This is a genomic window from Pseudomonas sp. Irchel s3b6 (assembly GCF_900187415.1).
Classification (GTDB): domain Bacteria; phylum Pseudomonadota; class Gammaproteobacteria; order Pseudomonadales; family Pseudomonadaceae; genus Aquipseudomonas.
In genome coordinates this window covers 504713-559951 of record NZ_FYDM01000002.1, presented here as the reverse complement: position 1 = coordinate 559951, position 55239 = coordinate 504713, and the positions used below count along the sequence as shown (strand labels likewise).

The window sequence follows — 55239 nt, the reverse complement described above, 5'->3', positions numbered from 1 at the left end:
TACGGGTCAGTTGGAAGGTATCAACAATCGAATAAAGGTCATCAAGCGGGTGGCGTACGGTTACCGGGATAGCGAATTCTTTTTCATGAAGATCAAGAGCGTCTTTCCCGGTAATCCGTGAAGAACCAAAAGAAAACCCCCGATAAACCCAGGGGGGGCTATCGGGGGTTTCAGGCAGGCGCCTTGCGGCGCCTGCCGGCTCAGCTTATTGGCAAGCTTCGCAATCCGGCTCGTCGATGGCGCAAGCCTTCGGCACTGGAGCAGGGCCGGCTGGGGCAGCCAGGACCGAGTCGTTACCGTGGTTGCCGCCGCTGGAAACAGCGTTCAGCTTACCGGTGTTGATGGTCGACTTCTCGGTGCTGGTCGCGGCCAGGGCGCGGAGGTAGTAAGTGGTTTTCAGGCCACGGTACCAGGCCATGCGGTAGGTCACGTCCAGCTTCTTGCCCGAAGCGCCAGCGATGTACAGGTTCAGGGACTGAGCCTGGTCGATCCACTTCTGACGACGGCTGGCCGCGTCGACGATCCACTTGGTGTCCACTTCGAAGGCTGTCGCGTAGAGCTCTTTGAGTTCTTGCGGGATGCGCTCGATCTGCTGCACCGAACCGTCGTAGTACTTCAGGTCGTTGATCATGACCGAGTCCCACAGGCCGCGAGCCTTGAGGTCGCGAACCAGGTACGGGTTGATCACGGTGAATTCGCCCGACAGGTTCGATTTCACATAGAGGTTCTGGTAGGTCGGTTCGATCGACTGCGACACGCCAGTGATGTTGGCGATGGTGGCGGTCGGTGCGATGGCCATGATGTTGGAGTTACGAATACCTTTCTGCACACGGGCGCGTACCGGCGCCCAGTCCAGGGTTTCGTTCAGGTCAACGTCGATGTACTTCTGGCCGCGGGCCTCGATCAGGATCTGTTGCGAGTCCAGCGGCAGGATGCCTTTGGACCACAGCGAACCCTGGAACGTCTCGTAGGCGCCACGCTCGTCAGCCAGGTCGCAGGAAGCCTGGATCGCGTAGTAGCTGACCGCTTCCATCGACTTGTCGGCGAACTCGACGGCCGCGTCGGAGCCGTAAGGGATGTGCTGCAGGTACAGAGCGTCCTGGAAGCCCATGATGCCCAGGCCGACCGGACGGTGCTTGAAGTTGGAGTTCTTCGCTTGCGGCACCGAGTAGTAGTTGATGTCGATCACGTTGTCGAGCATGCGCACGGCAGTGTTGACGGTGCGCTCCAGCTTGGCGGTGTCGAGCTTGCCGCCCACGATGTGGTTCGGCAGGTTGATCGAACCCAGGTTGCAAACGGCGATCTCGTCCTTGTTGGTGTTCAAGGTGATCTCGGTGCACAGGTTCGAGCTGTGGACCACGCCCACGTGCTGCTGCGGGCTGCGCAGGTTGCATGGGTCCTTGAAGGTCAGCCATGGGTGGCCGGTTTCAAACAGCATGGACAGCATTTTGCGCCACAGGTCTTTGGCCTGGATGGTCTTGAACAGCTTGACCTTGCCCGGGTACTCGGTCAGGGCTTCGTAGTACTCGTAGCGCTCTTCGAAGGCCTTGCCGGTCAGGTCGTGCAGGTCCGGTACTTCGGACGGCGAGAACAGGGTCCACTTGCCGTCATCGAAGACGCGCTTCATGAACAGGTCAGGGATCCAGTTGGCGGTGTTCATGTCGTGGGTACGACGACGATCATCACCGGTGTTCTTGCGCAGCTCGATGAACTCTTCGATGTCCATGTGCCAGGTTTCCAGGTAGGCACAGACAGCGCCCTTGCGCTTGCCACCCTGGTTAACCGCTACGGCGGTGTCGTTCACTACTTTCAGGAATGGAACCACGCCTTGCGACTTGCCGTTGGTGCCCTTGATGTACGAACCCAGCGCGCGAACCGGAGTCCAGTCGTTGCCCAGGCCGCCGGCGAATTTCGACAGCATGGCGTTGTCGTGGATCGCGTGGTAGATGCCCGACAGGTCGTCCGGCACGGTGGTCAGGTAGCAGCTCGACAGCTGTGGACGCAGGGTGCCGGCGTTGAACAGGGTCGGGGTCGAGGACATGTAGTCGAAGGACGACAACAGGTTGTAGAACTCGATCGCACGGTCTTCTTTGTTCTTTTCTTCGATTGCCAGGCCCATGGCCACGCGCATGAAGAAGATCTGCGGCAGTTCGAAGCGCACGCCATCCTTGTGGATGAAGTAACGGTCGTACAGGGTTTGCAGGCCCAGGTAGGTGAACTGCTGGTCGCGCTCGTGGTTGATCGCCTTGCCGAGTTTTTCCAGGTCGAAGGACGCCAGGACCGGGTTCAGCAATTCGAATTCGATCCCTTTCGCGATATAGGCGGGTAGCGCCTTGGCGTACAGGTCGACCATTTCGTGGTGAGTGGCGCTCTCGGCGACGCCGAGGAAGCCCAGGCCTTCGGCACGCAGGGTGTCCATCAGCAGGCGAGCGGTCACGAACGAGTAGTTTGGCTCACGTTCGACCAGGGTACGGGCGGTCATCACCAGGGCGGTGTTGACGTCGGTCAGGGCCACGCCGTCGTACAGGTTTTTCAGGGTTTCGCGCTGGATCAGGTCGCCATCGACTTCTTCCAGGCCTTCACAGGCTTCGGTCACGATGGTGTTCAGGCGGCCCATGTCCAGTGGCGCCAGGGAGCCATCGGCACGGGTGATGCGGATCGATGGGTGAGCCTGTACCGCTTCCTCGGCAGGGGCGCGCACGGCGCGCTCCTTGGAGCGGGCGTCACGGTAGATCACGTAGTCGCGCGCCACTTTCTGCTCGCCGGCACGCATCAGGGCCAGTTCGACCTGGTCCTGGATTTCTTCGATGTGGATGGTGCCGCCCGATGGCATGCGACGCTTGAAGGTCGCGCTGACCTGTTCGGTCAGGCGGGCAACGGTGTCGTGGATTCGCGACGAGGCGGCAGCGGTGCCGCCTTCAACTGCGAGAAACGCTTTGGTGATAGCGACGGTGATTTTGTCATCGGTGTAAGGAACGACAGTGCCGTTACGCTTGATCACACGCAATTGGCCAGGCGCGGTGGCGGACAGATCCGAATTCGAATCAGCGCCCTGCGGCAAGGTGCCTTGCGGGTTCTCGCGAGTTGTGTCGGTTTGCATGGGGGGGTGTCTCCACATTCTCTATGTTTGTTTGGGCACCATCACGGTGCCCACCGTTCCGTCCTGAAGCACTACAACCGGCAAGCGCCGGGCATAACAACTTCGGGACAGTAGGAAGGGGCTGTCGTGCGCCGCTTCCATGCCGAAGTCTTTGGTTTCAAGCCAGGGGCTGAAAACCGAATTCCGTTTGGGTGACAGTAAATGACTGCAACACCCGTACCGTTTTCGCTGTTTTGAGTTGGAAAACGGTCGCCATCCGCGGGAGCGGTTTGGGCTTCTGAAAAAGCGTTTGGTTCAACCAAAAACATGCAAGAAAAGCACTTGAGTTTCTTGTCTGATTTGTGTTTGGTTTTCAGCTCGAAACCCTACATCTAGGGGTTTTTTTAGCGTGAGCTACAAGATAATGCGTTTTAGGGGGTGATTGCAACGTACTACCTGTGGATAAAGCTGTGCGTAAAATGTGTATGAAACGGCCGATCGTCGTGTAGGCCGCGACCTTGCTGGGGTAGACCGTTTGTCACTGTTTTTTACCCTGGAAAATAGCCTTGGGCGGATTTTTGCGGGCGCGAACCCTACCACAAAAAAACGCAGTTACCGAGCGCATTTGCCAGCTTGTGTTCTCGAGGGGAGGCGTTGCTACAATCGGCTGCTGCCCATGCAGTTTTATCCACTCCAATCATTACAAAAAGACGTGTGGATTCTTCCTTAATAGTGTTCTGGCAAGCAGAGGTCACCCGTGGAGCAAGAAGCCTGGCAGGTATTGATTGTCGAGGACGACCAGCGCCTGGCTGAGTTGACTCGTGAGTACCTGGAAAGCAATGGACTGCGTGTTGCCATCGAAGGCAATGGCGCGTTGGCGGCGGCACGGATTATCGCCGAGCAACCGGACCTGGTGATCCTTGACCTGATGCTGCCCGGCGAAGATGGTTTGACGATTTGCCGCAAGGCCCGCGATCGCTACGACGGACCGATCCTGATGCTCACCGCACGTACCGACGACATGGACCAGATCCAGGGCCTGGACATGGGGGCCGACGACTACGTGTGCAAACCGGTACGACCACGCTTGTTGCTGGCGCGTATCCAGGCGTTGCTGCGGCGCAGCGAGACGCCCGAGCCGGCGGCTCCCGAAAAGCTCCGTCGTTTGCAGTTTGGCCCGTTGGTGGTCGACCACGCGTTGCGCGAGGCCTGGCTACATGGCAATGGCATCGAGCTGACCAGTGCCGAGTTCGACCTGCTGTGGCTGCTGGTAGCCAACGCCGGGCGGATTCTGTCCCGCGAAGAGATTTTTACCGCCCTGCGCGGCATTGGATATGACGGCCAGGACCGCTCCATCGATGTACGCATTTCCAGGATCCGCCCGAAAATAGGCGATGACCCGGAACATCCGCGCCTGATCAAGACCATTCGCAGCAAGGGCTACCTGTTCGTTCCCGAAGCCTGTGCAGACCAGCCCCTGTGAACTCGATCTTCCTGCGCATCTACGGCGGCATGTGTGCTGCTCTGATACTGGTGGCTGTGCTCGGGGTGCTGGCCTTGCACTTGCTTAATGAGGTGCGCAGCGAGCAATACCGGGAACGGCTGGCCCATGGCACGTTTTCGCTGATGGCCGACAACCTGCGGCCGATGAACGAGACCGAGCGACATCGGGCGCTGCTGGTGTGGGAGCGTTTGCTGGGCATTCCGTTGAGTGTGCAGACCTTCAGCCAGACGAATCTCGACCTGGGTCAGCGTACCCGCGTGCTGCGCGGCCAGGCGCTGGTGGAGCAGACAGGCCCGCACGCGGCCAAGGTCTACCGTCTGGTCAGCGACAAGGAGCAACTGGTGCTCACCGGGGAGGTGCAGCAGATCAGCGAGCAACTGGCGCGGGCGACTATTTACCTGCTGGCCGATGAGTTGGTGCGCTACCCGGTGGCTGAGCAGCCCAAGCGCCTGGAGGCCTTGAAGAAGGACAAGGGGTTCGGCTTCGAGCTGAACCTGGTCACGGTGGACCAGGCCGACATGGACGAGGACCAGCGACGTCGTGTGTCCGAGGGCGACACGGTGATGGCGTTGGGCAAGGGCGGCGATTCGATCCGGGTATTTGCCGGGATGGTGGGCACGCCGTGGGTACTGGAAATCGGCCCTCTGTATCAAATGAACCCTTATCCGCCGGAGTGGCTGATCTTGATCGCGGTGCTGGGGCTGTGCCTGATCGGCTTGATCGTCTATTTGTTGGTGCGACAACTGGAGCGTCGACTCAGTGGCCTGGAGTCGGCCGCGACGCGAATCGCCAAGGGCAGCCTGGAGACCCGGGTGCCGACACGAGGGGCGGACTCGGTCGGGCGTCTGGCGGCCGCCTTCAACGGGATGGCCGAACACCTGCAGCAACTGCTGGCGATTCAGCGCGAGCTGGTGCGCGCGGTGTCCCATGAACTGCGCACGCCCGTTGCGCGATTGCGTTTTGGCCTGGAAATGATCAGTTCGGCGACCACGCCACAGGCGCGCGACAAGTACCTCGAAGGCATGGATCACGACATCCAGGACCTGGACGGTCTGGTGGACGAAATGCTCACTTATGCACGACTGGAGCAGGGCTCGCCGGCACTGAACTTCCAGCGGGTGGACCTGGATGCCCTGGTCAATCAGGTGATCAGCGAGCTGGCGCCGCTGCGGGCCAACGTGACGGTGCAGCGCGGCTTGTGCCTGTCGGCGGCCGATTGTGATGGTGCCTGGGTCGAAGCCGAACCCCGCTACCTGCATCGTGCGCTGCAGAACCTGGTGGGCAACGCCATGCGTCATGCCCAGGCGCAGGTCTCGATCAGTTATCAGGTGGGCCAGCAACGGTGTCGCGTCGACGTCGAGGACGACGGCCCGGGCGTGCCGGAAAGTGCCTGGGAAAAAATCTTCACACCGTTTTTGCGTCTGGATGACAGTCGCACCCGAGCCTCGGGTGGCCACGGCCTTGGATTGTCTATCGTGCGCCGAATCGTGCATTGGCACGGTGGCCGGGCATTGATCAGCAGGAGCAAAAACCTGGGCGGGGCGTGTTTCAGCCTGAGCTGGCCGCGCAATCAGGAAAAGGCCGAACGCTGAGGGTTCAGGCCTTGATGCTGACCAGGCTCAGCAACTGCCCGTCCTTCATCCCGAACTGTGCGTCCAGTTCCTTGCCGTTATGCCACTCACTGGACAGGTCCGTCAGCAGGCGCAGGCGTACGTGGCCGTCTTCGGTCCACTCCAGCACCTGTGCATGCTCGAAGTAGAAGCGTTTTTGCACGATGGGGTAGAGCGCCTTGAACAGGCTTTCCTTGACTGAAAAGGTCAGGGTCACCCACAACGCCAATTGATCCCGGCTACCTGCCGCCATGCGCTCGAGTTCGCCTGGGGTGAGAATCTCACCGGCCAGGCGCTCGGCGCGTTCGGTGCTGAGCAGGTTTTCCAGGTCCATGCCCAGGCCTCGCCACTGCGCCTTGTGGGCAACGATCGCGGCGGCCCGGCCGGTGGTGTGGGTGATCGAGCCGCACAGGTGCGCTGGCCAGACCGGTGCACGATCCTCGCCAATGGCCGGTACACAGTCCAGCCCTGCCAGTTGCTGCAGCGCGGCGCGCGCGCACACCCGCCCGGCGAGAAACTCGGCCTGACGCTTGGCGACCGAGCGCTGGATGCTGGGGGGCGGCTCGATGGTGCAGCGGCGGAAATCCTCGTATTCCAGTCGGGCGGGATCGAACCGGGTACTGAGCAACACCGTGCCGGGCAGTGCATCAGGCAACGGCCAGTGGGCGTCGAGGGGCGTGCAGCAAGCGGGAATAGGGGGGGGCGAGTTCATACCGGCATTTTGCCGGGTTGGCCTGGGGCTGGATAGTCCTGGTGTGCGTGATCCTTCGGCAAGGACCCGCGCAGTGGATTCATCGCCGTCGAACTCGTTCAGCCGAGGTTCAGCGCGTGTTCAGGAGGAGTTCAGTGGCGGGTGGTTAACCTGCACGCATCCCCCAACAGCACGATGCGAACGAGGAAACACACTATGACTACTTTCAAGAAACTGATCCTGGCCATGACCGTACTGGGCGCCAGTGCCGCTGTTCAAGCCGCTGACGAAAACTTCGCCAGCCTGACCCTGGGCCAGACCAGCGACAAGGTCAGCAAATCCAGTGCACTGAACAAGAACCTGAATCACCCGAACACCGATGGCGTGATCGGCAAGGACACCACCTGGGGTGTGCGTCTGGGCCAGCAAAACGATGAGCGTCGGTACTATGCGACCTATGACAACGTCTCCGGCAGTCATAATGGCATCAAGTTGCGTCAGGAAAACCTCCTGGGCAGCTACGATATGTTCCTGCCAGTAACCAGCACCACCAAACTGTTTGGCGGCGGCACCGCCGGCCTGACCAAGCTGACTCAGGACTCGCCGGGCTACAGCCGCGACAGCGACATCGGTTATGCCATGGGCGTCCAGGCCGGTATCCTGCAACAGGTTTCGAAGAATGCCTCGGTAGAGCTGGGTTACCGTTACCTGCGCAGCAATGCCAGCACCGAAATGAGCGCCCAAGGCAGCAAGCAGGGCTCGTTGAGCCTGACCAGCAGCGCACAAACCTATCTGTCCGCCAACTACGCTTTCTGATATCCGGGTACCATCGAACCGCGCCGGATCAACCTTTGGGTGATCTGGCGCGGGTGTGTCAGCAAACTGGGTGCGGGCACCCGTGGAGACGTTGATTTGCCTGGGAGAGCGTTATGAAACTACTGGTCGTCGAAGACGAGGCGCTGTTGCGTCATCACCTGCACACGCGCCTGACCGAAAATGGCCACGTGGTGGAGCCTGTTGCCAACGCCGAAGAGGCCTTGTACCAGTCCGGTCAGTTCAACCATGACCTGGCGGTGATCGACCTGGGCCTGCCGGGCATGAGTGGGCTGGATCTGATTCGCCAATTGCGGTCTCAGGGCAAGACCTTCCCGATCCTGATCCTCACCGCGCGCGGCAACTGGCAGGATAAGGTTGAAGGCCTGGCCGCCGGAGCCGACGATTACGTGGTCAAGCCGTTCCAGTTCGAAGAGCTGGATGCGCGGCTGAATGCGCTGCTGCGCCGCTCCAGTGGCTTCACCCAGTCGACCATCATCGCCGGGCCGTTGCTGCTGGACCTCAATCGCAAGCAGGCGAGTCTCGACGACCAGCCGTTGGCACTCACCGCCTATGAGTATCGAATCCTCGAGTACCTGATGCGCCACCATCAGCAGGTGGTCGCCAAGGATCGCTTGATGGAGCAACTCTACCCGAATGACGACGAGCGCGATCCGAATGTGATCGAGGTGCTGGTAGGTCGCTTGCGGCGCAAGCTGGAAGCGCCGACCGGATTCAAACCGATCGAGACCGTGCGGGGCCTTGGCTACCTGTTCAATGAGCGCTGCAAGTGATTCGTTCGCTTCGGCTACGGCTGATGCTGGCCGCCACCACCTTGGCCGTGTTGTTCATGCTGGCGCTGTTGCCGGCCATGCAAGGCGCCTTCAGCCTGGCGCTGCAAGACTCGATCGAGCAGCGCCTGGCGTCGGACGTCACCACGCTTATCTCTGCGGCACGGGTTGAAAACAACCAGTTGAAGATGCCCTCGCAGCTGCCGGATGAGCGCTTCAATCTCGCCGACACTCGCTTGCTGGGCTACATCTATGACCGCGAAGGTCATCTGGTCTGGCGTTCGCGTGCGACTCAGGACGAGAGCATCAATTACAAGCCGCGTTACGACGGGCGCGGCAACGAGTTCGCGCGGATTCGCGAGGGCAACGGCCAGGAGTTCTTCGTCTATGACGTCGAAATCAAACTGCTGGGCGGCAAGAGTGCGGCGTTCAGCATCGTTGCGCTGCAACCGGTGCGTGAATACCAGCAGACCCTCGAAGGGGTGCGGGAGAATCTCTACCTGGGCTTTGGCGCAGCGTTGCTGGTACTGCTCGCCTTGCTCTGGATCGGCCTTACCTGGGGCTTGAACTCATTGCGGCGCTTGAGCCAGGAGCTGGATCAGATCGAAAGCGGTGAGCGCGAAAGCCTCAGCGAGGAACATCCGCGGGAACTGCTACGCCTGACCGGCTCCCTGAACCGGTTGCTAAGCAGTGAGCGGGAACAACGCAGCCGCTACCGCGACTCTCTGGACGATCTGGCCCACAGCCTGAAAACCCCGTTGGCGGTGCTGCAAGGGGTCAGTGAAGACATGGCCCAGCGACCTGAAGACCGGGAGCAGGCGTGGGTGCTGCAATCGCAGATCGAACGCATGAGCCAGCAAATCAGTTACCAGTTGCAGCGCGCCAGCTTGCGTAAAAGTGGTCTGGTGCGTCATCAGGTCCAGTTGCAGCCGGTGCTCAAGAGCCTGTGCGATACGCTGGACAAGGTCTACCGCGATAAGCGGGTCAAGGCCTCATTTGACCTGCCGGCCTCGTGCCATGTACCCATTGAGCAGGGCGCCTTGCTGGAAATGCTCGGCAACCTGTTGGAAAACGCCTATCGCCTGTGCCTGAGCGAAGTACATGTCAGCCTGCGCCAGACATTGGCAGGGATTGAGTTGTGCGTGGAAGACGATGGTCCGGGTGTTCCAGTGGATCAGCGAGCACGGATTCTCCAGCGCGGCGAACGGCTGGACCGTCAGCATCCGGGGCAGGGTATTGGTCTGGCGGTGGTCAAGGACATCATCGAAAGCTATGGCGCGCAGTTGACGCTGGGGGATTCTGACCTGGGTGGCGCGGCGTTCCGGATTCATTTCCCGGTACTGTGAAGCCTCTCTCGCCACGGAAGGGGCTCATGTTCACACTTAGCTCTCCTGCGCCCGATAGGCGCCTGGCGTTAACCCGGTCCACTTTTTGAACGCCCGGTGAAACGCCGAGGGCTCTGAAAAGCCCAGCTGCTCGGCGATCTGTTGCAATGACAGATCGGCGCGGCTCAGGTGATAAATCGCGATGTCGCGACGTAGCTGATCCTTCAACTCCTGAAAACTCGAACCCTCCTCACGCAAATGCCGACGCAATGTTTGCGGGCTGATGTGCAGGTGTGCGGCAACGGCCTCCAGATCCGGCCAGCGAGCGCTGTCGCGGCTGAGCAGGCGTCGTAGCTGGCTGCTCAAACTGTCGCCGTCATCCGGTCGCGAGAGCAGGTCGGCTGGCGAGTGCTCAAGGAAGTGCTTGAGGGTCCGTTCGTCCTGGAGCAAGGGCATGGACAGGTAGCGGCTGTGAAACAGCAGGCCGCTGTGTTCAGCGTCGAACGCCAGCGGGCAGGGAAACAGCAGGTCGTATTCGGCACCGTGCCCGGGTTTCGGGTAGCTGAAGCAGGCTTGCTCCAGGCGAATGCGCTGGCCGATCAGCCAGCTGCCCAGGCGATGCCAGATCACCAGCAGGCTTTCAGTGAGAAAGTGATCCGGATCCAGAAGCTGTGAATCATCCAGGCTCAAGCGCACCCAGTCGCCTTCACGGCTCAGGGTCAGGCTCGGAGCGTCGGGGAACAGGCTGTAGAACAACAGGCCGCGCTCCAGTGCTTTTTCCAGATTGCGGCAGTGGATCAGGGCGTGACACATCATGGCGAAGGTGCCGCGCTTGCTTGGGCGGCGGGCGAGCCCCAGGTACTCGTCGTCCAGCGCCAGCCACAGGCCTTGCAGCAGGGCCGTGAACTGCTCCGGTGCGATCCGGGCACGGGGTTCGTCGAGCAGTTCGGCGCTGATCCCGAGCCTGTGCAGCAGGCTTGAACAGTCGTAACCAACCCGACGCGCGCCATCGGTGGCCGCACGAGCAAAATGACTGGCAATGGTGCGTTCGCGCATGGGGGATGGTCCGTCCATTGAGTGGCGGATCTTAGCCATCACCCCGGGGTGGGGCAAGGCGGATATCCGCCAAATTGTAGGACGGGATTCGGTGGGTGGGCGGGAATCCGCCATCGGAAACGGCCCTCTCGGCAAGGGCGGATTCGCTGCGGCCCTTGTAGCAAAAGGCTTTCAGTGGATTTTTGAAAGGTGGCACGGGGTTTGCGATAGAGGCGAGAGGTCTGCCAGCGTGCAGCTCGACACAACAAATCCCTCCAGTGCAGGAGGGTTCGCACGGTAGGCGTCGCTTGCATCAGATGGATGATTGCAGCGCGGTGCTCTTGAGGAACTTTGCAATGACGACTCGTCAGCCACTGTACAAATCCCTGTATTTCCAGGTGATCGTTGCCATCGTTATCGGCATTTTGCTCGGTCACTTCTATCCGCAGACCGGGGTGGCGCTCAAGCCACTGGGTGACGGGTTCATCAAACTGATCAAGATGGTCATCGCACCGATCATCTTCTGTACCGTCGTCAGCGGTATCGCGGGCATGCAGAACATGAAGTCGGTCGGTAAAACCGGCGGCTACGCGTTGCTGTACTTCGAAATCGTTTCCACCATCGCGCTGTTGATCGGCCTGGTTGTGGTCAACGTCGTGCAGCCGGGCAACGGCATGCACATCGATGTATCGACGCTCGATGCCTCCAAGGTCGCCGCCTACGTCACTGCCGGTAAGGACCAGAGCATTGTCGGCTTTATCCTCAATGTGATCCCGAACACCATCGTTGGTGCCTTTGCCAACGGCGACATCCTGCAAGTGCTGATGTTCTCGGTGATCTTCGGTTTCGCCCTGCATCGCCTGGGTGCCTATGGCAAGCCAGTGCTGGACTTCATCGATCGCTTTGCCCACGTGATGTTCAACATCATCAACATGATCATGAAGCTGGCGCCCATCGGTGCGCTGGGTGCCATGGCCTTCACCATCGGCGCCTACGGTGTCGGCTCGCTGGTGCAGCTGGGGCAACTGATGATCTGCTTCTACATCACCTGCATCCTGTTCGTGGTGGTGGTACTGGGCGGCATCTGCCGTGCTCACGGTTTCAGCGTACTGAAACTGATCCGCTACATCCGTGAAGAGCTGCTGATCGTGCTGGGCACTTCCTCGTCCGAGTCCGCACTGCCGCGCATGCTGATCAAGATGGAGCGCCTGGGCGCACAGAAATCGGTGGTGGGCCTGGTGATCCCGACGGGTTATTCGTTCAACCTCGACGGCACGTCGATCTACCTGACCATGGCGGCGGTGTTCATCGCTCAGGCGACCGACACTCACATGGACATCACCCACCAGATCACCTTGCTGCTGGTGTTGTTGCTGTCTTCCAAAGGTGCTGCGGGCGTGACCGGTAGCGGCTTCATCGTGCTGGCCGCCACCCTGTCCGCCGTAGGCCACCTGCCGGTTGCCGGCCTGGCGCTGATCCTGGGTATCGACCGCTTCATGTCCGAAGCCCGCGCCCTGACGAACCTGGTGGGCAACGCGGTTGCCACCCTGGTCGTGGCCAAGTGGGTCAAGGAGCTGGACGAAGACAAGCTGCAGGTCGAGCTGGCTTCCGGTGGTCGCGGTATCTCCGACACCCGTGAAGTCGACGACCTGGGCGTGGCTGAAGGCCCAACCCCGACTTCCGTGAAGTAATTCACCCAAGTCGATGAAAAACCCGCTACGGCGGGTTTTTTCTTGCCCCGGATTTGAGCGCAACGGTCACTCGCGCTGATGCTTAAGGTGATTGCCGCCGGGCCATCGTCTGCCTAGGCTTGAGGTATCGCTCAAGGAGAAGGTTTATGCAGGGTCCATTGGCATCACTCAAGGTTCTGGATTTCTCGACGCTGTTGCCAGGGCCGTTTGCCTCGCTGTTGCTGGCGGACATGGGCGCCGAGGTAGTGCGCATCGAGTCGCCGACCCGCATGGACTTGTTGCGGGTATTGCCGCCCCACGACCAGGGCATCTCGGCCAGCCACGCCTACCTCAATCGCAACAAGCGCAGCCTGGCGCTGGATCTCAAGCAGCCCGAGGCGCTGGAGGTGGTCAAGCAGTTGCTGCAAGACCATGACATTGTCCTTGAGCAATTTCGCCCGGGCGTGATGGAGCGCCTGGGGCTGGGCTATGAGGCATTGAGGGCGATCAATCCGCGGCTGATTTACGTGTCGATCACCGGCTATGGCCAGACCGGTCCGTACAAGGATCGCGCCGGGCACGACATCAATTATCTGGCGCTGGCGGGAGTGGCCAGTTACACCGGGCGCAAGGACAGCGGGCCATTGCCGCTGGGGATTCAGGCGGCGGACATCGCCGGCGGATCATTGCATGGTGTCATCGGCTTGCTGGCAGCGGTGATTGCCCGCCAGCACAGCGGGCAGGGCCAGCACCTGGATGTGAGCATGACCGATTGCGCGTTCAGCCTGAATGCGATGGCGGGCGCGGGTTACCTGGCGTGCGGCGTGACGCCGGGGCGCGAGGACCAGGTGCTCAACGGTGGTAGCTTCTACGACTACTACAGCACGCGCGACGGACGCTGGTTGTCGGTGGGCAGCCTGGAGCCCGACTTCATGCAGCAATTGTGTACGGCGCTAGGCCAGCCGCACTTGGCGGCGCAGGGGCTGTCGCCCAGGCCCGAAGAGCAAAAGGCACTGAAGCTGGCGTTGCAGATCGAGTTCGAGAAACACGACTTCGCCGAGCTGTGCCAGTTGTTCACCGGGGTCGATGCGTGCGTCGAACCGGTGTTGAACCTGGCCGAAGCGGTGGAACATCCCCAGCTTAAAGCGAGGGAACTGGTGACTCAGGTTCCTCGCAGTGACGGCAGCACACAGGCGCAGATGGCCTGCCCGTTGAAATTCTCCGAGGGGCTGCCTGAACCTCGACATATCGGTGCGGCACTGGGGGCGCATACCGATCAGGTACTGAGTGAATTGGGGTACAGCCTGGAGCAGATTGCAGAGCTACGCCGCGCCAGGGTGGTTGTTTAGCGCCGATGCAGAGGCTGCCTATCCGGCTATTCAACTCGCATCTCGCCGCTGAACACCAGTGTGCCGCGGCACTGGCGGCACAGATAGCGTCGCCCTTGGCGCACCAGGCTGTGGCGCTGGGCTGAAAATGGGAAGTCGCTGCGGGCACACGGGCAGCGGTAGATGTAGCGGGTTACGCTGCGGCGTTTGACGGCGTAGGTGTGGCAGCGGTTGGGCGGCAGTTCATAGACGCCGCGCATGATCAGTTGCCACTCCTCGCCGTGTGGAGCAATGCGCTCACCGAACAATTGGTGGGCGATCAGGTGGGCGACTTCGTGGGCCACGGTCTGCTTGAGGAAGTCTTCGGTGTTTTCCCGATACAGTTGCGGATTGAAGCGCAGCAGATTCTCATGCAGATGGGCAACGCCGGCCTTCTGGCCACGCAACTTGAGGCTGACCACCGGGCGCTTGAAGGGGCGTTTGAAAAAGGATTCGGCTTGTTGGAAACAGTCTTCGACGCGGGTATTGAGTTGCTCGGGCATGCTTGGCGGTTCTCCAGAGGCGTCGAGTATGCTGCAAACCGCGTGCATTGCGAATCGCTCAGGTACCGAGTGGTCGTGGTCCAATCAAAAGGCCGCCTTGCGGCGGCCTGTGATGGCAGATCCTGATTTGTATTATCGGCGGCATCCCTGGCTCGCTCCAGTTGCCCGCGGTGATCGCCCGTTTTAGTTGGTATAGACCGGACCGACGCCCAGGCCCCAGACAATCACGGTGAATGCCATGATCGCAACCAGCACCACCAGCCCTACGGCGAGCACTGAACTTGAAAACAGAAAACCCTCGTCAGATGGAATGTTCATGAAGGTCGGCAACCCCACGTACAGCAGGTAAACCGTGTAGCAGATCGCTGCGGTGCCGACGATCATGCCCAGCCACATGTGTGGATAGAGCGCCGCCAGGCCCCCGATGAACAGCGGTGTGGCGGTGTAGGTGGCAAACGCGACGCAGCGTGCCAGGCTTGGGCTGGCGTCATAGGTGCGGGCCATCCAGTGGATGAACGCGCCCATCACCGCGACCCCGCCAAGCATCGCCAGGTACGACATGATGGTCATCCACAGTGCGCTTTCCATGGTCAGCATGACCGGGGCGCGACTGCCAATGACCCAGCCCACCTGGGTTGTACCGATAAACGCGGAAATTGCCGGTATCGCCGCCAGAATCAGCGTGTGAGTGAGGTACATGTGGCTGATGCTTTCCTCTTGGTCGCCACGAATCTCTTTCCATTCTTGATCTGGGTGGGTGAAAAGCCCCACGACGTGATGGATCATAATCAGTCACTCCTTCGTGATTGCTATCGCCCCCCAACGGAGCGCCTACAGGCCATTGGCCAAGTCAGTAAAGGTCTTCAGGTGCATGCGACCTTATGTCGCAGTATAGAAAGGACTGGATAGGGCGGGAGCAGGGCCTTTAGAGCAAATTGCGCTGTAAACCCGGGGGTTAATCGCTGCACTGCATGACAGCACACCAGGTAGTGGCCTACCTGATATCAGTGGCGAGTCAGGACGCGTGGAACTCTTCGCCCACTCAGTATTTTTGCGTAAAATGCGCACCTTTCGTCACACCTCGCGGATTTCAAGCGCCATGGGCACTCTTACGGTCAACCAGAACAAACTGCAGAAACGTCTACGCCGGCTGGCCGGTGAAGCCGTTGCCGACTTCAACATGATCGAAGACGGTGACAAGGTCATGGTCTGCCTGTCCGGTGGCAAGGACAGCTACACCATGCTCGACGTGCTGATGCACCTGCAGAAGGTGGCACCGATCAAGTTCGACATCGTCGCGGTGAACATGGACCAGAAGCAGCCGGGCTTCCCTGAGGATGTGCTGCCGGCCTACCTCAAGGCGCTGGGCGTGGAGTACCACATCGTCGAAAAAGACACCTATTCGGTGGTCAAGGAGCTGGTGCCGGAAGGCAAGACCACGTGCTCGCTGTGCTCGCGCCTGCGCCGTGGCACGCTCTACACCTTCGCCGACGAAATCGGCGCGACCAAGATGGCCCTCGGTCACCACCGCGACGATATTGTCGAGACCTTCTTCCTGAACATGTTCTTCAACGGTTCGCTCAAGGCCATGCCGCCGAAACTGCGTGCCGATGACGGGCGCAACGTGGTGATTCGTCCGTTGGCCTACTGCAATGAGAAAGACATTCAAGCCTATTCGGACTTCAAGCAATTCCCGATCATTCCGTGCAACCTCTGTGGTTCCCAGGAAAACCTGCAACGCCAGGTGGTCAAGGAAATGCTTCAGGAGTGGGAACGCAAGACCCCCGGCCGTACCGAAAGCATTTTCCGCAGCCTGCAGAACGTGATTCCGTCGCAGTTGGCGGACCGCAACCTGTTCGACTTCACCAGCCTGCGCATCGACGAAACGGCGGCGTCGCGGTTCGTGAATGTGGTCAACCTCTGATTGAATGGGCGGTTACGATCTGACGGCGCTCACGGGCGCCGTTTTTATTTCTTTGCTCAGGAGAGGGCATGCGCGATTACAAGTGGCTGCACGAATACTGTCTGAACCGGTTTGGCTCGGCGGCCGAACTGGAAGCCCACCTGCCCGTGCCCAAGACTGCGGCACAACTGCGCCAGATCAGCGATGACCGCTATTTGTCGACCCTGGCCCTGCGTGTGTTCCGTGCCGGGCTCAAGCACAGCCTGGTGGACGCCAAGTGGCCGGCGTTCGAAGAGGTGTTCTTCCAGTTCGACCCGCAGAAGGTGGTGTTGATGGGCGCCGAACACCTGGAGCGGCTGATGCAGGATGCGCGGATCATCCGCCACCTGGGCAAGCTCAAGAGCGTGCCACGCAATGCACAGCTGGTGCTGGACGTCGCGAAAGAGAAGGGCAGCTTTGGTGAACTGATTGCCGAGTGGCCGGTGACGGATATCGTAGGCCTGTGGAAATACCTGGCCAGGCATGGGCATCAGTTGGGTGGTCTGTCGGCGCCGCGCTTTCTGCGGATGGTGGGCAAGGATACCTTTGTGCCGACCTTTGACGTGGTCGCGGCACTGAACGCCCAAGGGATCATCGACAAGGCGCCTACCAGCCAGCGGGACCTGGCGACGGTGCAGAATGCGTTCAACCAGTGGCATGCCGAGAGTGGCCGGCCGATGTGCCAGATTTCGATGATGCTGGCGTATACCGTCAATCATTGAGACCGCGCCGCCTTCATCGTGAGCCCGCTCGCTCCCGCAGGGTGATCGAGTGTTCACACAGGGTGTGCCCACTGCAGAACCGTATGGGAGCAAGCGTGCTCTGGCGTCAGGTCAGGCGACTGCAGGCTCGCCTTCGCCCGCCAGCTTGCGGTTGAGCTGGAAGCGCCAGCGCACGTACAGCAGCGCCGAGCAGAACACCGCCAGGCTGGCGGCCATTTCCAGCAGGCCGAACAGCTGGCGATTGGGGTCGAACGCGGCAATCGCGCCCTTGATGAAGTACAGGTTCACCACAAAGCACATCCACGAATGCCCGCGGGCACTGCCACTGATCATGCCAGGTGCCAGCAGCACCAGCGGCACCAGCTCGATCAGCAGGATGACCCATGGCCGGGCGCCATGCAGGTCGGCAAACATCAGGTAGTAGGCGCACAGCAGGCCAACCAGGCCGAAAAAGCACAGCAGGCTGGCGGCACGGCTGAACCGCACGCGGGGTTCCAGCCACTCGATGGAGGGCAGGATCTTGGGCTTTTTAGCCACGGTTGCTCTCCATTGTCTGACGGCTCTCCAGCTTTTGCGCGGTTTTCGCCAGGCGCAGGCCCAGGGCCCGGCATAAGGCGACTTCGTGTTGATCCAGACCGCTTTTACCGTCGGCTCCGGCGTGATGACTGGCACCATACGGCGTGCCGCCACCCTGGGTTTCCAGCAAGGCCGATTCGCTGTACGGCAGGCCGGTGATCAGCATGCCGTGGTGCAGCAAGGGCAGCATCATCGACAGCAGGGTGGTTTCCTGGCCGCCATGCAAGCTGGCGGTGGAGGTGAAGACGCCTGCCGGTTTACCGACCAGCGCGCCCGTCAGCCACAGGTTGCTGGTGCCATCGAGGAAGTATTTGAGCGGTGCGGCCATGTTGCCGAAGCGGGTCGGGCTGCCGAGGGCCAGGCCCGAGCAGTTTTTCAGGTCGTCGAGGCTGGCGTATAGCGCACCTTCGTCGGGAATGTCCGGCGACACGGCTTCGCATTCGGTGGAGATTGCCGGGACGGTGCGCAGGCGCGCTTCCATGCCGGTCTGCTCGATGCCCCGGGCGATCTGGCGGGCCATTTCATTGGTCGAGCCACTGCGGCTGTAATACAGCACCAGAATGTACGGCGCGCTCACGGCACCAACTCCAGCACGCTCTCGGGCGGACGGCCAATGATGGCTTTGTCACCGACCTCGAGGATCGGTCGCTCCATGAGCTTGGGGTGTTCGGCGATGGCGGCGATCAATTGCGCCTCGCTCAGGCTGCTGTCGGCCAGGTTCAGGGTCTTGTACTCGTCTTCACCGGTGCGCAGCAATTGCCGGGCACTGATCCCCAGTTTTCCCAGCAGGCTTTGCAGCTGCGCGGCATTGAGCGGGGTTTCCAGGTAGCGGACCACGGTCGGCGTCAGCCCACGGGCTTCCAGCAGTTCCAGCGCACCGCGGGATTTCGAGCAGCGCGGGTTGTGATAAAGCGTCAGATCGGTCATGAGCGGGTCGCTTCTTGCGTAAGGTGGCGGCTATTCTACCCGTGCGGCGAGCAGTCCTGAACCTTCGGTGGCAACGGGTCGCAAGCAGTACCTATTTTTTGAGTAAGGATCAACCCGATGACAAGGCGATTGACGGCAGCATTGGCACTTTGCACAACCTTGCTGCTCAGCGGTTGTGGTTACGATTATGGTACCGATCAACTGGGGCAGAAGGTGGCGTCCGAACGTCTGGATGGCCAATGGCTGGTGCTCAATTACTGGGCCGAATGGTGTGGCCCGTGCCGCACGGAGATCCCTGAGCTCAATGCGCTGGCCGAACAGCTCAAGGGGCAGAAGATTGATGTCTTCGGGGTCAATTTCGACAATGTGCAGGGCGAGGAGCTCAAGAGCGCCAGCAGCAAGCTCGGTATCGCCTTCACGGTCCTAGCACAGGACCCGGCCGAGCGGTTTGAGCTACCGCGCAGCGAAGCGTTGCCTGTGACCTACATCATCGACGACAAGGGCAAGGTGCGTGAGCAACTGATGGGTGAGCAGACAGCGGCGGGGGTGATGGAGAAGCTCAAGGCATTGCAGGCGAAGAACTGAGTGTGGCGCTGAGGTCGTACCTGTAGGCGCGAGCGTGCTCGCGATGAACTCAAGAACAACGCGTTTAATCAGAAAGTACGCGTTGTCGTTAACGTCCATCGCGAGCACTCGAGCGTCGACCGGCTGCTGTTACAAGGGGCGGCGTTCGCTTAACCCTCTTCAGGCCACCAGCGCAGCGGTTTGCCTTCGGCCGGCCAGAAGCGCAGTTGCTCGATCGGCGAGATGTCCCAGCGTTGCACGGTTTCCAACGCTTGCAGGAAGCGTTTTTCCTGCTCCATCAGGGCCGGAGCACACAGCTTGCGGGTGCTGCCAACCTTACCGAAACTCAGCTTGTCACCCTCCAGGGTATAGGGGGCGAACCAGTGGTTGCAGCCGCCGTTGCCATAGGCCCGGCCGTCTTCACCCAGGGTGATGGTCAGGTGGCTGTAATCGATCAGCGGACGCTCACCGATCCACTCCAGGATGTAGCTGCGATCCTGCTGCAGTTTTACCGGTTCAGCGGCACAACCCAACAAGCCCGCGCCTGCCATACCGGCCAGAACGAGGTGTTTCATCACGCCGGCTCCTGGCATTTCGGGCAGCGGTGCTTTTCACCGGCAGTGGTCCAGCCCAGCTCGGCGATGCGTGCAGTGGCGGCCGGCTTTTCGGCCTTGTTGCCCAGCTTGGCGTCGACCGCGAATTCGAAGCTCAGCTCCTTGGCGCAGCTGTCGCAGTTCACCTGCCAAGTGTGAATGGCCAGTTCGCCAAACACCGGACCGCTGGCCACGGCCACCCACTGACCCATTGGCTTGAGCAGGTGACGGACGTTTTCGACGGTCAGGCGCATGGACAAATCCTTGCTGCCCTTGAGGGTGACCAGCAACACGTCATCGGCGCGAATCGAGCCACCGTTGCCGGTGACCTGATAGCGTCCCGGTGTCAGTGCGCGGCATTCGGTCAGGGTGTGCTGCGGGTTCATCAGGTTGTAGCGGAAATCGTGTTCGACCATGGGTCCTCCAAATATGGCCGATATGCTAGCACGCGAAGGCGTGGCGCATGGTCCACGGATGCGACCTTCGATCAGTCCGGCTTAACCCTCGACCCGGTTGTGCGGGGTGCCTGCCGCCCAGTCACTGATGTTGCTCAGGGTCGTGGCGGCAATGGCAGCCAGGGCTTCTCGGGTCAGGAAAGCCTGGTGGGCGGTGACGATCACGTTGGGGAACGTCAGCAGGCGCGCCAACACATCGTCCTGCAAGGGCAGGTCGGAGCGGTCCTCGAAGAACAGCTGGGCTTCTTCTTCGTAGACATCCAGCCCCAGATAGCCCAGTTGACCGCTTTTCAAGGCCTCGATCAGCGCCGGGGTGTCCACCAGCGCGCCGCGCCCGGTATTGATCAGCATGGCGCCGGGTTGCAGGCGGGCCAGTGACTGACGGTTGATCAGGTGTTTGCTTTCGCTGGTCAGCGGGCAGTGCAGGCTGATGATTTGCGCTTCGGCCAGCAGTTGCGGCAGTGGCAGGTAACGGGCTCCGAGGGCCTGGACTTCAGGGTTGGGGTAAGGATCGTAAGCCAGGAGCTGACAGCCAAACCCGGCCATGATTCTGGCGAACGTGGCGCCGATCTGCCCGGTACCGACTACCCCCACGGTCTTGCCGTGCAGGTCGAAACCGGTCAAGCCGTGCAGGCTGAAATCACCTTCGCGGGTGCGGTTGTAGGCGCGGTGCAGGCGCCGGTTCAGCGCCAGAATCAAGGCCACGGCATGCTCGGCAACGGCGTGGGGGGAGTAGGCTGGCACGCGCACGACGCTCAAGCCCAGGCGTTTCGCCGCCGCCAGGTCGACGTGGTTGTAGCCGGCCGAGCGCAGGGCAATCAGCCGCGTACCGCCGGCGGCCAGCTGTTCCAGTACGGGCGCACTGAGGTCGTCATTGATAAAGGCGCAGACCACCTCGAATCGCTCGGCCAGGGCCGCGGTGTCCAGGCACAGGCGTGCGGGCTGAAAGTGCAGTTCGATACCGGCGTGCGCGGGAGCGGCAAGAAAACTGTCGCGGTCATAGGTCTGGCTGCTGAAGAGAATCGTGCGCATGGTTGGGTCCTGGTTCTGAATGCCCTGAGTTTAACGGCCAATGAGCGCAGCGCCATTGCGCTGGGTCAGGCGCTGATACGTGCTTGCGTGGCCAGGCGATTGATCGCCCGTTCCAGATCATCCAGCGCCGCTTGGGCCTTGGGGTCGTGCTGCTTGAGCAGGGTTTCGCTGCGTTGGCACGCCGCGCGCAATTGGGGAACCCCGCAATAGCGGGTCGCTCCGTGCAGGCGATGGACGCGCTCGATCAGGGCGTTGTGATCACGGCTGTCGCGGGCCACGCGAATGGCCTCGCGGTCGGAGTCCAGCGACGCCAGCAACATGGCCAGCATGTCGGCCGCGAGGTCAGCCTTGCCGGCCGCCAGTCGCAGGCCCTCATCGGGGTCGAGTACCAGCAGGTCGCTGTTGGAGCCGTGGGCGTCGGCCCGTTCCGGAAGGTGGTTGTGCAGCGCCAGCCCGGTCCATTTCAACACCACTTGTGCCAGTTGGCGCTCGCTGATGGGTTTGGTCAGGTAGTCGTCCATGCCGCTTTGCAGCAAGGCGCGTTTCTCGTTGGCCATGGCGTGGGCGGTGAGGGCGACAATGGGCAGTGGCGTACAAGGCCGTTCGCTTTCCCATTGGCGAATCGCTTCGGTGCTCTGGCGTCCATCCATGCCGGGCATCTGTACGTCCATCAACACCAGGTCGAAGGTTTCGTTCTGCACGGCCTTGATCGCGGCGTAACCACTTTCGACGGCCAGCACCTTGCCTCCCATGTCTTCGAGCAAGGTCTGCACCAACAGCAGGTTGGCCGGGTTGTCGTCTACACACAGCACTTTGGGCGCGCGGCTGGACACCGGTTCGCCTGGGTCGTTGCGTACCTGGCGCGGGTTGACCAGGTCGGAGAGTGCCCGGCGCAGCTTGCGGGTGCAGGCGGGTTTGGCCTGCAACTGGCTGTGGGGGTTGGGCACGGAAAGGTGGAACAGTGTCTGTTCGGTCGTCGGGCACAGCACCAGCACCTTGCAGCCCAGGTGCTCGAGGTCCCAGATGTGCTGGTTGAGCCGCTCCGGCGGCATGTCATTAGAGGTGATGCCCAGCACCGCCAGGTCGATGCCCTGATCGGTCTGGTGAGCACTGGTGACGCCGTTGCTCAGGCTTTCCAAGGTATTGAAGGTCGTGACCGCCAGGCCACAGTCTTCCAGTTGATGTTGCAAGGCCTGGCGTGCCAATTCGTGGTTTTCCAGCACCGCGATGCGCCGCCCGAGCAGTGGCAAGGCAGGCAGGTCCTCGGCATCGTCGCGGGCTTTGGGCAGGCTCAGGCTGATCCAGAACTCCGAGCCTTCGCCCGGTGTACTGTCGACACCGATCTCGCCACCCATCTGCTCGATCAGGCGCTTGGAAATCACCAGCCCCAGGCCGGTGCCGCCGGGTTGTCGGGACAAGGAGTTGTCGGCCTGGCTAAAGGCCTGGAACAGTGCGCGGACGTCCTGGTTCGACAGGCCGATACCGGTGTCCTGGATGCTGATGCGCAACTGCACGCTGTCTTCGTGTTCATCTTCGAGCATGGCGCGGGCAACGATGGTGCCTTCGCGGGTGAACTTGATCGCGTTGCTCACCAGGTTGGTGAGGATCTGCTTGAGGCGCAGCGGATCGCCCACCAGCGACAGCGGTGTATCGCGGTAGACCAGGCTGACCAGTTCCAGCTGTTTGGCGTGAGCGGCGGGGGCGAGGATGGTCAGGGTGTCCTGCAGCAGGTCGCGCAGGTTGAACGGAATGCTGTCGAGCACCAGCTTGCCGGCCTCGATCTTCGAGAAGTCGAGAATTTCGTTGATGATGCCCAGCAGGCTGTCGGCAGACTTTTCGATGGTGCCCAGGTAGTCGAGCTGGCGCGGTGTCAGTTCGCTTTTTTGCAGCAGGTGGGTGAAGCCGAGGATGCCATTGAGCGGCGTGCGAATCTCGTGGCTCATATTGGCCAGGAATTCGGACTTGATCCGGCTCGCTTCCAGGGCCTCCTTGCGGGCCAGGTCCAGCTCGATGTTCTGGATTTCGATGGTTTCCAGGTTCTGGCGTACGTCTTCGGTGGCCTGGTCGATGCTGTGTTGCAACTCTTCCTGGGCATTTTGCAGGGTGCTGGCCATGCGGTTGATGCCCGAGGCCAGTTCGTCCAGCTCCTGGCTGCCGAGCGGCGGCAAGCGGGTTTCGAGATGACCTTCCTTGAGCAGGGCCACGGCCTGCTTGATGCTGTGGAGCGGGGTATTGATCGTTTTGCCCATGCGCAAGGCGAGCAGTGCGGTACAGATCAAGCCGGCGACAATCAACAGCAGGCTGGCGAACAGGCTGCGATAACCGCGCAGCAACATGCCGCTATGGGAAAGCTCCAGCTCGACCCAGCCCAGCAACCGTTCGGCTTCATCCGGGATCACGTCGCCGGCCAGGTTGCGATGCTTGCCGAACACCGGCAGCAGGTAGCGGGTGGCGTCGTTGCCGGTCCGTTGACGCATGTGCGAGCCGTCACCGCTCGGTGCCGGGTTGAGCATCAACGGGCCGGCGTGGGCCACCAGTGTGCGGTCCGGGGCGAGAAATGACACGGCGCGTACGTCGGGATGCTCCAGTGCCTGCGTGGCGATGCGCTCCAGTAACTCTTCATCCTGGTGGCTCATGGCCGGGGCCACCAGGGGCGCCAGTTGTTCGGCGATCATTTCACCCCGTTGCAGCAGCTGGGTCTGCAGATCGGACAGTTGCATCCAGGTGAAATAGCCGCCCAGGACCAGGGCCATCAGGCTGGTCGGCAACAAGGTCAGCAAGAACACGCGACCTTTGATCCCCAGTTTTTTCAGCACGCCACTCTCCTGCTATCACGCTGCTCATCAATGACCGATGCGTGCATCCGGCACGCCGCACCTGCGCAGTGTAGCGATTTGCCGGCGGGCAATCTCTGCAAAATATCCAAGACGTTGTCGCCCTTTGATCGCCTTTGGCAACCAAGACTAAAGGAGCGGGTTGCTCGCGGCGGGGCAATCTTGAATAATCGGCGATTGAGAATGACTTGCAGAAGCTAATGACTCCCGTATCTGTTGGCTGCCCACGTATCCTGGCGATCGAAGACGACCTCGTGCTCGGTGCTTATGTGCATGAGCATCTGGGGCGCTGCGGTTTTCAGGTCACCTGGTGCCAGAACGGCAAGGACGGCCTGGCGATGGCTCGCGCCCAGGCCTTCGACGTGGTGCTGATGGACATTCTGTTGCCGGGCATGGACGGGCTGTCCGTATTGACCGACCTGCGCACCCGTGACTCGACGCCCGTGCTGCTGATGTCGGCGCTGGGTGCTGAAGCGGACCGCATCAGCGGCTTTCGCCTGGGCGCCGATGACTATCTACCCAAGCCCTTCAGCATGGCCGAGTTGCGGGTGCGCATTGAAGCCATTCTGCGGCGTGTCGCCCTGGATCGTCGGCATGTACCGCCGGTGGTCAACACCCAAGCCCACAGCCTGCGCTACGACGACGAACTGTGCGACGTCCACTACGGCGAGCAGTGGGCGGGCCTGACCCGCAGCGAGTACCGCTTGCTTGAAACCCTGCATCGCAACGGCGACGAAGTGCTCAGCAAAGCCTTCCTTTATCAGCACGTATTGCAGCGCGGCTACGCGCCCCATGATCGCAGCCTGGACATGCACATCAGCCAGATCCGCCGCAAACTCAAGGCCATTGGCTACAGTGAGCGCGAAGTGCGGACGGTGTGGGGCAAAGGTTATGTCTTGAGTGCCCTCGATGAAGTGGCCTGACGTTCCGGGCAAGCATTCGCTGTTCTGGAAACTGGCTTTTTTACTGGTTGCCTTCTGCCTGCTGATGATCTGGCTCAGCTGGTCGTGGGGCCACTATATGGAAAAGCAGAACCAGTTCCTGTCGGATGAGGCGCGGGGCAGCCTGACGCGTTATGCCGCCGAGGCCGAGCAGGCGTGGTTGCAGCGACAGAGCGCCGGCGTCGATGACTGGCTGCAGCGCATGCATCAGCGCGAAGCCGGTTGGGTGGGGGTCATTGGTGGCGACCTGCAGTCCTTGAGCAGCCAGGCGCTGACGGACAAGGAAATACAGCGCCTGACCTTTTTGCGCGGCCTGGATTGGCCCATCCATAACAAAGGCCTGCCGTGGCTACGGGTGCCGTTTCCCGGCGACTCCTCCGTCGGCAGCCTGGTGATCGAACTGCCCCAGCGGTTCATGCCAGGGCGCTACAAGGTATTCTGGCGCGTGATCACCAATGGCGTGATTCCGGGGCTGTTCACCTTGCTGCTGTGCGTCGGACTGTATCGGTTGCTGGTTGTCCCGCTCAACAGCCTGCGTGAACAGGCCAACGCCTGGCGTGCCGATCAGTTGGGCGTGCGCCTGTCGAGCCAGACGACTAATCGCCTGGATGAACTGGGTGAGTTGGGTCGAGCATTCGATCACATGTCCGAGCGCCTGCAAGGGATGGTGGCCTTGCAACAACAATTGTTACGCGACTTGTCTCACGAACTGCGCACACCGCTCAGCCGCCTGCGGGTAGCCAGCGAGAGTGAGCAGGACCTGGCGCGGTTGCGCGAACGCATTGGCCGTGAAGTCGATGGTATGCAGCGGCTGGTCGAAGACACCCTGCAACTGGCCTGGCTGGACACTGAACGGGCACCGCTGCCGAATGAGGACATCCAGATTCAGGCCTTGTGGGAAATGCTCACGGAAAATGCCTGCTACGAAAGTGGCTGGCCCGCCGGGCAACTGCACTGCAGCGTGGATGCCTCGTGCTGGGTCCGCGGCAACCTCAATACCTTGGCCCAGGCCCTGGAAAACCTCTTGCGCAACGCCATTCGTCACTCTCCGGCAGGCGGTATTGTCAGCCTCGACGGGCGGCGTGACGGTGATTACTGGCTGTTGAAGCTAGAGGATCAGGGCGGTGGTGTCGCCGAACGGGACCTGGAGCGCATCTTTGATCCGTTCACCCGGCTCGACGGCTCACGGCCGGGTAACGGCGGGTTTGGCCTGGGCCTGAGCATTGCGCGCAATGCCGTGCAACGACAGGGCGGGCGTCTGTGGGCACAAAACACCGGGCAGGGACTGCGGCTCACTATGCGCTTGTTGGCGGGGGCCGGCAGCAACGGTTGAGCCGCCTGCCTGTCTTTGAGCAGCCTTCCCCACCCGCACGCGGCAATGCTTATTCCTACAAAGCATAAGCTTCGCACTTTGCGTGATATGGGCTGCCGAGGTTTGCCGGTATGATGGTCACCCCCGCAGTCTGGATTGCGAATACGCCATGACCTTGCAGTACCCCACCATCGCCGATTGCGTCGGCAACACTCCGCTGGTTCGTTTGCAGCGCCTACCCGGTGCCACCAGCAATACCCTGCTGCTCAAGCTCGAGGGCAACAACCCGGCGGGTTCGGTCAAGGACCGTCCGGCGCTGTCGATGATCACCCGCGCCGAGTTGCGCGGGCAGATCCATGCCGGCGACACCCTGATCGAGGCGACCTCCGGCAATACCGGGATTGCCCTGGCCATGGCTGCGGCGATCAAGGGTTACAAGATGATCCTGATCATGCCCGACAACTCCAGCGCCGAGCGCAAGGCCGCGATGACGGCCTATGGTGCCGAGTTGATTCTGGTCAGCCAGGAAGAGGGCATGGAAGGTGCCCGCGACCTCGCTCAACGCATGGAGGCCGAAGGTTGTGGCAAGGTGCTGGACCAGTTCGCCAACGGTGATAATCCCGAGGCGCACTACACCACCACCGGCCCGGAAATCTGGCGCCAGACCCAGGGCAGCATCACCCACTTCGTCAGTTCCATGGGCACCACCGGTACCATCATGGGCGTCTCGCGCTATTTGAAAGAGCAGAACGAGAACGTACAGATCATCGGTCTGCAACCGATGGAAGGCTCGGCGATTCCGGGCATCCGTCGCTGGCCCCAGGAGTACCTGCCGAAGATCTACCAGGCTGATCGCGTGGACCGGATCGTCGACATGGCCCAGAGCGAAGCCGAAGACGTGACCCGTCGACTGGCCCGTGAAGAAGGCATCTTCTGCGGCGTGTCCTCGGGCGGTGCCGTGGCAGCCATGCTGCGTCTGTCAAAGGAAGTTGAAAATGCGGTAATCGTCGCGATTATCTGTGACCGTGGCGACCGTTACCTGTCGACCGGCATTTTCGACGCGCCCAACTGATGGCCAAGCAACAGAGAGGCCTGCGCTTCCAACCCGCTGGCGGCAGCAAGGCCCCACAAGTCCCGACCGGGAAAAAGCAGCGCTTGATCATCGAGCGCCTGGCCAATGACGGTCGCGGTATCGCGTTTTTCGAAGGTCGCACCTGGTTTGTCATCGGTGCCCTGGCCGGTGAAGAGGTCGAGGCGCGGGTGCTGGGTGCTCACGGCAAAGTGGTCGAGGCGCGCACCGAGCGTGTCTTCGTCGCCAGTGACTTGCGTCGCCCGGCACCGTGCGCCCATGCCGGGCGCTGCGGCGGCTGCAGCGTGCAGCATCTGCCCCACGGCGAACAACTCGCCCTGAAGCAGCGCATGCTCGCCGAGCAGTTGTCACGGGTGGCCGGTGTTGAACCTGATGAGTGGGCAGCGCCTTTGAGCGGGCCGGAATTCGCCTACCGGCGTCGCGCCCGGGTGGCGGTGCGCTGGGACATCAAGGCCAAGGTCCTCGAAGTCGGTTTCCGTGCAGCGGGCAGCCAGGACATTGTTGGCATCAACGATTGCCCGGTGCTGGTCCAGCCCCTGCAACCGATCATGAGCCGCTTGCCCGAGATGCTCCGGCGTTTGAGCAAACCTCAGGCCTTGGGTCATGTCGAGTTGTTTGCCGGTTCGTCATTGGCGCTGTTGCTGCGGCACATGGCACCGCTGTCCGAAGCTGACCTGACTATCCTCAAGGAATTCTGCGCCTTCCATGACGCCCAATTGTGGTTGCATGGCGAAGGTGAGCCGCAACCGGTGCAGGCGGATCAGGCGCTGGGCTACCGCCTCGAGCAATGGAACCTGGAGTTGGCATATCGTCCGGGGGATTTCATCCAGGTCAATGCCGGGGTCAATGAAGCGATGGTTGCCCAGGCACTGGAATGGCTGAAACCTGCGGCAGACGAGCGCGTTCTCGATCTGTTCTGTGGCCTGGGCAACTTCGCCTTGCCGCTGGCGCAACAGGTTCGCGAGGTGGTCGCGGTGGAAGGCGTGCAAGCCATGGTCGAGCGTGCCGCAGCGAATGCCGCAAGCAACAATCTGCATAACGCGAAGTTTTTTCAGGCCGATTTATCCCAGCCTTTGGCTGATGCCGAATGGGCAGGCGAGGGCTTTTCTGCGGTACTCTTGGACCCACCGCGTGATGGCGCTTTCGAGGCGGTGCGCACGCTCGCCTCCCTGGGCGCCAAGCGGTTGGTCTATGTGTCGTGCAACCCGGCAACGCTGGCGCGCGACACGGTCGAACTGATCAGGCAGGGCTACCGGTTAAAACGTGCCGGGATCCTCGATATGTTTCCTCAGACGGCACATGTCGAGGCCATGGCGTTATTCGAAGCGAGCTAGGATGCTCGTCTGGTCCGACTGGACCGCCCCTGCACCCATCGCATCAGCCCAGCGGCGGTGCATGGGCAGTAAAGTTCAGCGAATTGACGCATTGAATCTGCGTCGTAGGGAAGGTAAGCAAGATGGTACAGGTGAGAGCACACCAGCCGATCAACACCGACGGCAGTATCAATCTCGAGGCTTGGCTCGATCATGCGGTCAGTGTCGATCCGGCACTGGAGCGCGAAGCCTTGAAGGAAGCCTGCGAGTTCGCTCGCCAGGCCGAACAGCAAGACAATGCGGCGAAGAATCTCTGGTCCGAAGGGACGTCGAGTTTTCGTACCGGCCTTGAGATCGCGGAAATTCTCGCCGACCTCAAGCTCGACCAGGATTCGCTGGTGGCGGCGATCCTGTACCGTGGCGTGCGCGAAGGTCAGATCCAGCTGCCGGCAGTCAGCCAGCGCTTCGGTCCGGTCGTCGCCAAGTTGATCGACGGCGTGCTGCGCATGGCCGCGATCAGTGCCAGCCTGAGCCCCCGTCAGTCGATGGTGCTGGGGACCCAGGGCCAGGTGGAGAACCTGCGCAAGATGCTGGTGGCCATGGTCGACGACGTTCGCGTTGCCTTGATCAAGCTGGCCGAGCGCACCTGTGCCATTCGTGCGGTCAAGACCGCCGATGACGAAAAACGCAACCGGGTCGCCCGGGAAGTGTTCGACATCTATGCCCCATTGGCCCATCGCCTGGGCATCGGCCATATCAAGTGGGAGCTGGAGGACCTGTCCTTCCGTTACCTGGAGCCGGAGCAATACAAGCAGATCGCCAAGTTGCTGCATGAGCGGCGTCTTGATCGCGAGCGCTTCATCAGCGACGTCATGAGCCAGCTCAAAAGCGAGCTGCAGGCCACCGGCGTCGATGCCGACATCAGCGGCCGGGCCAAGCACATCTATTCGATCTGGCGCAAAATGCAGCGCAAGGGCCTGGAATTCAGCCAGATCTACGATGTACGCGCTGTGCGCGTGCTGGTGCCGGAAATGCGCGACTGCTACACCGCGCTGGGCATCGTCCACACCCTGTGGCGGCATATTCCCAAGGAGTTCGACGACTACATCGCCAACCCGAAAGAGAACGGCTACCGCTCGTTGCACACGGCGGTGATCGGTCCTGAGGGCAAGGTACTGGAAGTGCAGATCCGCACCCACGCCATGCACGAAGAGGCCGAGCTGGGGGTTTGCGCGCACTGGAAGTACAAAGGCACCGACGTCAAGTCCGGCTCCAACCACTACGAAGAGAAAATCTCCTGGCTGCGTCAGGTGCTCGAGTGGCACGAGGAGCTGGGAGATATCGGCGGCCTGGCGGAACAGTTGCGGGTCGATATCGAGCCGGACCGGGTGTACATCTTCACCCCGGACGGCCATGCCATCGACTTGCCCAAGGGCGCGACGCCGCTGGACTTCGCTTACCGCGTGCACACCGAGATCGGTCACAACTGCCGTGGCGCGAAGATCAACGGGCGCATCGTCCCGCTCAACTACAGCCTGCAAACCGGTGAACAGGTCGAGATCATCACCAGCAAGCACGGCACGCCGAGTCGCGACTGGCTGAACCCGAACCTGGGCTACATCACCACCTCGCGGGCACGGGCGAAGATCGTTCACTGGTTCAAGCTGCAGGCGCGCGATCAGAACGTTGCCGCCGGCAAGACCCTGCTCGAGCGCGAGCTCAATCGCCTCGGCTTGCCGCAGGTGGACTTCGAGAAGCTGGCCGACAAGGCCAACATGAAAACCGCCGAAGACATGTTTGCCGCGTTGGGTGCGGGCGATTTGCGCCTGGCGCAACTGGTCAACCTGGCGCAGCAATTGGTCGAGCCGGAGCGGGGCAACGAACAGCTGGAGCTGATCCCGCGCAAAGCCACCGGCTACAAGCCGGGCAAGCGTGGCGACATTCAGATCCAGGGTGTGGGCAACCTGATGACCCAAATGGCCGGCTGCTGCCAACCGTTGCCGGGCGATGCGATCGTCGGTTACATCACCCAGGGTCGTGGCGTGAGCATTCACCGCCAGGACTGTGCCTCGGTGCTGCAACTGAGCGGGCGTGAGCCCGAGCGGATCATCCAGGTCAGCTGGGGGCCGGTGCCGGTGCTCACCTACCCGGTGGATATCGTCATTCGCGCCTACGACCGTTCCGGTCTGCTGCGCGACGTTTCACAAGTGCTGCTCAACGAGCGGATCAACGTGCTGGCGGTCAATACCCGCTCGAACAAAGAGGACAACACCGCGTTGATGTCCCTGACCATCGAGATTCCGGGGCTGGACGCGTTGGGGCGGTTGCTGGGGCGGATTTCCCAGTTGCCGAACATCATTGAAACCCGGCGTAACCGTACGCCATAAGACGCAAGAGCTTTTTTGTAGGAGCGGGCGCCCGCTTGCGGCTTGCTCGCGAAGAACCTGAGGGCGTCGCATTTATTCAGATAGCGCGCGTCATCGTTAACGTTCATCGCGAGCAAGTTCGCTCCTGCAGAAAGCGGGCAGAGACTGTTTTGATGTATTCACTTGAAGATTTGCTGCACCTGATGAACCGCCTGCGCGACCCGCAGTACGGTTGTCCGTGGGACATCAAGCAAACGTACAGGACCATCGTCCCCCATACCCTGGAGGAAGCCTACGAAGTGGCGGACGCCATTGAGCGCGGTGACTTCGATCACTTGCAGGGTGAACTGGGCGATTTGCTGTTCCAGGTGGTTTATTACAGCCAGTTGGCCAGGGAAGAAGGGCGCTTCGAGTTTGAGGGCGTGGTCGACAGCATCACCCGCAAGCTGATTCGCCGTCATCCCCACGTGTTTCCCACCGGCGATCTGTATGCGCCGCTGGATGTCCCGCGCCTGAGTGAAGAACAGGTCAAGCAGCGCTGGGAAGAGATCAAGGCCGAGGAGCGCGCAGAGAAATCCTCGGCGCCCGAACAGCTGTCGTTGCTCGATGACGTGCCCGGCGCATTGCCTGCGTTGTCACGTTCGGCGAAATTGCAGAAGCGGGCAGGGCAGGTCGGCTTCGACTGGCCGGACGCCTTGCCGGTGCTGGACAAGGTGCGCGAAGAACTCGACGAAGTGCTCGAAGCCATGTCCGAGAATGATCCGCAAGCGGTAGCCGACGAGGTCGGTGACCTGTTGTTTTCCGTGGTCAATCTGGCGCGTCACCTCAAGGTTGATCCGGAAACCGCGTTGCGCGGCGCCAACAGCAAGTTTGAGAGACGTTTCCGATTTATCGAACAGGCATTGCGCGACACCCACCGTCCCATAGAAGATTGCACCCTCGAAGAGTTGGACGCCTTGTGGGGCGAAGCCAAACGTCAGGAAAAGAATTTGCCCAGCTGCGGTTGAGCAGTTGCCTAAGTGAGTAAGCACATGAGCATTTCCCTTCGCGACCAGTTGCTCAAAGCAGGGCTGGTCAATCAAAAGCAGGCCAAGCAGGTCGGCAAAGACAAGCAGAAGCAACAACGCCTGGCCCACAAAGGCCAGATCGAACTCGATGACACCCAGCAGCGTCTGGCGCAAGAGGCCATGGCCGAGAAGGTCAAGCGCGACCAGGAACTCAACCGCCAGCAGCAGGAGAAGGCCGAGCAGAAAGCCCGTGCCGCACAGATCAAGCAATTGATCGAAGTCTCTCGCCTGCCGAAGCTGAACACCGAGGACTACTACAACTTCGTCGACGACAAGAAGGTCAAGCGCCTGTCGGTCAACACCCTGATGCGCAACAAGCTCAGCAGTGGTTCGCTGGCCATTGTCCATCACGCCGGCGGCTATGAAGTCATCCCGCGTGAGGCGGCGCTGAAGATCCAGGAGCGCGACCCACAACGTATCGTGCAGATGAATGTGCAGACCGAAGAGGTCGATGCCGAGGACGATCCGTACGCGGCCTATCAGATCCCTGACGATCTGATGTGGTAACCCGCTAGCGCTCCATCTTCGACAAACCCCGCTCATGGCGGCAGTGCTGTTCAGTTAAGGGGGTGAAACCGCCGTTGTAGGAGCGAGCGCGCTCGCGATGGACTCCAGAGCAACGCGGTTACCCAGAAAACACGCGTTATCGTTGACGTCCATCGCGAGCGCGCTCGCTCCTACCAAAGGTCGGCGTTTGCTTAATTGAACAGCATTGCGCTCATGGCGGGGGTTGTCGTTTTCAATGCTGTCGTTATGCGCAGCGGCTTTCTCGTTGCTGCTCCAGTGTTTCCAGTTCGATCCTGTAGCTGTGGGCATCGTTCTCAGAGTGGAACATCCCCACCAGCATGTCTTGTTGATGGACATCCCAGATCCGGATACCGGCGGCCAGTCCTTCATGGGACATCTGTGAATCGTCGCGTTCAGTTACTTTTACAGTCATCTGCTAGCTCCAATTTCAATTGACCTGCAGCAAGGCGTCTGCAGGCCTTTGTTATATGTTTTGATAGCTTGCTAAGTAAATGACCTGGATCGGTAACGGTCTGTTGCAGGATCGAAGACAATCCGCCAGCCCCCGCCGACCGTGACATTCGGTCGCAGGGTGGAAGGTTTCATGACAGAAGTTTCATGTTTCAAGGGCCCCTCCGCTTGCCCGCGAAGGCGGTCTGTCAGTTAGCGCAAAAACCACAGGCGAAAAAAAGCCTCGCAATCGCGAGGCTTTGTTTGCGTTGGTCTGGCTTACTGGCCTTTGACCGGCTTGCCGTCGACGGTACCGTCCTGGAGCATGATGTTGTACTCCTTGCCGTCGGTTTCGACCTGGCGCAGGGCTACGAGAACATAGCCCCAATCCTTGGCGAACCACATCTCGGTGATGCGCTTGTTCCCGCTCTCGACTGGCGGACGTACGCGCTCGACCTTGATGGCGTCAATTTTACCGACCTTGGTGCTGACCGTTTCGGAATTCAGAACGCGGAAATCGTAGGTGTCCGAGTCTTCACCTTCAACCACCTGGTAGCTCATGCTTTTTTTGCCGGCTGCAACATCGCGCTGCAAGGCCAGTTGGTAAGTAGACTTATCCAGCATGCCTGTATTGAGCGGTACCTTGACCGCTTCACCGCGATCGGTCCCGGTGACCATCTTGGTGCTCCAGTCGAAGTCCAGATTGACTTTCTTGGCTTTACCCAGACCGCCACGTTCGAAGTTATATGACTGGGGCAGCAAGGTGTCCTTGTCCAGCTTCAGTGTGCTTTCTTCCGTCAGGCTCGCAATCATCATCGATGCCTTGAAGCTGAGCTTCCAATCACCGTTGCTGGTTTTTTCAAGGCTTCGTTCAGCGGTACCGCTCATTGGAAGTTGCTTCCAGTCGGCGGTATAGCTGGCGGAGAACGGTTGCAAATCTGCGGCCTGCGCAAAGGGCAGGGTAAGCAGAGCACAGGCGAAGAGCAGGGCGCGACGCATAAAATCTCCTAGTGACGAATCAAGTGACCGCTGGTCCCAAGTAACTGACCATCCAGTGAAGCACCTAGTTCGCCCAGGCTCAAGCGGCCCTCGGCAAACCAGCGTACCGCCAGCGGATAGATCTGGTGTTCGCAGGTGTGAACCCGCTGCGCCAGACTTTGCGGCGAATCATGCAACTCTACCGGTATTACTGCCTGTACGACCAGTGGGCCGCCGTCGAGTTCCTCGGTAACGAAGTGCACGCTGCAGCCGTGTTCAGTGTCGCCGGCCTCCAGCGCTCGCTGGTGAGTGTGTAACCCTTTGTATTTAGGGAGCAGCGAAGGATGGATATTGAGCAGGCGACCCTGGTAGTGGCGGACGAAACCGGCGCTGAGGATGCGCATGAATCCGGCCAGGACCACAAGTTTGGGTTGGAAAGCGTCGATCAGTTCGATCAAGGCGGCATCGAAGGCTTCACGGCCTTCGAACGCCTTGTGATCCAGGGCGCGGGTATCGATACCCGCGTCCCTGGCGCGCTGCAAACCGTAGGCATCGGCACGGTTCGAGATCACTGCGCGAATGCGGACAGGGTTGTCCGCGTTCTGCGCATCGTCGATCAAGGCCTGCAAGTTACTGCCGGTGCCGGACAGCAGCACCACAACATCACAGGTCTGGGGCATCTCAATGAGCCTTGAGGTTCTTCAGTTCGACCTGGGCGGCGCCTTCGGCAGCCGTGGAGATCTGGCCGATGACCCAAGGTTGCTCGCCGGCTTCACGCAGTACGTTCAGCGCGGTTTCAACGTGTTCCTGGGCGACGCAGATGACCATGCCCACGCCGCAGTTCAGCACGCGGTGCATTTCGGTTTCGTCAACGTTGCCTTTTTCCTGCAGCCAGTCGAAGACGGCGGGGCGCTGCCAGCTGGCAACGTCAACCACGGCCTGGGCGCCTTTTGGCAGCACGCGCGGGATGTTGTCGAGCAGGCCGCCACCGGTGATGTGGGCCATGGCCTTGACGGCGCCGGTGTCCTTGATCAGCTTGAGCAACGGCTTGACGTAGATGCGGGTTGGCGCCATCAGCAGGTCGGTCAGCGGCTTGCCGTCGAGCTGGATGTTCTCGATGTCGGCACCGGACACTTCGATGATCTTGCGGATCAGCGAGTAGCCGTTGGAGTGCGGACCGGAGGATGGCAGGGCAAGCAGGGCGTCGCCGGCGGCCACTTTCGAGCCGTCGATGATTTCCGACTTCTCGACCACGCCCACGCAGAAGCCGGCCAGGTCGTAGTCTTCGCCTTCGTACATGCCCGGCATTTCAGCGGTTTCGCCGCCTACCAGGGAGCAGCCGGACAGTTCGCAGCCAGCGCCGATGCCGGTGACGACCTGAGCGGCGGTGTCGACGTTCAGCTTGCCGGTGGCGTAGTAGTCAAGGAAGAACAGTGGCTCTGCGCCACAGACCACCAGGTCGTTGACGCACATGGCAACCAGGTCGATGCCGATGCTGTCGTGCTTGTTCAGGTTCAATGCCAGGCGCAGCTTGGTGCCGACGCCGTCGGTGCCGGATACCAGCACGGGCTGCTTGTAGCCGGCCGGGATTTCGCAGAGGGCGCCAAAACCGCCCAGGCCGCCCATGACTTCCGGGCGCGCAGTGCGCTTGGCGACGCTCTTGATGCGTTCGACCAATGCTTCACCGGCGTCGATGTCTACACCGGCGTCCTTGTAGCTCAGGGAGGGTTGCTTGCTCATGATCCAGGCCTTTAGGGGGGATTTCTGGGTAACGACCGAGTCTGGCGAGCGTGCTGAACAGGCATGGGCGGGATTGCCGCGCAAGCATTCAGAACACCGGGCCATTGCCGGTCTGCGAAGGCGCGCGATTTTATCAGGCTTGAGGGGCAGCGGCCATCCTCGGGCCGACGGGCAGGGGCATATCGCGTTAAAAAAAACCGAAAATGCTCCGTGCTGGTGGCCTTGCCTGTCGCTGTATAAGGTATAGCGGTTTACCGTCTATGGTTATGACGGTGTGAAAACTTCCATCGATCGTGTGAATGTTTTGCAGGTCTGTGTGGTCACAGCCTTGCTCAAGCCAGTTCATGCGGTCTGTTCCAGCCGCTCTTTGTCGACGGGAATCCCCCATGCGCCTGTGTAAATTTCTGTTTGTGGGCTGTTTGTCGCTGGTCAGCCTGGCGAGCCATGCCCAAACCGTCCAAGGTCTCTATCAAGTCCACGAACCGGTCAGCAGCCAGACTCCGCAGGAGCGTGACCAGGCCACGCAACGCGCGCTCGACACCCTGGTGCTGCGCCTCACGGGTGACGCCCGGGCGTTGCAAAGTCCCGGGCTTGCGGTCATCCGAAAAGATCCGCAACAAATTATCAGTCAGTACGGCTATGACGCCGGGCCACCGGAAAGCCTGAAGGTCGATTTTGACCCGGTGAGTACGGATCGTGCGCTGCGCCAGGCCGGGCTGGCCCTGTGGGGGGCCAATCGTCCGTCGATTCTCGGGTGGTGGCTCAACGACTCGGCCGATGGCTCAAGCCTGGTGGGCGATGGTCAGGTCAGTGCCGAGCCGTTGCAGCGTGCGGCCCAGCATCGAGGCCTGCCGTTGCGCCTGCCGCTGGCGGACCTGAACGAGCAGATCGTGGCCACGGCGCCGAATCTTGATAGCGGCAATCCTGCTCCGTTGCGCAGTGCTTCCGAGCGTTATGGTGCCGATGCCTTGTTGGCGGTGCATGCGCGCGAGGAGGGCGGCCAATGGCAAGCCAAGTGGCATTTGTGGCTGGGCGATCAGCGCGAGCAGGGCAGCGTGCAGGGGGCTGACAGCGCCGCCGTGGCGGATGCGGTGCTGCTGGCGGTGAGCGAGCGCCTGGCGCCGCGCTTCGCGTCCAGGGCCGGGGCGTCCAGCGAGCAATCGTTGCTGGAGGTGCAAGGCATGAATCTCGCGCGCTATGCGGAGTTGGGGCGGTTGCTGGAGCCTTTTTCCGTGCGGTTGCAGCGTGTCGAGGGTGACCGGATTGTCTATCGCGTCAATGGCAGTACCGATCAGTTGCGTTCACAGTTGACGCTGGCGAACCTGCGGGAAGTGCCGGCCAGTGCCACGCCTGCGCCAGTCCAGCCCGTGGTCGCAAGCCAGGTTCCTGTGGTTGCCCCCGTACCGAGGGCGCAGCTGAGTTTCCGCTGGTAGTTTTTCTTTCCTTATATAGAAGCATATGGAGTTGTTCATGGCCGATTCTCGGCGTTGGGTCTGGCTGGCTGGGATCGCCCTGCTATGCGTGTTTGTGTACCTGTTGCATCCGATTCTCACCCCCTTTCTGGTTGCGCTGGGGTTGGCTTACCTGTTCGATCCCTTGGTCGATCACCTGGAAAAATACGGCTTGTCACGAACCTGGGGGGTGGTGGCCGTGTTTGCGCTGTTTACCCTGATCGTCATGGCGTTGCTGCTGGTGCTGGTGCCCATGCTGGCCAAACAGCTGTTTCGTTTGTATGAGCTGGCACCGCAGATGCTCGACTGGTTGCAACACACGGCGATGCCATGGGTGCAGACCCGGATGGGGCTGGCAGACGGCTTCTGGAAGTTCGACAAGGTCAAGGCGGCCATCAGCGAACACATGGGGCAGACCACCGACATTGTTGGAATGGTGCTGAGCCAGGCCACGGCGTCGAGCCTGGCATTGATGGGTTGGCTGGCCAACCTGGTGCTGATTCCGGTGGTGAGCTTCTATCTGTTGCGTGACTGGGACCTGATGATGGGCAAAATCCGCAGCCTGTTGCCACGTGATCGTGAGGAGCGCGTGATGGCATTGGCCGGTGAGTGTCATGAGGTGCTGGGGGCGTTTGTGCGCGGGCAGTTGATGGTGATGCTGGCGCTGGGGGTGATTTATGCCGCGGGCCTGATGCTGGTGGGGCTGGAGCTGGGGCTGTTGATCGGCCTGATCGCCGGCCTGGCGGCGATCGTGCCGTACATGGGGTTTGTGATCGGGATCGGTGCGGCGCTGGTCGCCGGGCTGTTTCAGTTTGGCGGCGACCTGTATCCGATGATCGGGATTGTCGCCGTGTTCATGGTCGGCCAGGCTCTGGAAGGCATGGTGCTGACGCCGTTGCTGGTGGGCGACCGGATTGGCCTGCACCCGGTGGCGGTGATCTTTGCGATCCTGGCCGGTGGCGAGCTGTTTGGCTTCACCGGTATTTTGCTTGCGTTGCCCGTGGCCGCGGTGATCATGGTGCTGGTGCGTCATGTGCATGACTTGTACAAGGACTCATCTATCTACGGCAGCGTGGACGAACCCGAGTCCCGATAGCGGGCGATCCGCCCTGAAAAGGCTGTCGGGCGCTCTTGTACAGGACGCCTGGCTGCCACATGCACCGTCAAACAAACCCCTTCGATCCTTGCAAGTTAACGCAAACCTTTGATTTTGCTTATGGTCTGCCGCATTGTGCGGCCGGCGTCACGGGTATAAACTTTGCAAACTTTACACAGAGGCCACTAACGGTTCGTTTGGAACTGTTCAGTCAGCATGAAACCGATTCAGCTGCCCCTAGGTGTGCGTCTGCGTGATGACGCCACCTTTATCAACTACTACCCTGGCGCCAACGCCGCTGCACTCGGCTATGTCGAACGCCTGTGCGAAGCCGACGCCGGCTGGACCGAAAGCCTGATCTATCTATGGGGCAAGGACGGGGTAGGGCGTACGCACCTGCTGCAAGCCGCTTGCCTGCGCTTCGAGCAGTTGGGGGAGCCGGCGGTATACCTGCCGTTGGCCGAGTTGCTGGATCGCGGTATCGAAATCCTCGACAACCTTGAGCAGTACGAACTGGTCTGCCTGGATGACCTGCAGGCTGTCGCCGGGCGGGCTGACTGGGAAGAGGCGCTGTTCCACCTGTTCAACCGTTTGCGCGACAGCGGTCGGCGCCTGCTGATCGCCGCGTCAACGTCGCCACGGGAGTTGCCAGTAAAGCTGGCTGACCTCAAGTCCCGTTTGACCCTGGCACTGATTTTCCAGATGCGGCCCCTGTCCGATGAAGACAAGCTGCGTGCGCTGCAATTGCGCGCCTCGCGTCGCGGCCTGCACCTGACCGACGAAGTCGGGCATTTTATTCTGACCCGGGGTACACGCAGCATGAGTGCCCTGTTCGAGTTGCTCGAACGCCTCGATCAGGCCTCGCTCCAGGCCCAGCGCAAGCTGACGATCCCCTTCCTCAAAGAAACCCTGGGCTGGTAAAACCGCGGCCTGTAGAGCGTTTCGGCCTATTCAAGGCGTCAGAAAACTCGCTTCCAGAAGGGTGTTTCCGGCGCGCGCAGATTTAAAATGGGCTTAAGCGCTTAGATGTTAAGAGAAAACCGATAAGTCACATTTAAATCGATTGAATTTGCAAATGAGGACGATAGAAGGCATAGTCTCGGCTTCTTTACACCTTCAGCCACGGTCGTGCCCATGCTAAATCGCTTCGCACCCCTCGTGCCTCTCGCACTCGTTACCCTGCTGTTTGGTTGCGCCGCGCACTCTCCAGTGTCCCAGCAAGCGCCCCAGCAACAGGTTCAAAACTCTTCTACCGCACAGTCTTCCGCTCTTTATCAGGAAGAACTGGCAACCGAAAAAGAACTGGCCGATTTTGCTGGCAGCAAGCCTTACCAGTTGCCTGTCCTGGCCGACAGCATCCTTGAACGTGGCATGTCCCTGATCGGTACCCGTTACCGTTTCGGCGGTACCTCTGAAGCCGGTTTTGATTGCAGCGGTTTCATCGGTTACCTGTTCCGCGAAGAAGCGGGCATGAACTTGCCACGCTCCACGCGTGAAATGATCAACGTTGACGCGCCGCTGGTCTCTCGCAGCAAGCTGCAACCTGGCGACCTGCTGTTTTTTGCCACCAATGGTCGTCGCGGTCGTGTCAGTCACGCCGGCATCTACCTGGGTGACAACCAGTTCATCCATTCCAGCAGCAGCCGCAGCGGCGGTGTCCGGGTCGATAGCCTGGGCGACAGCTACTGGAGCAAGACCTTCATTGAAGCCAAGCGCGCACTCGCCATGGCTCCCACGTCGGTCACCACCGCGCGCAAGTAAGCGGTCTGCGTAGCCACTGCGCCCAGGGTGCAATACCCGGGCGCGGCTACCGAAAACTGACCCTCGCCGAGCAATACCTTCATTGAAGCCAAGCGGTCTGCATAGCACTGCAACACCCGGGCGCGGCTACCGAAAATCGACCCTCATCGAGCAATATCCCTTCATTTTGTAATCCCAACTTAAAGTCTTACTTGAAGTTTGGCGCTTAGCCGCTAGAATCCTGATCTATTGTTGATCAACTAACCGCGTAAGCCCTGCTTACGCGGTTTTGTTTTCAGCCTCTCGGCAGAGAACGCCGCAGCCAGATCAGGATGCTCTGTAGATGACGATGTCGGCCCGCCTTGCACTCATGTTCCTCGCAGCGCTGCTCAGCGCCTGTGCCAGTCGTACTCCGCCGCCGGCCAAAGTGGTTCGCGCCCCTGTCTTTGCACCCTCGCAATCATTCTCCCCGGTGGCCGACGACGTGCTGTTCCGCGCGCTGGGCCTGGTGGGCACGCCCTATCGTTGGGGTGGAAATACACCGGATTCGGGGTTTGATTGCAGCGGCCTGATCGGCTACGTCTACCGAGACGCGGCGGGCATCACGCTACCGCGCACCACGAGTGAAATGATCGGCATGCAGGCGCCCAGTGTAGGCAAGACCGCCTTGCAGACCGGTGACGTGATCTTCTTCGCCACCAATGGCGGCTCGCAAGTCAGCCATGCCGGGATCTACGTCGGCGAGGGTCGATTCGTGCATGCGCCGGCCACCGGCGGTACCGTCAAGCTGGACAGCCTGTCCAAAGCCTATTGGCAGAAGGCCTACCTGAGCGCCAAGCGCGTATTGCAGCCGGAGCATCTGGCGCGCAATCCCTAGCGTCCAGTCTCGCAGAGGTTGTCATGACCGCTCGTACGCTCAATCTCGACGATGATCTCTACCACTACCTGCTCGATGTATCGCTGCGCGAAACGCCGCTGTTGCGCCGTTTGCGTGATGAAACCCAGGCGCTGCCCATGGCGCGCTGGCAGGTGGCGCCCGAGCAAGGGCAGTTCCTCGCCCTGCTGATCAAGCTGACAGGCGCCCGGCGCGTACTCGAGGTAGGGACCTTTACCGGTTACAGCGCCCTGTGCATGGCGGCGGCCTTGCCGCAGGACGGCTCGCTGATCTGCTGCGACCTCCCTGGCGATTACAACGCCACGGCGCGCCGTTACTGGCAGGAGGCCGGGCTGGCCGGGCGTATCGAGCTGCGCCTGGCGCCGGCACTGCAGACCCTGGCGCAGCTGGAGCAGCAAGGGCAGGGGGAATGCTTTGACCTGATCTTCATCGATGCCGACAAAGCCAATTACCCGGCCTATCTGGAGAGCGCCTTGCGGCTGCTACGCCAGGGCGGCCTGGCGGTATTCGACAATACGCTGTGGAGCGGCCGGGTACTGGAAAGCAATCCCGCCAGCGAGGATACCCGGGCCATCCAGGCGCTCAATCGTGCCTTGAAGGCGGATGCGCGGGTGGACTTGTCGTTGCTGCCACTGGGGGATGGCCTGACCTTGTGCCGCAAAGTCTAGGCCTCGTCCGGTCGTTGCGGCTCATTGGAGGGCTGACACCCGCCAGATGGTGTTCCCCACATCATCGGCCACCAACAGATTTCCTTGCCGGTCGATCACCACGCCCACCGGCCGGCCCATGGCCTGTTCATCCTGGTCGAGAAAACCGCTCAGCACATCGACAGGCTGCCCGACCGGTTTGCCTGCGCTGAACGGCACGAAGATCACTTTGTAGCCACTGTGGGGTTTACGGTTCCACGAGCCGTGCTGGCCGATAAAGGCGCCTTCGGTGAAGGGCGCCGGCAGTGTGCTTCCTTGTGCGAATGCCAGGCCCAGCGGGGCGGTGTGTGAGCCGACGGCGTAGTCCGGGGCGATGGCCTTGGCGACCAGGTCCGGGTCTTGTGGCGTGACCCGGGTATCGACGTGTTGGCCGTAATAGCTGAACGGCCAGCCATAGAAGCCCCCGTCCTTGACCGAGGTGATGTAGTCAGGTACCAGGTCGTTGCCGAGTTCGTCCCGTTCATTGACGGCAGTCCAGAGTTTTCCGCTGTGCGGCTCCCAGCCCATGCCGTTGGGGTTGCGCAGGCCCGAGGCGAAAATCCGTTGGTTGCCGGTGGCGCGATCAACTTCCCAGATCGCCGCGCGACCTGTTTCCTGCTCCAGGCCATTTTCCGCGATGTTGCTGTTTGAGCCGACGGTCACGTACAGCTTGCTGCCGTCCTGGCTGGCGATGACGTTTTTGGTCCAGTGATGGTTCAGTGTGCCGCCGGGCAGGTCGATCACTTTTATGGGGTTGGAGGTGATCGAGGTGGCGCCGTCTTCATAGTTGAAGCGCAACAGCCGATCCGTATCCGCGACGTACAGATCGTTGCCGACCAAGGCCATGCCAAAGGGTGAGTTGAGGTGTTCAATGAAGGGGGTGCGGGTTTCGGCGTGGCCGTCGTGGTCGGTGTCGCGCAGCAGGGTGATGCGATTCGGGCTGGGCACGCCGGCACCGGCGCGCGCCATGATTTTTTCGGTGATCCAGCCGACCACACCTGTGCCGTCATCAGGCTTGGGTGGGGCGTTGGTTTCGGCCACCAGTACATCGCCATTGGGCAGCACATACAGCCAGCGTGGGTGTTCGAGCCCTTTGGCGAATGCCACGACCTGGGTGCCGGGCGCGGCAATCGGCTTGGCACCGCTTGGCCAGCCCACGGCGGGGGCGATATTCACGGTCGGGATCAGGGTCTTGTCCGGCTCCGGCAGCGTGGGTGAGGGACCGATACCGTCCGACACCTGCAGGCTGGAGGTTTCCCCGCAGGCGGCCAGACCTGCGGCAAGGGTGATAACCAGGGCGAATCGGGGCTTGAACATGCGGGCTTCTCCATGAATGCATCCTTTCAGTCCAGAGGAGTCGGATCGCCTTGAGGTTCAATCTCAGCTACGGGCCTCCTTGAGCAGCACGGCGATACCCGGATGATAGTAGCCGGCTTCGTTGCGCAATTTGCGATAAGCGTAAGGAAAGTACCAGGCCACGGCGCAACAATGTTCCTTTTGCAGGTCGTCGACCATGTCCTGGAGTTCTTCCGGTGTGGCGCTGTGCTGGAGTTTTTGCGGGGCGACGAACAGGCAGCCGATTTTCAGTTCGCTGGCATAGGCGATGGTCTTGGCGTCGCTGGCAATGTCCAGCAGCGCTTGGGTGAGGTTCAGTTGGTTGACCCGTGGCCAGCGTTGTGTGGCTTGAAGGTAGGCGCGTTGCTCCTGGTTGGCGATGAGCAGGTCGGCACGGCCATTGCGCTCGCCTTCCTCGATCTGCTTTTTGGTGGGCGCCTGTTCCAGGGTGACCATCTCCGCCATCCAGGCCGCCGCTGAAAGCAGGCTCAGGTTGGCGCGTTCATCAAACCAGTAGGGGCTTTCGTTATCGCCACGCACTGCGTTGTAGCGATCGATACAGTCAAACCAGCGCTCCAGTACCGGGCGTAGAAATTCCAGTTTCGGGTTACTGATGATCATGCCTTGCATGGTGCTCGCCCTTTTTATTGTGGTGTCAGGTTGTGGCTATTTGATATCACTGCTTGAAGTCTGGCACAACAAGGGCGTCGGTTTATTGATCGGGGTCTGTTTCTGTCGCGGCATGAGCCCGGCATTAATTGACGCTCCACCCCCAACCCTCTAACCTTCGCGACTTGTTTCAGGTGCTCGGTGACCCGCTGGTCGATCGAGTGAAACAGGGAAGCCGGTGAGGGCGCGCTCTTCGACAGAGCGGGCAACGATCCCGGCGCTGCCCCCGCAACGGTAAATGAGTGAAGATCGCGCCTTGAGCCACTGTGTCGACGTTCGACATGGGAAGGCGCGCGGTCCGGCCAAACCAGCCGCTCATGAGCCCGGAGACCGGCCTGATCCATCCAGCGGCATCACGGTGGGCGATGCCAGGCTTCCTGCCGTCTGTTTCCATGCCTGCCCGCCGTTATCCAGCCTCAACGGAGAGCTCCCCCATGACTGATTCCCCTGATCGTGACGAACGCCATCTGGCGCGCATGCTGCGCAAGAAAGCCGTGATCGATGAACGCATTGCCAACTCGCCGAACGAGTGCGGCCTGCTGTTGGTACTGACCGGTAACGGCAAAGGCAAAAGCAGTTCGGCGTTCGGCATGCTGGCCCGGGCCATGGGCCACGGCATGCAGTGCGGTGTGGTGCAGTTCATCAAGGGGCGTAACAGCACGGGCGAGGAGTTGTTCTTCCGGCGCTTCCCGGAGCAAGTGCGCTTCCATGTCATGGGCGAAGGGTTTACCTGGGAGACTCAGGATCGCCAGCGCGACATCGCGGCTGCCGAAGCCGCCTGGGCCGTATCCCGTCAGTTGCTGAATGATCCGGCCATCGGCCTGGTGGTGCTCGATGAACTGAACATTGCCCTCAAGCACGGTTACCTCGATCTGGATCAGGTGCTCAGCGACTTGCAGGCGCGCCCACCGATGCAGCATGTGGTCGTCACCGGTCGTGCCGCCAAGCCGGAAATGATCGAACTGGCGGACACCGTCACCGAAATGGGCATGATCAAGCATGCGTTCCAGGCCGGGATCAAGGCGCAAAAGGGTGTCGAGCTATGAGCCTTTCCATATGAATAGCCGTCGATACTGCCCGGCGGTGCTGATTGCCGCGCCGGCCTCCGGCCAGGGCAAGACCACCGTCACCGCGGCGCTGGCCCGCTTGCATCGTAATCAGGGGCGCAAGGTCCGGGTGTTCAAATGCGGCCCGGACTTTCTCGATCCGATGATTCTCGAGCGCGCCAGCGGTGCGCCGGTGTACCAACTCGACATGTGGATGGTCGGCGAGCAGGAAAGTCGCCGGCTGTTGTGGGAAGCGGCCGCTGAGGCCGACCTGATCCTGATCGAAGGGGTCATGGGGTTGTTCGACGGCACGCCGTCCAGTGCGGATCTGGCACGGCATTTTGGCGTTCCGGTGCTGGCGGTGATCGATGGCACCGCCATGGCGCAGACGTTCGGTGCGCTGGCCCTGGGCCTTGCGCGTTATCAGCCGGACCTGCCGTTCGCCGGGGTGCTGGCCAACCGGGTCGGCACCTTGCGTCACGCGCAGTTGCTCGAAGGCAGCCTGACCGAAGGCCTGCGCTGGTACGGCGCCTTGTCCCGGGAAACCGGCATCGAGTTGCCGAGCCGTCACCTGGGGCTGGTGCAAGCCAGTGAGCTGAACGACCTGGACCTGCGCCTCGACGCCGCTGCCGAGGCCCTGGCCAGCAGTTGCGAAGTGGCATTGCCCCCGGCCGTCGAGTTTGCCGCGCCCGATGTGATCACGGCCGAGCCATTGCTGGCGGGTGTGCGCATTGCCGTGGCGCGCGATGAAGCCTTCGCCTTTACCTATGGTGCGAGCCTGGACCTGCTGGGGGCGATGGGGGCCGAGTTGCGTTTCTTTTCGCCGATCCGCGACCGCGAGTTGCCGGAGGCTGACAGTTTGTATCTGCCGGGTGGTTACCCGGAGTTGCACCATGTCGCCCTGGCTGAAAATACCTCGATGCTCGACGCCATCCGCGCTCACCATGGTGCCGGTAAACCGTTGCTCGCCGAATGCGGCGGCATGCTGTATTTGCTCGACTCGCTGACCGATGTCGAGGGCACGCGGGCGGCGCTGGTGGGCTTGCTGGCCGGTGAGGCGGTGATGCAAAAGCGCTTGGCGGCCTTGGCGTTGCAGGCGGTCGACCTGCCCGAGGGCTCGCTGCGTGGCCACACCTACCACCACTCGTTGACCCGTACCGAGCTTGAGCCGATTGCCCGTGGCCTGAGCCCCAACGGCGGACGAGGCGCGGAGGCGGTTTACCGTGCCGGAAGGATGACCGCTTCATACGTGCACTTTTATTTCCCGTCCAATCCGTCGGCGATTGCCGCGCTGTTTGCGCCTGACCTTGAGACCGTGAAGAAACCATGACTGACAATGCCTTCAGTCCGGCCGAGCGCGATGCGGTGTATCGCGCCATCGCCGAGCGTCGCGACATGCGTCATTTCAGCGGTGGCACGGTCGAACCGGCGCTGCTGCGGCGCCTGCTCGAAGCGGCGCACCAGGCGCCCAGCGTCGGCCTGATGCAGCCCTGGCGGTTTATCCGCATCAGTGACCGGGCATTGCGCGGCCAGATCCAGCACCTGGTGGAAGAGGAGCGGGTGCGTACCGCCGAGGCGCTGGGCGAACGCTCCGATGAATTCATGACGCTCAAGGTCGAAGGCATCAACGATTGCGCCGAGGTGCTGGTCGCCGCGCTGATGGATGATCGCGAGCGGCACATCTTTGGTCGGCGCACCTTGCCGGAAATGGACATGGCGTCGCTGTCCTGCGCGATTCAAAACCTTTGGCTGGCGTCGCGTGCCGAAGGCCTGGGCATGGGCTGGGTGTCGTTGTTCGAGCCCCAGGCCCTGGCTGACTTGCTGGGCTTGCCGCCCGGGGCCAAGCCGCTGGCGGTGTTGTGCCTGGGGCCGGTCGAGGCATTCTATCCGGCGCCGATGCTGGTGCTCGAAGGCTGGGCGCAAGCGCGTCCGCTCAGTGAACTGTTGTACGAAAATGTCTGGGGAGAGAGTCAATGAGTGTGGCCTTGCTGAGTGTCGCCGGGGTAGCGCTGGATGCGCTGCTGGGCGAGCCCAGGCGCTGGCATCCGCTGGTGGCGTTCGGCCGTTTTGCCGATCGCATCGAACAACGTTTCAATGCGGGCGGCCGTGGCTGGCGCAGTCACGGGGTCACCGCGTGGGTGATTGCAGTGTTGCCGCTGACCCTGTTGGTCACCGCGTTTTCCTGGTTGCCCTACCTGGGCTGGATCGTCGAGATTCTCGCGCTGTATTGTGCGCTGGGCCTGCGCAGCCTCGGCGAACACGTCGAACCGGTGGCCCAGGCCCTGCGCAGCCATGACCTGGAGGAAGCCCGTACCCGCGTCGGTTATCTGGTCAGTCGCCAGACCAGCGAACTGGATGAGACCGCGGTGGCCCGGGCGGCCACCGAGTCGGTGCTGGAGAACGGCAGCGATGCGGTGTTTGCCGCGCTCTTCTGGTTTGCCGTGGCCGGCGCGCCGGGGGTGGTGCTTTATCGCCTGAGCAACACCCTTGATGCCATGTGGGGTTATCGCAACGAGCGCTTTGAGCGCTTCGGTTGGGCGGCGGCGAAAATCGACGACATGCTCAACTATATTCCGGCGCGGCTGGTGGCCCTGACCTATGCGCTGCTAGGCAAGACCCGTCTGGCGCTCAAATGCTGGCGCACTCAGGGTCCCACGTGGGACAGCCCCAACGCCGGGCCGGTGATGGCCGCGGGTGCCGGGGCACTGGGGGTCGAACTGGGCGGGGCGGCGATCTATCACGGTGAGCTGCATCAGCGTCCGCAATTGGGCGAGGGCGTGCCAGCAGACGCCGACTCGATTGACCGCGGCTGGCAATTGGTCCAGCGCGGGGTATGGTTGTGGCTGCTGATTCTCTGTGTGGGGGCCGAGTTTTATGCTTGAACACGGTGGCCGCCTGCGCAAGGCGGCTTTGCACTATGGCATTGCCGAAGCCGATTGGCTTGACCTCTCCAGCGGTCTGGCACCCTGGCCCTGGGCTATCCCGCAGATTCCGTTGCGTGCCTGGGCGCGCTTGCCGGAAACCGAAGACGGCCTGGAGCAGGCCGCTCGGGAATACTACGGTGCGAGTCATGTGTTGCCTGTCGCCGGTTCCCAGGCCGCCATCCAGTTACTGCCGCGCCTGCGTCGTGCCGGCAAGGTCGGGGTGCTGTCGCCGTGTTATGCCGAGCACGCCGAAGCCTGGCGCCGCAACGGTTACATCGTGCGTGAAGTGGTGGAGCAGGAAGTCGATTTTTTCCTCGACAGCCTCGACGTGCTGGTGGTGGTCAATCCAAACAATCCCACCGGCCTGAGCCTGACCCCGGAACGCCTGCTCGAATGGCATGCGCGCCTGGCGCAGCGTGGCGGCTGGCTGGTGGTGGATGAGGCGTTCATGGACAACACCCCGCAGTTGAGCCTGACGGCATTTGCCGATCAGGTCGGCCTGATCGTATTGCGTTCGTTCGGCAAGTTTTTCGGCCTGGCCGGGGTGCGGCTGGGCTTTGTACTGGCCGAGCGCAAGTTGCTCAAGCTGCTCGCCGAACAGGTCGGTCCCTGGACCGTCAACGGGCCGACGCGGGTCCTGGCGCAAGTCTGTTTACGCGATACCCAGGGGCATGCCCTTCAGCGCGAGCGCAGCGAGCACGCGAGCCAGCGCCTGGCGCAGGTCCTTGAGTGCCATGGCTTCAAACCCCAGGGCGGCTGCGCGCTGTTTCAGTGGTTGATCACCGATCACGCCGAGCACCTGTACGAATTCATGGCCCGGCAAGGCATTCTGCTGCGTCTGTTCACCCACAACAGCAGCCTGCGTTTTGGCTTGCCGGCCGATGAGGCCGATTGGCTGCGCCTCGAACACGCCTTTGCCGGCTACGCCAAGGAAACCCCATGACCACGCTGATGGTGCAAGGCACCACCTCCGATGCCGGGAAAAGTACCCTGGTCACCGCGCTGTGCCGCTGGCTGACGCGCCAGGGGGTCGCCGTGGTGCCGTTCAAGCCGCAGAACATGGCGCTCAACAGTGCGGTCACCGCCGACGGCGGTGAAATCGGTCGCGCACAAGCGGTGCAGGCCCAGGCCGCCCGCCTTGAGCCGCACACCGACATGAACCCGGTGTTGCTCAAGCCCAACAGTGACACCGGTGCGCAAGTGATCATTCACGGTCGTGCCGTGACCAGCATGAATGCGGTCGCCTATCACGATTACAAAGTCATCGCGATGCAGGCGGTGCTCGCGTCTCACGAACGGCTGAGCGCGGCCTATCCGGTGGTGATGGTCGAAGGGGCTGGCTCGCCGGCGGAGATCAACCTGCGGGCCGGCGACATCGCCAACATGGGCTTTGCCGAAGCGGTGGATTGCCCGGTGGTATTGATTGCCGACATCAATCGCGGCGGGGTCTTCGCCCATCTGGTCGGCACGCTGGAGTTGCTGTCTGCCACCGAGCAGGCGCGGATCAAGGGTTTCATCATCAACCGTTTCCGTGGCGACCTCGCCTTGTTGCAGCCGGGGCTGGACTGGCTCGAAGCCCGTACCGGCAAGCCGGTGATCGGCGTGCTGCCCTATGTCATGGACCTGCACCTGGAGGCCGAAGACGGTATCGACCAGCGTCAGGCCGACAAAGCCGAGCAAGTGCTCAAGGTGGTGGTGCCGGTGCTGCCGCGTATCAGCAACCACACCGATTTCGACCCGCTGCGCCTGCACCCTCAGGTTGACCTGCAGTTTGTCGGCCCTGGCCAGCCGATTCCGCCGGCCGACCTGGTCATTTTGCCGGGTTCCAAAAGCGTGCGAAGTGATTTGGCCTACCTGCGTGCCAATGGCTGGGACACCGCCATTGCCCGTCACCTGCGCTACGGCGGCAAAGTGCTGGGTATCTGCGGAGGCCTGCAAATGCTTGGTGAGCAGCTGCACGACCCGCTGGGGCTGGAAGGGGCGGCAGGTTCCAGTGCTGGCCTGGGCTTGCTGGCGTTCGAGACCGTGCTTGAGGCAGAAAAGCAGCTGCGCAATGTGCGTGGTCGCCTGGTGCTGGAAAACGCTGACGTCAGCGGCTATGAAATTCATGCCGGGGTGACCACTGGCCTTGCCCTGGAACAGGCGGCGGTACGGCTGGACGATGGTCGTAGCGACGGTGCGCAGAGCGCCGATGGCCAGGTGCTCGGTACTTACCTGCACGGATTGTTCGAGTCCCCGGCGGCGTGCGGCGCGTTGTTGCGCTGGGCCGGTTTGCAGGCGGTGCAGGAGGTCGACTACCACGGCTTGCGTGAGCGCGATATCGAGCGCCTGGCCGACCTGGTGGAAACGCACCTGGACACTGGTTTGCTGCGTGAACTCTGTGGCTTGTAGGGGGGCAGTACCGCCCATTTCGCGGGCAAGCCTGCTCTCTCATGGGGTCGCCGCGTGCCTGTGGGAGTGGGCTTGCCCGCGAAGACTGAACGCTCCACAGCGCCAATTTCAAGGGATACCACCATGCTGCAATTGATCCTCGGCGGTGCCCGCTCCGGCAAAAGCCGCCTGGCCGAAAAACTTGCCTCCGACAGCGGCCTGGCGGTGACGTACATCGCCACCAGCCAGCCGCTGGACGGTGAAATGAGCGCCCGTGTGGCCCATCATCGCGAGCGTCGTCCACCTGAATGGGCGTTGATTGAAGAACCCCTTGAGCTGGCCCGGGTGCTGCGTGAAACCGCCCGTGCCGAGCGTTGCCTGTTGGTCGATTGCCTGACCCTGTGGCTGACCAACCTGCTGATGCTCGACAGCCCCGAGCGCCTGGCGCAAGAACGTGAAGCCCTGCTCGATTGCCTGGCCGCGTTGCCGGGTGAGATTGTGCTGGTCAGCAACGAGACCGGCATGGGTGTCGTGCCGCTGGGCGAACTGACTCGCCGCTATGTCGATGAAGCCGGTTGGTTGCATCAAGCCCTGGCTGAGCGCTGTCAGCGTGTCGTACTGACCGTCGCCGGCCTGCCCCTGACTCTGAAAGGTACCGCGTTATGAGCGATTTCTGGTGGCTGAACCCGTGCAAGCCGATTAATACCCAGGCTCATGAGCAAGCGGCGGCCCGGCAGCAGCAACTGACCAAACCGGCCGGCTCCCTCGGGCAACTGGAGGCGGTTGCCGTGCAACTGGCGGGCTTGCAAGGGCGGGTCAAGCCGAACGTCAATCAGCTGTGGATCGCCATCTTTGCCGGCGACCATGGGGTGGTCGCCGAGGGCGTTTCGGCGTTCCCACAGGAAGTCACCGGGCAAATGCTGCATAACTTCGTCACGGGTGGTGCTGCCATCAGTGTCCTGGCGCGGCAGCTGCAAGCGCGGCTGGAGGTGATCGACCTGGGCACCGTGACGCCGTCATTGAGCCTGCCGGGCGTGCGCCATCTGCACATCGGGCCAGGCACTGCGAACTTTGCCCAGGGCCCGGCCATGACTCGCGGCCAGGGTGAGCAAGCCTTGCAGGCCGGCCGCGACAGTGTGTTGCGGGCCATCGCCGAAGGCTCGGAGCTGTTTGTCGGTGGCGAGATGGGCATCGGCAATACCACGGCGGCCAGTGCGCTCGCGTGTGCCTTGCTTGAGTGTCCGGTGGCGCACCTCACCGGGCCGGGCACCGGTCTGAGCGTCGCGGGCGTGAGTCACAAAGCCCAGGTTATCGAGCGTGCCCTGGTGTTGCATGCCGCTGAGCGGGGCGACCCGTTGCAGACCTTGTTCAACCTCGGTGGCTTTGAGATCGCGGCGTTGGTCGGCGCCTATCTGGCCTGTGCCCAGGAAGGGCTGGCGGTGTTGGTGGATGGTTTCATTTGCAGTGTTGCCGCGCTGGTCGCGGTACGTCTCAACCCGGCTTGCCGCCAGTGGCTGCTGTTCGGCCATCGCGGGGCAGAGCCGGGCCACCGTCATGTGCTGGAGTCCTTGAACGCTGAACCTTTGCTCGACCTCGGTCTGCGCCTGGGCGAGGGCAGTGGGGCGGCACTGGCGGTGCCCTTGTTGCGACTGGCCTGCGACCTGCACGGGCAAATGGCGACCTTCGCGGAGGCGGCGGTGGCTGATCGTCCGGCATGACCTTGCATCTGGATCTGCTGCGCCACGGTGAGACCGAGCTCGGCGGCGGCTTGCGTGGCAGCCTGGACGACGCACTGACCGACAGCGGCTGGGAGCAGATGCGGGCGGCCGTGATGGATCGAGGGCCGTGGGATCGCCTGGTCAGTTCGCCGTTGCAGCGCTGCGCGCGTTTTGCCGAGGCACTGGGTGAGCAGTTACAGCTGCCAGTGATGCTGGACAAGGATCTGCAGGAACTGCACTTTGGCGCCTGGGAAGGACGTAGTGCGGCGGCGTTGATGGAGACCGATGCGGATGCCTTGGGGCGGTTCTGGGCCGACCCTTATAGCTTCACGCCGCCCCAGGGTGAACCGGTCACAGCGTTTTCGGCGCGGGTGCTGGCGGCGGTCGAGCGCTTGCATCAGGCCTATGCCGGGCAGCGAGTGTTGCTGATCAGTCACGGCGGGGTCATGCGTTTGTTGTTGGCGCGGGCGCGGGGCTTGCCGCGTGAGCAACTGCTCAACGTCGAAGTCGGCCATGGTGCGATGTTCTCATTGCGCGTCGAGGCCGACGGGATGCTTGGGGGCGAGGGCTGAACATGTTGCCGTTCTGGATTGCCCTGCAGTTTCTGAGCAGTTTGCCGGTTCGTCTGCCGGGCATGCCATCGCCCCAGGAGCTGGGGCGCTCCTTGCTGTTTTATCCGCTGGTGGGGCTGCTGTTCGGCGTGTTGCTGTGGGCGTTGAACGGGCTGTTGCTCGGTACGCCGACGTTGCTGCACGCGGTGATTCTCTTGAGCGTCTGGGTGGTGCTCAGCGGTGGCTTGCACCTGGATGGCCTGGCCGACAGCGCTGACGCCTGGCTGGGCGGTTTTGGCGATCGCGAGCGTACCCTGACCATCATGAAGGACCCGCGCAGCGGCCCGATCGCAGTGGTGACGCTGGTGCTGGTGCTGTTGCTCAAGTTGGCAGCGTTGCTGGCACTGATCGAGCAGCACGCCACGATCGGTCTGATCCTCGCGCCGTTGATCGGCCGCAGTGCGTTGCTGGGGTTGTTCCTCACGACCCCGTATGTGCGTGCCGGTGGCTTGGGCCAGGCACTGGCCGATCACTTGCCGCGCCAGCGGGGTGTGCAGGTCATGGTGCTCAGTGCCGTGGCTTGCGTGTTGATCGGCGGTTGGAGCGGTGTGTTTGCCCTGGTGTTGGCGGTTCCCGTGTTTTTCGGCTTGCGGCAGGTGGTGTTGCGCCGCCTGGGTGGGACGACCGGGGATACTGCCGGTGCCGTGCTGGAGTTGCTGGAAGTGGCAGTGCTGGTCGGGTTGGCGCTGGCCTGAAGGGTATTTTGCCCACGTATCTGCCTGCGCTCGTGCGATCATTGAGCTTGCGTTCGCTGAATCACGGGTATATACACGCACCATGCTAGCTTCTCAATGTTTATGCACCAACCTGCGTCGCGCTGCTCGAGGCGTCAGCAGGTTTTACGACGGCGCCCTCGACGGCTTCGGGATCAATGTTGCGCAGTACTCCTTGCTGTGCAATTTGCAGCGCCTGGATCAGCCGAGTATTTCCGCCCTGGCTGAAGCCATGGGGCTGGACCGCAGCACGCTGGGGCGCAACTTGCGGGTGCTGGAAGGCGAGGGGCTGGTGCGCATGGTTGAGGGTGAAGACCAGCGTAATCGCATCGTGCAACTAACTGACGCGGGGCGCGAACGCCTGGCAGCGGCCTTGCCGGCCTGGGAAGCGGCCCAGCAACGGCTGATCGATCGCCTGGGCGCCGAGAAGCGCGCCACCTTGCTGGCCTTGCTGGATGAACTCGCATGAAGCGGGTTTTTTCGATTTTAAACGGGTATATGCCCGTAATTGGAGAATAACAATGACATCGATGTGGCGTACCAGTGGTTGGGTTTTGCTCGGGAGTGCGCTGATTCTGGCGTTGTCACTCGGTGTACGGCATGGCTTTGGCCTGTTCCTGCCGCCGATGAGCGCCCAGTTCGGCTGGGGCCGCGAAGTGTTTGCGTTCGCCATCGCCTTGCAGAACCTGATCTGGGGGTTGGCGCAACCCTTCACCGGCGCGTTGGCGGACCGCTTCGGCGCGGCGAAAGTGGTGTGGGTCGGTGGCGTGTTGTACGCCGTGGGCCTGGTGTTCATGGGCCTGTCCGACTCCGCCTGGTCACTGTCGTTGAGTGCCGGCTTGTTGATCGGCCTCGGCCTTTCCGGCACCTCGTTCTCAGTGATCCTGGGCGTGGTTGGCCGTGCCGTGCCACCGGAAAAGCGCAGTATGGCCATGGGCATTGCCAGTGCCGCCGGTTCCTTCGGCCAGTTCGCCATGTTGCCAGGCACGCTGGGGTTGATCGGTTGGCTGGGCTGGTCGACGGCACTGCTGGTGCTGGGCATGCTGGTGGCACTGATTGTGCCGCTGGTCAGCATGCTCAAGGACGCACCGCTGCCGGTACTGGGGCATGAGCAGACACTGTCCGAGGCCCTGCGCGAGGCCTGTTCGCACTCAGGTTTCTGGTTGCTGGCGTTCGGCTTTTTCGTCTGTGGTTTCCAGGTGGTGTTCATCGGCGTGCACTTGCCGGCGTATCTGGTGGACCAACACCTGCCTGCCAGCGTCGGCACCACGGTGCTGGCACTGATTGGCCTATTCAACATCTTTGGTACCTACACCGCGGGCTGGCTCGGCGGGCGCATGTCCAAGCCGCGTTTGCTGACGGCTCTGTACCTGATGCGTGCGGTGGTGATTGGCTTGTTCCTGTGGATGCCGGTCACGCAGACCAGTGCCTATCTGTTCGGCATGGCCATGGGGTTCCTCTGGTTGTCCACCGTGCCATTGACCAACGGTACGGTCGCAACGCTGTTCGGGGTACGAAATCTCTCTATGCTGGGCGGTATTGTTTTCCTCTTTCACCAGCTGGGTTCATTCCTTGGCGGCTGGTTGGGCGGGGTGGTCTACGACCGAACAGGAAACTATGACTTGATCTGGCAAGTGGCGATTCTCCTCAGTCTGTTCGCTGCCGCCCTGAACTGGCCGGTGCGTGAGCGTCCGGTGGCCCGTCTGCAGGCCCAGGCGGGTGTCGCATGAGCCGTATTGCCGTCGGACTCGCAGCGGTGGCAGGTGGGGCGCTGTTGCTGGCGCTGGCCTGGTGGGGCTGGCATCAGGGCGGATTGGCGATGATGCAGTTGGGGCTGGGTGCTTGCTGAATCGTCCCTTGCTACGGGCGGGGGTGGGCGAGTACCGTCGCCCCCTGACGATTTCTTGAGGTTGCTCGATATGCCACTGCGCTGGCTGGCTGTTCCCGCTCTTGTTCTGGCCGTGGCAGGTTCGGCACTGGCGGCCGAGTGTCCGCCGTTGTATTCGGGGTCGTTGACCCGGTTGCATGCCAAAGACTCCATCGACCTGTGCCAGCGCTTTGCGGGTAAACCGCTGGTGGTGGTCAACACGGCCAGCTTCTGTGGTTTCGCCCCTCAGTTCAAAGGCCTTGAGGCGCTGTACCAGCGTTACAAGGGGCAAGGGCTGGAGATGCTCGGCGTTCCGTCCAA

General features: G+C 61.6%; 56 protein-coding genes and 1 riboswitch (1 of these 57 running past the window's edge). Of the genes, 38 read left to right on the top strand and 18 right to left on the bottom strand.

Going from position 1 to position 55239, the window contains the following annotated elements:
• On the top strand, positions 1 to 121 hold a 121-nt coding region (locus CKW07_RS06215; RefSeq protein WP_141234428.1), incomplete at its 5' end, for a transposase.
• Between the two features lie 84 nt (positions 122 to 205).
• On the opposite strand, the gene CKW07_RS06210 is transcribed toward CKW07_RS06215, so the two are convergent.
• Positions 206 to 3100 carry a ribonucleoside-diphosphate reductase subunit alpha gene (locus CKW07_RS06210; protein WP_095144059.1) on the bottom strand — a complete coding sequence of 965 codons (2895 nt, stop codon included), beginning with the start codon at positions 3098 to 3100 and terminating at the stop codon, positions 206 to 208.
• Between the two features lie 736 nt (positions 3101 to 3836).
• On the opposite strand from CKW07_RS06210, the gene CKW07_RS06205 reads away from it, so the two are divergent.
• Complete coding sequence (locus tag CKW07_RS06205; RefSeq protein ID WP_095144058.1) at positions 3837 to 4562, top strand: response regulator; 726 nt, start codon at positions 3837 to 3839, stop codon at positions 4560 to 4562.
• Positions 4559 to 6175 (top strand): ATP-binding protein, encoded by a 1617-nt coding sequence (locus tag CKW07_RS06200; protein WP_095144057.1) that lies wholly within the window; start codon positions 4559 to 4561, stop codon positions 6173 to 6175. The genes CKW07_RS06205 and CKW07_RS06200 overlap by 4 nt, the downstream gene beginning before the upstream one ends.
• Positions 6176 to 6179: 4 nt before the next feature.
• Here CKW07_RS06200 and CKW07_RS06195 read toward each other — a convergent pair whose 3' ends face one another.
• Complete coding sequence (locus CKW07_RS06195; protein ID WP_095144056.1) at positions 6180 to 6905, bottom strand: 4'-phosphopantetheinyl transferase; 726 nt, start codon at positions 6903 to 6905, stop codon at positions 6180 to 6182.
• A gap of 195 nt (positions 6906 to 7100) precedes the next feature.
• Between CKW07_RS06195 and CKW07_RS06190 the strand changes: the two genes are divergently transcribed.
• The 3 genes from CKW07_RS06190 (at position 7101) to CKW07_RS06180 (ending at position 9834) form a co-directional block, all read left to right on the top strand.
• On the top strand, positions 7101 to 7700 hold the full coding sequence (locus CKW07_RS06190; RefSeq protein WP_095144055.1) for a hypothetical protein: 600 nt from the start codon (positions 7101 to 7103) through the stop codon (positions 7698 to 7700).
• Positions 7701 to 7813: 113 nt separating this feature from the next.
• Positions 7814 to 8491, top strand: coding sequence for a response regulator transcription factor (locus CKW07_RS06185; RefSeq protein WP_095144054.1), 678 nt, complete (start codon positions 7814 to 7816; stop codon positions 8489 to 8491).
• Positions 8488 to 9834 (top strand): ATP-binding protein, encoded by a 1347-nt coding sequence (locus CKW07_RS06180; protein ID WP_095144053.1) that lies wholly within the window; start codon positions 8488 to 8490, stop codon positions 9832 to 9834. Before CKW07_RS06185 ends, CKW07_RS06180 begins: the two co-directional genes overlap by 4 nt.
• A gap of 36 nt (positions 9835 to 9870) precedes the next feature.
• Here the strand turns inward: CKW07_RS06180 and CKW07_RS06175 are convergent, their stop codons facing one another.
• Positions 9871 to 10869 carry an AraC family transcriptional regulator gene (locus CKW07_RS06175; RefSeq protein WP_095144052.1) on the bottom strand — a complete coding sequence of 333 codons (999 nt, stop codon included), beginning with the start codon at positions 10867 to 10869 and terminating at the stop codon, positions 9871 to 9873.
• A 335-nt stretch (positions 10870 to 11204) separates the two neighbouring features.
• Here CKW07_RS06175 and CKW07_RS06165 point away from each other — a divergent pair, with 335 nt between their 5' ends.
• Positions 11205 to 12539, top strand: a complete 1335-nt coding sequence (locus tag CKW07_RS06165) for a dicarboxylate/amino acid:cation symporter (RefSeq protein WP_095144050.1) — start codon at positions 11205 to 11207, stop codon at positions 12537 to 12539.
• 146 nt (positions 12540 to 12685) lie between these two features.
• The gene (locus CKW07_RS06160) at positions 12686 to 13867 is read left to right on the top strand and encodes a CaiB/BaiF CoA-transferase family protein (RefSeq protein ID WP_095144049.1); all 1182 of its coding nucleotides are present in this window, start codon (positions 12686 to 12688) and stop codon (positions 13865 to 13867) included.
• A 26-nt stretch (positions 13868 to 13893) separates the two neighbouring features.
• On the opposite strand, the gene CKW07_RS06155 is transcribed toward CKW07_RS06160, so the two are convergent.
• A complete protein-coding gene (locus CKW07_RS06155) occupies positions 13894 to 14388 on the bottom strand; it encodes a SprT family zinc-dependent metalloprotease (protein WP_095078439.1) in 495 nt (164 codons plus the stop codon).
• Positions 14389 to 14571: 183 nt separating this feature from the next.
• Positions 14572 to 15174, bottom strand: coding sequence for a Yip1 family protein (locus tag CKW07_RS06150; RefSeq protein WP_095078438.1), 603 nt, complete (start codon positions 15172 to 15174; stop codon positions 14572 to 14574).
• A gap of 313 nt (positions 15175 to 15487) precedes the next feature.
• On the opposite strand from CKW07_RS06150, the gene ttcA reads away from it, so the two are divergent.
• Positions 15488 to 16312 carry a tRNA 2-thiocytidine(32) synthetase TtcA gene (ttcA, locus tag CKW07_RS06145; RefSeq protein WP_095144074.1) on the top strand — a complete coding sequence of 275 codons (825 nt, stop codon included), beginning with the start codon at positions 15488 to 15490 and terminating at the stop codon, positions 16310 to 16312.
• A 68-nt stretch (positions 16313 to 16380) separates the two neighbouring features.
• The gene (locus tag CKW07_RS06140; protein ID WP_095144048.1) at positions 16381 to 17052 is read left to right on the top strand and encodes a DNA-3-methyladenine glycosylase I; all 672 of its coding nucleotides are present in this window, start codon (positions 16381 to 16383) and stop codon (positions 17050 to 17052) included.
• Between the two features lie 111 nt (positions 17053 to 17163).
• Here CKW07_RS06140 and CKW07_RS06135 read toward each other — a convergent pair whose 3' ends face one another.
• The 3 genes from CKW07_RS06135 to arsC are packed head-to-tail and all read right to left on the bottom strand — an operon-like array spanning position 17164 to position 18555.
• The gene (locus tag CKW07_RS06135; RefSeq protein ID WP_095144047.1) at positions 17164 to 17589 is read right to left on the bottom strand and encodes a DUF2069 domain-containing protein; all 426 of its coding nucleotides are present in this window, start codon (positions 17587 to 17589) and stop codon (positions 17164 to 17166) included.
• On the bottom strand, positions 17582 to 18205 hold the full coding sequence (gene wrbA, locus CKW07_RS06130) for an NAD(P)H:quinone oxidoreductase (protein ID WP_095144046.1): 624 nt from the start codon (positions 18203 to 18205) through the stop codon (positions 17582 to 17584). Before wrbA ends, CKW07_RS06135 begins: the two co-directional genes overlap by 8 nt.
• The gene (arsC, locus tag CKW07_RS06125; protein ID WP_095078433.1) at positions 18202 to 18555 is read right to left on the bottom strand and encodes an arsenate reductase (glutaredoxin); all 354 of its coding nucleotides are present in this window, start codon (positions 18553 to 18555) and stop codon (positions 18202 to 18204) included. The genes wrbA and arsC overlap by 4 nt, the downstream gene beginning before the upstream one ends.
• 117 nt (positions 18556 to 18672) lie before the next feature.
• Here arsC and CKW07_RS06120 point away from each other — a divergent pair, with 117 nt between their 5' ends.
• Complete coding sequence (locus tag CKW07_RS06120) at positions 18673 to 19140, top strand: TlpA disulfide reductase family protein (protein ID WP_095144045.1); 468 nt, start codon at positions 18673 to 18675, stop codon at positions 19138 to 19140.
• A gap of 149 nt (positions 19141 to 19289) precedes the next feature.
• Here CKW07_RS06120 and CKW07_RS06115 read toward each other — a convergent pair whose 3' ends face one another.
• The 4 genes from CKW07_RS06115 to CKW07_RS06100 form a co-directional block, all read right to left on the bottom strand.
• Complete coding sequence (locus tag CKW07_RS06115; RefSeq protein WP_095078431.1) at positions 19290 to 19694, bottom strand: META domain-containing protein; 405 nt, start codon at positions 19692 to 19694, stop codon at positions 19290 to 19292.
• Positions 19694 to 20128 (bottom strand): hypothetical protein, encoded by a 435-nt coding sequence (locus tag CKW07_RS06110; RefSeq protein ID WP_095144044.1) that lies wholly within the window; start codon positions 20126 to 20128, stop codon positions 19694 to 19696. The genes CKW07_RS06115 and CKW07_RS06110 overlap by 1 nt, the downstream gene beginning before the upstream one ends.
• Positions 20129 to 20209: 81 nt before the next feature.
• Complete coding sequence (locus CKW07_RS06105) at positions 20210 to 21199, bottom strand: 2-hydroxyacid dehydrogenase (protein WP_095144043.1); 990 nt, start codon at positions 21197 to 21199, stop codon at positions 20210 to 20212.
• Between the two features lie 65 nt (positions 21200 to 21264).
• Entirely contained in the window at positions 21265 to 24015 is a 2751-nt protein-coding gene (locus CKW07_RS06100; protein ID WP_095144042.1) for a response regulator, read from the bottom strand.
• 218 nt (positions 24016 to 24233) lie between these two features.
• Here CKW07_RS06100 and CKW07_RS06095 point away from each other — a divergent pair, with 218 nt between their 5' ends.
• The 7 genes from CKW07_RS06095 to CKW07_RS06065 all read left to right on the top strand — a co-directional run bounded on the left by CKW07_RS06095 (position 24234) and on the right by CKW07_RS06065 (position 32629).
• Positions 24234 to 24956 (top strand): response regulator transcription factor, encoded by a 723-nt coding sequence (locus tag CKW07_RS06095; RefSeq protein ID WP_095144041.1) that lies wholly within the window; start codon positions 24234 to 24236, stop codon positions 24954 to 24956.
• A complete protein-coding gene (locus CKW07_RS06090) occupies positions 24943 to 26307 on the top strand; it encodes a sensor histidine kinase (protein WP_095144040.1) in 1365 nt (454 codons plus the stop codon). The genes CKW07_RS06095 and CKW07_RS06090 overlap by 14 nt, the downstream gene beginning before the upstream one ends.
• Before the next feature lie 148 nt (positions 26308 to 26455).
• A complete protein-coding gene (gene cysM, locus CKW07_RS06085) occupies positions 26456 to 27358 on the top strand; it encodes a cysteine synthase CysM (protein WP_095078419.1) in 903 nt (300 codons plus the stop codon).
• A complete protein-coding gene (rlmD, locus tag CKW07_RS06080) occupies positions 27358 to 28710 on the top strand; it encodes a 23S rRNA (uracil(1939)-C(5))-methyltransferase RlmD (RefSeq protein ID WP_095144039.1) in 1353 nt (450 codons plus the stop codon). The genes cysM and rlmD overlap by 1 nt, the downstream gene beginning before the upstream one ends.
• A gap of 122 nt (positions 28711 to 28832) precedes the next feature.
• Positions 28833 to 31076: a GTP diphosphokinase gene (gene relA, locus CKW07_RS06075; RefSeq protein WP_095144038.1), complete on the top strand. Its 2244-nt coding sequence runs from the start codon at positions 28833 to 28835 to the stop codon at positions 31074 to 31076.
• A gap of 152 nt (positions 31077 to 31228) precedes the next feature.
• Entirely contained in the window at positions 31229 to 32062 is an 834-nt protein-coding gene (mazG, locus tag CKW07_RS06070; RefSeq protein WP_095144037.1) for a nucleoside triphosphate pyrophosphohydrolase, read from the top strand.
• 24 nt (positions 32063 to 32086) lie between these two features.
• Positions 32087 to 32629, top strand: a complete 543-nt coding sequence (locus tag CKW07_RS06065) for a DUF2058 domain-containing protein (protein ID WP_095078415.1) — start codon at positions 32087 to 32089, stop codon at positions 32627 to 32629.
• 244 nt (positions 32630 to 32873) lie between these two features.
• Here CKW07_RS06065 and CKW07_RS06060 read toward each other — a convergent pair whose 3' ends face one another.
• From CKW07_RS06060 to purM, 4 genes are all read right to left on the bottom strand, one after another.
• On the bottom strand, positions 32874 to 33062 hold the full coding sequence (locus CKW07_RS06060; RefSeq protein ID WP_095144036.1) for a hypothetical protein: 189 nt from the start codon (positions 33060 to 33062) through the stop codon (positions 32874 to 32876).
• A 296-nt stretch (positions 33063 to 33358) separates the two neighbouring features.
• Positions 33359 to 34078, bottom strand: coding sequence for a DUF3108 domain-containing protein (locus tag CKW07_RS06055; protein ID WP_095144035.1), 720 nt, complete (start codon positions 34076 to 34078; stop codon positions 33359 to 33361).
• Positions 34079 to 34086: 8 nt separating this feature from the next.
• A complete protein-coding gene (purN, locus tag CKW07_RS06050; RefSeq protein ID WP_095144034.1) occupies positions 34087 to 34737 on the bottom strand; it encodes a phosphoribosylglycinamide formyltransferase in 651 nt (216 codons plus the stop codon).
• Between the two features lies 1 nt (position 34738).
• Positions 34739 to 35797, bottom strand: a complete 1059-nt coding sequence (purM, locus tag CKW07_RS06045; RefSeq protein WP_095144033.1) for a phosphoribosylformylglycinamidine cyclo-ligase — start codon at positions 35795 to 35797, stop codon at positions 34739 to 34741.
• A 386-nt stretch (positions 35798 to 36183) separates the two neighbouring features.
• On the opposite strand from purM, the gene CKW07_RS06040 reads away from it, so the two are divergent.
• The 6 genes from CKW07_RS06040 (at position 36184) to CKW07_RS06015 (ending at position 41647) form a co-directional block, all read left to right on the top strand.
• Positions 36184 to 37230, top strand: a complete 1047-nt coding sequence (locus CKW07_RS06040; RefSeq protein ID WP_176465277.1) for a DUF2066 domain-containing protein — start codon at positions 36184 to 36186, stop codon at positions 37228 to 37230.
• A 37-nt stretch (positions 37231 to 37267) separates the two neighbouring features.
• A complete protein-coding gene (locus tag CKW07_RS06035; protein WP_095144031.1) occupies positions 37268 to 38344 on the top strand; it encodes an AI-2E family transporter in 1077 nt (358 codons plus the stop codon).
• Between the two features lie 216 nt (positions 38345 to 38560).
• Positions 38561 to 39265: a DnaA regulatory inactivator Hda gene (gene hda, locus CKW07_RS06030; RefSeq protein ID WP_008033543.1), complete on the top strand. Its 705-nt coding sequence runs from the start codon at positions 38561 to 38563 to the stop codon at positions 39263 to 39265.
• A gap of 213 nt (positions 39266 to 39478) precedes the next feature.
• Entirely contained in the window at positions 39479 to 40105 is a 627-nt protein-coding gene (locus CKW07_RS06025) for a C40 family peptidase (RefSeq protein WP_095144030.1), read from the top strand.
• 322 nt (positions 40106 to 40427) lie between these two features.
• Positions 40428 to 40961, top strand: coding sequence for a C40 family peptidase (locus tag CKW07_RS06020; RefSeq protein ID WP_095144029.1), 534 nt, complete (start codon positions 40428 to 40430; stop codon positions 40959 to 40961).
• 23 nt (positions 40962 to 40984) lie between these two features.
• Positions 40985 to 41647, top strand: coding sequence for a class I SAM-dependent methyltransferase (locus CKW07_RS06015; protein ID WP_095144028.1), 663 nt, complete (start codon positions 40985 to 40987; stop codon positions 41645 to 41647).
• Positions 41648 to 41668: 21 nt separating this feature from the next.
• Here CKW07_RS06015 and CKW07_RS06010 read toward each other — a convergent pair whose 3' ends face one another.
• A complete protein-coding gene (locus CKW07_RS06010) occupies positions 41669 to 42982 on the bottom strand; it encodes a sorbosone dehydrogenase family protein (protein ID WP_095144027.1) in 1314 nt (437 codons plus the stop codon).
• Positions 42983 to 43045: 63 nt separating this feature from the next.
• Positions 43046 to 43630, bottom strand: coding sequence for a hypothetical protein (locus CKW07_RS06005; RefSeq protein WP_095144026.1), 585 nt, complete (start codon positions 43628 to 43630; stop codon positions 43046 to 43048).
• Between the two features lie 154 nt (positions 43631 to 43784).
• Positions 43785 to 44023, top strand: a riboswitch (cobalamin riboswitch).
• A gap of 80 nt (positions 44024 to 44103) precedes the next feature.
• Between CKW07_RS06005 and cobO the strand changes: the two genes are divergently transcribed.
• The 14 genes from cobO to CKW07_RS05940 form a co-directional block, all read left to right on the top strand.
• Positions 44104 to 44715, top strand: a complete 612-nt coding sequence (gene cobO, locus CKW07_RS06000) for a cob(I)yrinic acid a,c-diamide adenosyltransferase (protein ID WP_095144025.1) — start codon at positions 44104 to 44106, stop codon at positions 44713 to 44715.
• A 10-nt stretch (positions 44716 to 44725) separates the two neighbouring features.
• Positions 44726 to 46045 carry a cobyrinate a,c-diamide synthase gene (locus CKW07_RS05995; RefSeq protein WP_095144024.1) on the top strand — a complete coding sequence of 440 codons (1320 nt, stop codon included), beginning with the start codon at positions 44726 to 44728 and terminating at the stop codon, positions 46043 to 46045.
• Positions 46042 to 46692 carry a 5,6-dimethylbenzimidazole synthase gene (bluB, locus tag CKW07_RS05990; RefSeq protein WP_095144023.1) on the top strand — a complete coding sequence of 217 codons (651 nt, stop codon included), beginning with the start codon at positions 46042 to 46044 and terminating at the stop codon, positions 46690 to 46692. Before CKW07_RS05995 ends, bluB begins: the two co-directional genes overlap by 4 nt.
• Complete coding sequence (gene cbiB, locus CKW07_RS05985) at positions 46689 to 47597, top strand: adenosylcobinamide-phosphate synthase CbiB (RefSeq protein ID WP_095144022.1); 909 nt, start codon at positions 46689 to 46691, stop codon at positions 47595 to 47597. Before bluB ends, cbiB begins: the two co-directional genes overlap by 4 nt.
• On the top strand, positions 47590 to 48582 hold the full coding sequence (gene cobD, locus CKW07_RS05980) for a threonine-phosphate decarboxylase CobD (protein ID WP_095144021.1): 993 nt from the start codon (positions 47590 to 47592) through the stop codon (positions 48580 to 48582). The genes cbiB and cobD overlap by 8 nt, the downstream gene beginning before the upstream one ends.
• Positions 48579 to 50030 carry a cobyric acid synthase gene (locus CKW07_RS05975; protein ID WP_095144020.1) on the top strand — a complete coding sequence of 484 codons (1452 nt, stop codon included), beginning with the start codon at positions 48579 to 48581 and terminating at the stop codon, positions 50028 to 50030. Before cobD ends, CKW07_RS05975 begins: the two co-directional genes overlap by 4 nt.
• Positions 50031 to 50153: 123 nt before the next feature.
• Positions 50154 to 50675 (top strand): bifunctional adenosylcobinamide kinase/adenosylcobinamide-phosphate guanylyltransferase, encoded by a 522-nt coding sequence (cobU, locus tag CKW07_RS05970; protein ID WP_095144019.1) that lies wholly within the window; start codon positions 50154 to 50156, stop codon positions 50673 to 50675.
• Positions 50672 to 51727 (top strand): nicotinate-nucleotide--dimethylbenzimidazole phosphoribosyltransferase, encoded by a 1056-nt coding sequence (gene cobT / locus CKW07_RS05965; RefSeq protein ID WP_095144018.1) that lies wholly within the window; start codon positions 50672 to 50674, stop codon positions 51725 to 51727. The genes cobU and cobT overlap by 4 nt, the downstream gene beginning before the upstream one ends.
• Positions 51724 to 52299, top strand: coding sequence for an alpha-ribazole phosphatase family protein (cobC, locus tag CKW07_RS05960; protein ID WP_095144017.1), 576 nt, complete (start codon positions 51724 to 51726; stop codon positions 52297 to 52299). The genes cobT and cobC overlap by 4 nt, the downstream gene beginning before the upstream one ends.
• A gap of 2 nt (positions 52300 to 52301) precedes the next feature.
• Positions 52302 to 53033 carry an adenosylcobinamide-GDP ribazoletransferase gene (locus CKW07_RS05955; RefSeq protein WP_095144016.1) on the top strand — a complete coding sequence of 244 codons (732 nt, stop codon included), beginning with the start codon at positions 52302 to 52304 and terminating at the stop codon, positions 53031 to 53033.
• Between the two features lie 82 nt (positions 53034 to 53115).
• Positions 53116 to 53520 carry a MarR family winged helix-turn-helix transcriptional regulator gene (locus CKW07_RS05950; protein ID WP_095144015.1) on the top strand — a complete coding sequence of 135 codons (405 nt, stop codon included), beginning with the start codon at positions 53116 to 53118 and terminating at the stop codon, positions 53518 to 53520.
• A gap of 52 nt (positions 53521 to 53572) precedes the next feature.
• Complete coding sequence (locus CKW07_RS05945) at positions 53573 to 54781, top strand: MFS transporter (protein WP_095144014.1); 1209 nt, start codon at positions 53573 to 53575, stop codon at positions 54779 to 54781.
• Positions 54778 to 54900 (top strand): hypothetical protein, encoded by a 123-nt coding sequence (locus CKW07_RS25640; RefSeq protein ID WP_256577023.1) that lies wholly within the window; start codon positions 54778 to 54780, stop codon positions 54898 to 54900. Before CKW07_RS05945 ends, CKW07_RS25640 begins: the two co-directional genes overlap by 4 nt.
• Before the next feature lie 70 nt (positions 54901 to 54970).
• On the top strand, positions 54971 to 55239 hold the beginning of the coding sequence (locus tag CKW07_RS05940; RefSeq protein ID WP_095144013.1) for a glutathione peroxidase. It continues 283 nt past the right edge of the window; only the first 269 of its 552 coding nucleotides appear in the window; its start codon is at positions 54971 to 54973; its stop codon lies off the right edge, out of view.

Excerpts from the sequence above, each read along its gene's own strand:
- CKW07_RS06210 (WP_095144059.1), bottom strand. The coding sequence starts at position 3,100 with ATGCAAACCGACACAACTCGCGAGAACCCGCAAGGCACCTTGCCGCAG.
- CKW07_RS06195 (WP_095144056.1), bottom strand. The coding sequence starts at position 6,905 with ATGAACTCGCCCCCCCCTATTCCCGCTTGCTGCACGCCCCTCGACGCC.
- CKW07_RS06190 (WP_095144055.1), top strand. The coding sequence starts at position 7,101 with ATGACTACTTTCAAGAAACTGATCCTGGCCATGACCGTACTGGGCGCC.
- CKW07_RS06185 (WP_095144054.1), top strand. The coding sequence starts at position 7,814 with ATGAAACTACTGGTCGTCGAAGACGAGGCGCTGTTGCGTCATCACCTG.
- CKW07_RS06175 (WP_095144052.1), bottom strand. The coding sequence starts at position 10,869 with ATGCGCGAACGCACCATTGCCAGTCATTTTGCTCGTGCGGCCACCGAT.
- CKW07_RS06165 (WP_095144050.1), top strand. The coding sequence starts at position 11,205 with ATGACGACTCGTCAGCCACTGTACAAATCCCTGTATTTCCAGGTGATC.
- CKW07_RS06160 (WP_095144049.1), top strand. The coding sequence starts at position 12,686 with ATGCAGGGTCCATTGGCATCACTCAAGGTTCTGGATTTCTCGACGCTG.
- CKW07_RS06155 (WP_095078439.1), bottom strand. The coding sequence starts at position 14,388 with ATGCCCGAGCAACTCAATACCCGCGTCGAAGACTGTTTCCAACAAGCC.
- CKW07_RS06150 (WP_095078438.1), bottom strand. The coding sequence starts at position 15,174 with ATGATCCATCACGTCGTGGGGCTTTTCACCCACCCAGATCAAGAATGG.
- ttcA (WP_095144074.1), top strand. The coding sequence starts at position 15,488 with ATGGGCACTCTTACGGTCAACCAGAACAAACTGCAGAAACGTCTACGC.
- CKW07_RS06140 (WP_095144048.1), top strand. The coding sequence starts at position 16,381 with ATGCGCGATTACAAGTGGCTGCACGAATACTGTCTGAACCGGTTTGGC.
- arsC (WP_095078433.1), bottom strand. The coding sequence starts at position 18,555 with ATGACCGATCTGACGCTTTATCACAACCCGCGCTGCTCGAAATCCCGC.
- CKW07_RS06120 (WP_095144045.1), top strand. The coding sequence starts at position 18,673 with ATGACAAGGCGATTGACGGCAGCATTGGCACTTTGCACAACCTTGCTG.
- CKW07_RS06115 (WP_095078431.1), bottom strand. The coding sequence starts at position 19,694 with ATGAAACACCTCGTTCTGGCCGGTATGGCAGGCGCGGGCTTGTTGGGT.
- CKW07_RS06110 (WP_095144044.1), bottom strand. The coding sequence starts at position 20,128 with ATGGTCGAACACGATTTCCGCTACAACCTGATGAACCCGCAGCACACC.
- CKW07_RS06105 (WP_095144043.1), bottom strand. The coding sequence starts at position 21,199 with ATGCGCACGATTCTCTTCAGCAGCCAGACCTATGACCGCGACAGTTTT.
- CKW07_RS06095 (WP_095144041.1), top strand. The coding sequence starts at position 24,234 with ATGACTCCCGTATCTGTTGGCTGCCCACGTATCCTGGCGATCGAAGAC.
- CKW07_RS06090 (WP_095144040.1), top strand. The coding sequence starts at position 24,943 with ATGAAGTGGCCTGACGTTCCGGGCAAGCATTCGCTGTTCTGGAAACTG.
- cysM (WP_095078419.1), top strand. The coding sequence starts at position 26,456 with ATGACCTTGCAGTACCCCACCATCGCCGATTGCGTCGGCAACACTCCG.
- rlmD (WP_095144039.1), top strand. The coding sequence starts at position 27,358 with ATGGCCAAGCAACAGAGAGGCCTGCGCTTCCAACCCGCTGGCGGCAGC.
- relA (WP_095144038.1), top strand. The coding sequence starts at position 28,833 with ATGGTACAGGTGAGAGCACACCAGCCGATCAACACCGACGGCAGTATC.
- mazG (WP_095144037.1), top strand. The coding sequence starts at position 31,229 with ATGTATTCACTTGAAGATTTGCTGCACCTGATGAACCGCCTGCGCGAC.
- CKW07_RS06065 (WP_095078415.1), top strand. The coding sequence starts at position 32,087 with ATGAGCATTTCCCTTCGCGACCAGTTGCTCAAAGCAGGGCTGGTCAAT.
- CKW07_RS06060 (WP_095144036.1), bottom strand. The coding sequence starts at position 33,062 with ATGACTGTAAAAGTAACTGAACGCGACGATTCACAGATGTCCCATGAA.
- CKW07_RS06055 (WP_095144035.1), bottom strand. The coding sequence starts at position 34,078 with ATGCGTCGCGCCCTGCTCTTCGCCTGTGCTCTGCTTACCCTGCCCTTT.
- purN (WP_095144034.1), bottom strand. The coding sequence starts at position 34,737 with ATGCCCCAGACCTGTGATGTTGTGGTGCTGCTGTCCGGCACCGGCAGT.
- purM (WP_095144033.1), bottom strand. The coding sequence starts at position 35,797 with ATGAGCAAGCAACCCTCCCTGAGCTACAAGGACGCCGGTGTAGACATC.
- CKW07_RS06040 (WP_176465277.1), top strand. The coding sequence starts at position 36,184 with ATGCGCCTGTGTAAATTTCTGTTTGTGGGCTGTTTGTCGCTGGTCAGC.
- CKW07_RS06035 (WP_095144031.1), top strand. The coding sequence starts at position 37,268 with ATGGCCGATTCTCGGCGTTGGGTCTGGCTGGCTGGGATCGCCCTGCTA.
- hda (WP_008033543.1), top strand. The coding sequence starts at position 38,561 with ATGAAACCGATTCAGCTGCCCCTAGGTGTGCGTCTGCGTGATGACGCC.
- CKW07_RS06025 (WP_095144030.1), top strand. The coding sequence starts at position 39,479 with ATGCTAAATCGCTTCGCACCCCTCGTGCCTCTCGCACTCGTTACCCTG.
- CKW07_RS06020 (WP_095144029.1), top strand. The coding sequence starts at position 40,428 with ATGACGATGTCGGCCCGCCTTGCACTCATGTTCCTCGCAGCGCTGCTC.
- CKW07_RS06015 (WP_095144028.1), top strand. The coding sequence starts at position 40,985 with ATGACCGCTCGTACGCTCAATCTCGACGATGATCTCTACCACTACCTG.
- CKW07_RS06010 (WP_095144027.1), bottom strand. The coding sequence starts at position 42,982 with ATGTTCAAGCCCCGATTCGCCCTGGTTATCACCCTTGCCGCAGGTCTG.
- CKW07_RS06005 (WP_095144026.1), bottom strand. The coding sequence starts at position 43,630 with ATGCAAGGCATGATCATCAGTAACCCGAAACTGGAATTTCTACGCCCG.
- cobO (WP_095144025.1), top strand. The coding sequence starts at position 44,104 with ATGACTGATTCCCCTGATCGTGACGAACGCCATCTGGCGCGCATGCTG.
- CKW07_RS05995 (WP_095144024.1), top strand. The coding sequence starts at position 44,726 with ATGAATAGCCGTCGATACTGCCCGGCGGTGCTGATTGCCGCGCCGGCC.
- bluB (WP_095144023.1), top strand. The coding sequence starts at position 46,042 with ATGACTGACAATGCCTTCAGTCCGGCCGAGCGCGATGCGGTGTATCGC.
- cbiB (WP_095144022.1), top strand. The coding sequence starts at position 46,689 with ATGAGTGTGGCCTTGCTGAGTGTCGCCGGGGTAGCGCTGGATGCGCTG.
- cobD (WP_095144021.1), top strand. The coding sequence starts at position 47,590 with ATGCTTGAACACGGTGGCCGCCTGCGCAAGGCGGCTTTGCACTATGGC.
- CKW07_RS05975 (WP_095144020.1), top strand. The coding sequence starts at position 48,579 with ATGACCACGCTGATGGTGCAAGGCACCACCTCCGATGCCGGGAAAAGT.
- cobU (WP_095144019.1), top strand. The coding sequence starts at position 50,154 with ATGCTGCAATTGATCCTCGGCGGTGCCCGCTCCGGCAAAAGCCGCCTG.
- cobT (WP_095144018.1), top strand. The coding sequence starts at position 50,672 with ATGAGCGATTTCTGGTGGCTGAACCCGTGCAAGCCGATTAATACCCAG.
- cobC (WP_095144017.1), top strand. The coding sequence starts at position 51,724 with ATGACCTTGCATCTGGATCTGCTGCGCCACGGTGAGACCGAGCTCGGC.
- CKW07_RS05955 (WP_095144016.1), top strand. The coding sequence starts at position 52,302 with ATGTTGCCGTTCTGGATTGCCCTGCAGTTTCTGAGCAGTTTGCCGGTT.
- CKW07_RS05950 (WP_095144015.1), top strand. The coding sequence starts at position 53,116 with ATGCTAGCTTCTCAATGTTTATGCACCAACCTGCGTCGCGCTGCTCGA.
- CKW07_RS05945 (WP_095144014.1), top strand. The coding sequence starts at position 53,573 with ATGACATCGATGTGGCGTACCAGTGGTTGGGTTTTGCTCGGGAGTGCG.
- CKW07_RS25640 (WP_256577023.1), top strand. The coding sequence starts at position 54,778 with ATGAGCCGTATTGCCGTCGGACTCGCAGCGGTGGCAGGTGGGGCGCTG.